Annotated in this window: 40 protein-coding genes (1 of these 40 only partly in view); 28 read left to right on the plus strand and 12 right to left on the minus strand. The window is 67.1% G+C overall.

Annotation, left to right across the window (positions count from 1 at the left end; translation table 11 throughout):
* Positions 1-6,523 carry the 5' portion of an Ig-like domain-containing protein gene (locus OG921_RS24165; protein ID WP_266115119.1) on the minus strand. Its footprint begins 2,354 nt before the window's first position, so only the first 6,523 of its 8,877 coding nucleotides appear in the window; its start codon is at positions 6,521-6,523; its stop codon lies beyond the left edge, outside the window.
* A gap of 319 nt (positions 6,524-6,842) precedes the next feature.
* Here OG921_RS24165 and OG921_RS24170 point away from each other — a divergent pair, with 319 nt between their 5' ends.
* Entirely contained in the window at positions 6,843-7,349 is a 507-nt protein-coding gene (locus OG921_RS24170) for a hypothetical protein (protein ID WP_266115120.1), read from the plus strand.
* Between the two features lie 1,061 nt (positions 7,350-8,410).
* Here the strand turns inward: OG921_RS24170 and OG921_RS24175 are convergent.
* Entirely contained in the window at positions 8,411-9,637 is a 1,227-nt protein-coding gene (locus tag OG921_RS24175) for a HEPN-associated N-terminal domain-containing protein (RefSeq protein WP_266115121.1), read from the minus strand.
* Between the two features lie 336 nt (positions 9,638-9,973).
* Between OG921_RS24175 and OG921_RS24180 the strand changes: the two genes are divergently transcribed.
* The 3 genes from OG921_RS24180 to OG921_RS24190 all read left to right on the plus strand — a co-directional run bounded on the left by OG921_RS24180 (position 9,974) and on the right by OG921_RS24190 (position 14,093).
* Entirely contained in the window at positions 9,974-10,624 is a 651-nt protein-coding gene (locus OG921_RS24180) for a uracil-DNA glycosylase family protein (RefSeq protein ID WP_266115122.1), read from the plus strand.
* A 2,084-nt stretch (positions 10,625-12,708) separates the two neighbouring features.
* Positions 12,709-13,053, plus strand: coding sequence for a hypothetical protein (locus tag OG921_RS24185; protein WP_266115123.1), 345 nt, complete (start codon positions 12,709-12,711; stop codon positions 13,051-13,053).
* Positions 13,054-13,337: 284 nt separating this feature from the next.
* Positions 13,338-14,093, plus strand: a complete 756-nt coding sequence (locus OG921_RS24190; RefSeq protein WP_266115124.1) for an endonuclease/exonuclease/phosphatase family protein — start codon at positions 13,338-13,340, stop codon at positions 14,091-14,093.
* A gap of 618 nt (positions 14,094-14,711) precedes the next feature.
* Here the strand turns inward: OG921_RS24190 and OG921_RS24195 are convergent.
* The 4 genes from OG921_RS24195 to OG921_RS24210 form a co-directional block, all read right to left on the minus strand.
* The gene (locus OG921_RS24195; protein WP_266115125.1) at positions 14,712-16,220 is read right to left on the minus strand and encodes an RNA-guided endonuclease TnpB family protein; all 1,509 of its coding nucleotides are present in this window, start codon (positions 16,218-16,220) and stop codon (positions 14,712-14,714) included.
* 266 nt (positions 16,221-16,486) lie between these two features.
* On the minus strand, positions 16,487-19,054 hold the full coding sequence (locus OG921_RS24200; RefSeq protein ID WP_266115126.1) for a hypothetical protein: 2,568 nt from the start codon (positions 19,052-19,054) through the stop codon (positions 16,487-16,489).
* Positions 19,051-19,626: a hypothetical protein gene (locus OG921_RS24205; RefSeq protein WP_266115127.1), complete on the minus strand. Its 576-nt coding sequence runs from the start codon at positions 19,624-19,626 to the stop codon at positions 19,051-19,053. Before OG921_RS24205 ends, OG921_RS24200 begins: the two co-directional genes overlap by 4 nt.
* A complete protein-coding gene (locus OG921_RS24210) occupies positions 19,614-20,183 on the minus strand; it encodes a hypothetical protein (protein WP_266115128.1) in 570 nt (189 codons plus the stop codon). Before OG921_RS24210 ends, OG921_RS24205 begins: the two co-directional genes overlap by 13 nt.
* Before the next feature lie 137 nt (positions 20,184-20,320).
* Between OG921_RS24210 and OG921_RS24215 the strand changes: the two genes are divergently transcribed.
* Positions 20,321-20,677: a hypothetical protein gene (locus OG921_RS24215; protein ID WP_266115129.1), complete on the plus strand. Its 357-nt coding sequence runs from the start codon at positions 20,321-20,323 to the stop codon at positions 20,675-20,677.
* A gap of 373 nt (positions 20,678-21,050) precedes the next feature.
* Here the strand turns inward: OG921_RS24215 and OG921_RS24220 are convergent, their stop codons facing one another.
* Both OG921_RS24220 and OG921_RS24225 read right to left on the minus strand, forming a co-directional pair.
* Positions 21,051-21,428 (minus strand): hypothetical protein, encoded by a 378-nt coding sequence (locus tag OG921_RS24220; protein WP_266115130.1) that lies wholly within the window; start codon positions 21,426-21,428, stop codon positions 21,051-21,053.
* Between the two features lie 148 nt (positions 21,429-21,576).
* Positions 21,577-22,374, minus strand: coding sequence for a hypothetical protein (locus tag OG921_RS24225; RefSeq protein ID WP_266115131.1), 798 nt, complete (start codon positions 22,372-22,374; stop codon positions 21,577-21,579).
* Positions 22,375-22,537: 163 nt separating this feature from the next.
* Between OG921_RS24225 and OG921_RS24230 the strand changes: the two genes are divergently transcribed.
* From OG921_RS24230 to OG921_RS24320, 19 genes are all read left to right on the plus strand, one after another.
* On the plus strand, positions 22,538-22,849 hold the full coding sequence (locus OG921_RS24230; protein WP_266115132.1) for a type VII secretion target: 312 nt from the start codon (positions 22,538-22,540) through the stop codon (positions 22,847-22,849).
* A gap of 8 nt (positions 22,850-22,857) precedes the next feature.
* The gene (locus OG921_RS24235; protein WP_266115133.1) at positions 22,858-24,621 is read left to right on the plus strand and encodes a PE domain-containing protein; all 1,764 of its coding nucleotides are present in this window, start codon (positions 22,858-22,860) and stop codon (positions 24,619-24,621) included.
* On the plus strand, positions 24,618-24,956 hold the full coding sequence (locus OG921_RS24240; RefSeq protein WP_266115134.1) for a hypothetical protein: 339 nt from the start codon (positions 24,618-24,620) through the stop codon (positions 24,954-24,956). The genes OG921_RS24235 and OG921_RS24240 overlap by 4 nt, the downstream gene beginning before the upstream one ends.
* A gap of 87 nt (positions 24,957-25,043) precedes the next feature.
* A complete protein-coding gene (locus OG921_RS24245; RefSeq protein WP_266115135.1) occupies positions 25,044-26,819 on the plus strand; it encodes a bacterial transcriptional activator domain-containing protein in 1,776 nt (591 codons plus the stop codon).
* A complete protein-coding gene (locus OG921_RS24250; RefSeq protein ID WP_266115136.1) occupies positions 26,803-27,180 on the plus strand; it encodes a hypothetical protein in 378 nt (125 codons plus the stop codon). Before OG921_RS24245 ends, OG921_RS24250 begins: the two co-directional genes overlap by 17 nt.
* Before the next feature lie 12 nt (positions 27,181-27,192).
* Positions 27,193-27,513, plus strand: coding sequence for a histone-like nucleoid-structuring protein Lsr2 (locus OG921_RS24255; protein WP_266115137.1), 321 nt, complete (start codon positions 27,193-27,195; stop codon positions 27,511-27,513).
* A 98-nt stretch (positions 27,514-27,611) separates the two neighbouring features.
* Entirely contained in the window at positions 27,612-27,938 is a 327-nt protein-coding gene (locus OG921_RS24260) for a hypothetical protein (RefSeq protein ID WP_266115138.1), read from the plus strand.
* Positions 27,935-29,761, plus strand: a complete 1,827-nt coding sequence (gene eccA / locus OG921_RS24265; protein ID WP_266115139.1) for a type VII secretion AAA-ATPase EccA — start codon at positions 27,935-27,937, stop codon at positions 29,759-29,761. Before OG921_RS24260 ends, eccA begins: the two co-directional genes overlap by 4 nt.
* Positions 29,758-31,296 (plus strand): type VII secretion protein EccB, encoded by a 1,539-nt coding sequence (gene eccB / locus OG921_RS24270; RefSeq protein ID WP_266115140.1) that lies wholly within the window; start codon positions 29,758-29,760, stop codon positions 31,294-31,296. Before eccA ends, eccB begins: the two co-directional genes overlap by 4 nt.
* Before the next feature lie 4 nt (positions 31,297-31,300).
* Entirely contained in the window at positions 31,301-35,401 is a 4,101-nt protein-coding gene (gene eccCa, locus OG921_RS24275; protein ID WP_266115141.1) for a type VII secretion protein EccCa, read from the plus strand.
* Positions 35,402-35,507: 106 nt separating this feature from the next.
* The gene (locus OG921_RS24280; protein WP_266115142.1) at positions 35,508-35,804 is read left to right on the plus strand and encodes a PE family protein; all 297 of its coding nucleotides are present in this window, start codon (positions 35,508-35,510) and stop codon (positions 35,802-35,804) included.
* 21 nt (positions 35,805-35,825) lie between these two features.
* On the plus strand, positions 35,826-37,211 hold the full coding sequence (locus OG921_RS24285) for a PPE family protein (protein WP_266115143.1): 1,386 nt from the start codon (positions 35,826-35,828) through the stop codon (positions 37,209-37,211).
* Positions 37,212-37,329: 118 nt separating this feature from the next.
* Entirely contained in the window at positions 37,330-37,644 is a 315-nt protein-coding gene (locus OG921_RS24290; protein WP_266115144.1) for a WXG100 family type VII secretion target, read from the plus strand.
* A 46-nt stretch (positions 37,645-37,690) separates the two neighbouring features.
* Complete coding sequence (locus OG921_RS24295; RefSeq protein WP_266115145.1) at positions 37,691-37,969, plus strand: WXG100 family type VII secretion target; 279 nt, start codon at positions 37,691-37,693, stop codon at positions 37,967-37,969.
* Positions 37,970-38,093: 124 nt separating this feature from the next.
* Positions 38,094-38,918, plus strand: a complete 825-nt coding sequence (locus tag OG921_RS24300; RefSeq protein ID WP_266115146.1) for an ESX secretion-associated protein EspG — start codon at positions 38,094-38,096, stop codon at positions 38,916-38,918.
* A 132-nt stretch (positions 38,919-39,050) separates the two neighbouring features.
* The gene (eccD, locus tag OG921_RS24305; protein WP_266115147.1) at positions 39,051-40,487 is read left to right on the plus strand and encodes a type VII secretion integral membrane protein EccD; all 1,437 of its coding nucleotides are present in this window, start codon (positions 39,051-39,053) and stop codon (positions 40,485-40,487) included.
* Positions 40,448-41,905: a type VII secretion-associated serine protease mycosin gene (mycP, locus tag OG921_RS24310; protein ID WP_266115148.1), complete on the plus strand. Its 1,458-nt coding sequence runs from the start codon at positions 40,448-40,450 to the stop codon at positions 41,903-41,905. The genes eccD and mycP overlap by 40 nt, the downstream gene beginning before the upstream one ends.
* A 5-nt stretch (positions 41,906-41,910) precedes the next feature.
* On the plus strand, positions 41,911-43,896 hold the full coding sequence (gene eccE / locus OG921_RS24315) for a type VII secretion protein EccE (RefSeq protein WP_266115149.1): 1,986 nt from the start codon (positions 41,911-41,913) through the stop codon (positions 43,894-43,896).
* Positions 43,897-43,966: 70 nt separating this feature from the next.
* Positions 43,967-44,653 (plus strand): hypothetical protein, encoded by a 687-nt coding sequence (locus tag OG921_RS24320; RefSeq protein ID WP_266115150.1) that lies wholly within the window; start codon positions 43,967-43,969, stop codon positions 44,651-44,653.
* Between the two features lie 396 nt (positions 44,654-45,049).
* On the opposite strand, the gene OG921_RS24325 is transcribed toward OG921_RS24320, so the two are convergent.
* The 4 genes from OG921_RS24325 to OG921_RS24340 all read right to left on the minus strand — a co-directional run bounded on the left by OG921_RS24325 (position 45,050) and on the right by OG921_RS24340 (position 53,447).
* Positions 45,050-45,808, minus strand: coding sequence for a hypothetical protein (locus tag OG921_RS24325; protein WP_266115151.1), 759 nt, complete (start codon positions 45,806-45,808; stop codon positions 45,050-45,052).
* A gap of 1,107 nt (positions 45,809-46,915) precedes the next feature.
* Entirely contained in the window at positions 46,916-48,601 is a 1,686-nt protein-coding gene (locus OG921_RS24330) for a hypothetical protein (protein ID WP_266115152.1), read from the minus strand.
* Entirely contained in the window at positions 48,598-49,866 is a 1,269-nt protein-coding gene (locus OG921_RS24335; protein ID WP_266115153.1) for a LamG-like jellyroll fold domain-containing protein, read from the minus strand. Before OG921_RS24335 ends, OG921_RS24330 begins: the two co-directional genes overlap by 4 nt.
* A complete protein-coding gene (locus tag OG921_RS24340) occupies positions 49,863-53,447 on the minus strand; it encodes a hypothetical protein (protein WP_266115154.1) in 3,585 nt (1,194 codons plus the stop codon). The genes OG921_RS24335 and OG921_RS24340 overlap by 4 nt, the downstream gene beginning before the upstream one ends.
* A gap of 243 nt (positions 53,448-53,690) precedes the next feature.
* Between OG921_RS24340 and OG921_RS24345 the strand changes: the two genes are divergently transcribed.
* The 4 genes from OG921_RS24345 to OG921_RS24360 all read left to right on the plus strand — a co-directional run bounded on the left by OG921_RS24345 (position 53,691) and on the right by OG921_RS24360 (position 57,615).
* On the plus strand, positions 53,691-54,131 hold the full coding sequence (locus tag OG921_RS24345) for a hypothetical protein (protein ID WP_266113622.1): 441 nt from the start codon (positions 53,691-53,693) through the stop codon (positions 54,129-54,131).
* A complete protein-coding gene (locus OG921_RS24350; RefSeq protein WP_266113623.1) occupies positions 54,128-55,096 on the plus strand; it encodes a hypothetical protein in 969 nt (322 codons plus the stop codon). Before OG921_RS24345 ends, OG921_RS24350 begins: the two co-directional genes overlap by 4 nt.
* 1,240 nt (positions 55,097-56,336) lie before the next feature.
* Entirely contained in the window at positions 56,337-57,053 is a 717-nt protein-coding gene (locus OG921_RS24355; protein ID WP_266113624.1) for a hypothetical protein, read from the plus strand.
* Positions 57,054-57,411: 358 nt separating this feature from the next.
* On the plus strand, positions 57,412-57,615 hold the full coding sequence (locus OG921_RS24360; RefSeq protein WP_266113625.1) for a hypothetical protein: 204 nt from the start codon (positions 57,412-57,414) through the stop codon (positions 57,613-57,615).
* Positions 57,616-57,671 lie beyond the last annotated feature (56 nt).

Raw genomic sequence — 57,671 nt, forward strand, 5'->3', positions numbered from 1 at the left:
CACCGAAGCCGCCGATGACGTCGACGGCCGAGGTCGTGTTGTAGACGAAGGCGTCACCACCAGCGCCACCGGTACCGCCAACGGTGGCGCCGGTACCGCCCTCGCCGCCGGTCCCGGCAAAGACATTTCCGGTGCCGTACGTGGTCGCGTTGCCGCCGGCGCCGCCGGTACCGCTGGAGAGGGGGCTGCTAGCGCCGATCTGTCCGTCATGGCCGACAGCGTTGCCGGTGCCGTACGTGGTCGCGTTGCCGCCTGCCCCGCCGGCCCCGGCGTAGCTGGGGCTGCTGCCTCCGTATCCGCCCGCGGCGCCGACGGCGTCGGCGGCCGAGGTGGTGTTGGAGATGAGTGCGTCGCCGCCGGCTCCGCCGGCACCGCCGAGGGAGGTGCCGTATCCGCCGTTGCCGCCGTCGCCGGGGGTGACATGTCCCGTACCGGCGTTGTATGCGGTCCCGCCTGTTCCGCCGGCCCCGCCGGTTGAGGACTTCCCGCTCGCTCCGTTGTCCCCGGTGTCGCCGATCCCGCCGTCTCCGGCGCTCCCGCCGTAGGCGTCCCCGGTTCCGGCGGTGTATGCGTAACCTCCGCCGCCACCGGTACCTCCGGCGGGCCTCCAGGACTGGAAGGGCCACTCACCGACGACGACATTGACTGTGCCGTCACCGCCGCGCCCGCCGGCTGCACCGACGACATCGACGCTCGAGGTGCTGTTGTTATCGATCACGCCGCCGCCACCACCGCCGGCCCCGCCGTACCCGGCGGTGCCGTTCCCGCCGTCGCCACCCTCACCGGCGGTGACATGCCCGCTGCCATAGGTAAATGCGTAACCGCCGCCGCCGCCATCACCGCCGTTGGTGCCGGTGCTGCCGTCTTGTCCGGCCGCACCCTGGGCGTTTCCGGTGCCGTACGTCTGGGCCCAGCCACCGGAACCGCCGTTCCCGCCACCATCGCCGGCGAGCCCGCCGCTCGCGCCGACCGCATCAACGGTCGACGTGCTGTTGACAATGTAGGCACCACCCCCGCCACCGCCGCCGCCGCCCACGGTGGTTCCGGCGCCGCCGTTTCCGCCGGTACCGGGGTTGGCGTGTCCGAGTCCGTAGTTGTAGGCCGAGCCGCCTTCACCGCCGTTACCGCCGGCGCTGCCCTGGCCGCCGGCCCCGGCGTCTCCGCCGGTGGCGGTTGCGGTGGAGGAACTGTTGTTGACGTACGGAGCGTCGGTGGTGTTGTACACGTACGGGAGCCACCCGTCCCCGGCGACGTAGCCGCTGCCGCCGCTGCCGCCGCGCCCGCCGTGTCCGGCGGGGGCGTCACCGCCGGTGCCGCCGTCGCCGCCGACGGCCTCCCCGGTGCCGTAGTTGTAGGCATTACCGCCGGATCCGGCGCCCCCGCCGTACTGACCGGCCGCGGCGGTGTCGCCGCCGTTCCCGCCGTCCCCACCCGTGGCGATGCCTGCGCCGTAGTTGGTCGCCTTGCCGCCGGCGCCGCCCCAGCCGCTGCCGAATTGCTCGTTGCCGGGACCGCCGCTGCCACCATCCCCGCCCACTGCAGCCGCTGTGGAGGTGGAGTTGTTGATCGTGGCAGTGCCACCCGCCCCGCCGCTGCCGCCCGCGCTGATGCCCATGGTGCCGTCGCGTCCATCGGCGCCGCGAGCGTTACCGGTGCCGGACGTGGTGGCGTCACCGCCCGCCCCGCCGGTACCGCCCACTTGACCGTCGCCGCCGAAGCCACCGAAGCCGCCGATGACGTCGACGGCCGAGGTCGTGTTGTAGACGAAGGCGTCACCACCAGCGCCACCACCGCCGCCAACGGTGATGCCGGTACCGCCACCGTCGCCGGTACCGTCGCCGCCGTCGCCGCCGGCACCGGCGGTGACCTTTCCGGTGCCATAGGTGGTCGCGTTGCCACCGGCCCCGCCAGTACCGCCGTACCCGTTGGTGGCGTTGGTGGCGGCCGTGCCCCCGCCGAGTCCGCCCACTCCGCCGGTCGCACTTGCCGTTGACGTGTTGGTGTAGATCACGGCTTCACCACCCACTCCGCCGGTCCCGCCCGAGCTGACGCCGGTCCCACCGGCGCCACCCGCCCCGCCATGGGCGCTGCCTGCTCCGGAGGTGATCGCACTGCTGCCGGGCGTGCTGCTGTAGACGACGGCGAGCCCGCCCCCTCCGCCGGTCCCGCCCGAGCTGACGCCGGTCCCACCGGCGCCACCCGCCCCGCCGTAGGCGCTGCCTGCTCCATCGGTGAATGCGCTGCCGCCCGCTCCACCGGCACCACCGTTGTCGTGGCCGGCGTCGGCATCCGCTCCGGCTCCGGCGTTTCCGCCGCGGACGTCGCCTGTCGATGCGCCACCGATGGCCCCCGTGGCTCCACTAGCACCCCCGGCGCCACCGGTCCCGGCGCTACCGCCGGCACCGCCGGTACCGCTCGTACCGACGGGACCTGTGTTGCCGCCGCCGCCGCCTGCACCGTCCTGTCCGCCGGAACCGACCTGACCCCACACACCCGCTGCGCCGGTGCCTCCGTCGCCGGCGGTGCCGGCATTGCCGCCGGTGCCTCCAACTCCGCCGTCGCCGTTGACACCGACCTGACCGGTTCCACCGGCAGCGACGCCGCCGGCGCTGCCGCCGACCCCACCGACACCACCGGTGCCTCCGATACCACCAGCACCGCCGTTGCCGCCGGTGCCGTAGTTGGTCCCTGCCACGCCGGTTGTCCCGGTTCCGCCCTTGCCGCCGGCACCACCGGTGCCGCCGCGCCCGCCCACGCCGCCGGTTCCGCCGTCACCGGAGATCGAACCACCGAGTCCGCCTTGACCGCCGGCTCCGCCTGCCCCGCCGGTGGCGCCGGCGCCACCGGCGCCGCCCGGGATGGTCGCGTTGGCCGCGGCCAGCCCGGTCCCGCCGGTCCCGCCCGTGCCGCCAGTGCCGCCGTCGCCGACCGCGCCGGCGTTGCCGCCGCGTCCACCGGTGGCGCCGGTGGTTGCCGGTGTGGTGGCGTTTCCGCCGGCGCCGCCGGCTCCACCGTCGCCGCGGATCGCTCCGCCCGTCCCGCCGTCACCGCCGGCCTGTCCCGATAGGCCGTTCCCGCCCGCGCCGCCGTCGCCGATCAGTGCGGCGTCGCCGCCGCGGCCGCCGTGGAAACCGTCACCGCCGTCGCCGATCAACGCGGCGTCCCCGCCATCGCACGCCGCGGTGTCGCTGCAGGTGGCGGTGGTGTAGCTGAAGCCGTTACCGAACAACAGGCCGGCATTGGCGTGGCTGGCGGTGCCGTTGGCGATCAACACCCCGGCATGGCCGACGGCGGAGTCGACGCCGTCGTAATCGTCGATCCGGTCGGTGAGGGCGTTGCCCCCGGCGGGTGGACCGTCGGTAATGACGAGCACAGTCGCCGGGCTTGCTTGCTCCGGGAACACGGTGCCGGTGCTGGTGTCGATGACGTTCACGATGCCGTGCGCATCACCATCGGTCAGGGCGATGCCGCTCACGTAGATTCGGCTACCGTCGCCGTTCACACCGATGTTGGACAGCGGGCCGGGAGCCTGGAACGCGTCGACAGCGATCGATTCCGAAATGGTGTTGGTCGCGGTATCGATCACGTGCACCACGCCGAGGGCGGAGTCCTCGTCGATGGCGTCGATGATGTTGTCGCTCACGGTGTATGCCGCATCACCGGGAAGGTCTACCGCTGACACGTAGACGTGCTCCCCGTCCGGACTGACCGCGATACCGGTCGGCAGTTCGGCGATGTCGAGCCTGTTTGTCACGACATAGGTGTGGCCGTCGATGACGTAGACCGCGCCATGGATTTGGGTGTTTCCGGTCGCGTCGTCGGTGGCCAGGTACGCGCTGGCGTAGACGTTGTTGCCGTCCGGGCCCACCGCGATACCGGTCAGCACCTCTTGCTGGTTGGCGTCATCAACCAAGATCGTGGCGACGACTTCATTCGTGGCCGCGTCGATGACGTAGACCGCGCCCTGTACCTGGGTGTTTCCGGTCGCGTCCTCGGTCGCCAGATACGTGCTGGCGTAGACGTGTTGGCTGTCCGGGCTCACCGCGATGCCGGTGATCACCTCTTGATCGGCATCCCCCACCGCGATCGTGTCGACCACCGTGTTATCGGCGGTATCGATCACCGTGATCGTGGTCTGGACCCGATCACCGTCGTCGACAGTGGTGGCGACATAGACGCGTTGCCCGTCCGGGCTGACCGCAATATTGGACAAGCCGACCGGGTGCGCCGACTGCGCCGAATCGGCTTGATACGCCTCGCCGATCGCAATGGTGGCGACCTCGGTGTTCGTCACCGTGTCGATCACGTGCACGGTCGGCTGAACCTGAGTGCCGTCGTAATAGCTTGTGGCATACACGTGTTGGCCATCCGGACTCACCGCTACCCCGATAACGCCGTTGTACGGGGCGTCGGGACCGACGGCGATCGTGGCGATCGTGTCGCCGGTGGCAGCGTCGATCACGTACACCGCCGGCGCATCTTCAAAACCGCTGCCCGCGTAGATGCGCGTCCCGTCCGGGCTCACCACGACCGCCGCCGGCGAGGTCGCCCCGAGGTCGACGCTGTGGACTGCCTCGTCGATCGCTGTGGTCGGCGTGACGGTGACCGTGACGGTGGCGGTGTTGCTGGTGGCGCCGACGTTGTCGGTGACGGTGTAGGTGAAGGTGTCGGTGCCGGTGAAGTCGGTGTTGGGCGTGTAGGTCCAACCGGTGGCGGTGGCCGTCAGAGTGCCGCCTGTGGGTTGGGACACCAGATGGGGTGTCAAGACGGCGCTGTCGGCATCGGTGTCGTTGGCCAGCACATTGATGCCGACCGGGGTGTCCTCGACAGTCGTGGCGGTGTCGTTGCTGGCGACCGGCGGTTGGTTGTCCGGCGCGGGCGGATCGCCGACCGGGGTGACGGTGACAGTGACAGTCGCGGGGGCGCTGCCCACTGTGCCGTCGTTGGCGGTGTAGGTGAACGAGTCGGTGCCCGAGAAGTCGGCGGCCGGCGTGTAGGTGAACGAACCGTCGGCGTTGAGTGCCAGCTGGCCGTGGGTAGGAGCGGCACCCAGTACCGCGCTCAACTGCCCCTGGGCGTTGTCGACGTCGGTGTCGTTGCCCAACACACCAGGCCCGCCAACGATCAGCGGCTGATCTTCGGTCACGACATAACCGTCCGCATGGGCAACCGGCGCATCGTCGACCGGGGCGACGGTGACAGTGACAGTCGCGGGGGCGCTGCCCACTGTGCCGTCGTTGGCGGTGTAGGTGAACGAGTCGGTGCCCGAGAAGTCGGCGGCCGGCGTGTAGGTGAACGAACCGTCGGCGTTGAGTGCCAGCTGGCCGTGGGTAGGAGCGGCACCCAGTACCGCGCTCAACTGCCCCTGGGCGTTGTCGACGTCGGTGTCGTTGCCCAACACACCAGGCCCGCCAACGATCAGCGGCTGATCTTCGGTCACGACATAACCGTCCGCATGGGCAACCGGCGCATCGTCGACCGGGGCGACGGTGACAGTGACAGTCGCGGGGGCGCTGCCCACTGTGCCGTCGTTGGCGGTGTAGGTGAACGAGTCGGTGCCCGAGAAGTCGGCGGCCGGCGTGTAGGTGAACGAACCGTCGGCGTTGAGTGCCAGCTGGCCGTGGGTAGGAGCGGCACCCAGTACCGCGCTCAACTGCCCCTGGGCGTTGTCGACGTCGGTGTCGTTGCCCAACACACCAGGCCCGCCAACGATCAGCGGCTGATCTTCGGTCACGACATAACCGTCCGCATGGGCAACCGGCGCATCGTCGACCGGGGCGACGGTGACAGTGACAGTCGCGGGGGCGCTGCCCACTGTGCCGTCGTTGGCGGTGTAGGTGAACGAGTCGGTGCCCGAGAAGTCGGCGGCCGGCGTGTAGGTGAACGAACCGTCGGCGTTGAGTGCCAGCTGGCCGTGGGTAGGAGCGGCACCCAGTACCGCGCTCAACTGCCCCTGGGCGTTGTCGACGTCGGTGTCGTTGCCCAACACACCAGGCCCGCCAACGATCAGCGGCTGATCTTCGGTCACGACATAACCGTCCGCATGGGCAACCGGCGCATCGTCGACCGGGGCGACGGTGACAGTGACAGTCGCGGTGTCGGTGTGCCCGCCGTCGGGGCCGGAGCCGAACAGGCCGTGTATGTGGGCGCGGCCGGTGTCGTCGCCGACTTTGTAGGTGAAGGTGTCCGTGCCGGTGTAGTCGGCCGTGGGGGTGTACGCGAATGAACCGTCGGGGCTGAGCGTCACGGTGCCGTGTTGAGGTCCGGTGACGAGGGTCGCCTTCAGCGGATCCCCGTCGGCGTCGGTGTCGTTGGTGAGCACGTTGCCTGTGGTGGCGTGGTCCTCGGAGGTGGTGACGGCGTCGGTGACCGCATCGGGTGTGTGGTTGGCGACCGTGGATTCAATACGGCGAAACACCGCCCACGCGACGGCGGCGAGCGGGCTGATCGGCGCGGCGGCGGCGGGCGCGGCGGCGTTCGGCGACGCGGCGGCACCCAGGCCGACCAGGCTCAACAGGCCCATCAGGACAGTCGCGACGGGTGAGGGGGCCGGAGCAGTCGGGACCGCTGCTGCCGACGCGAAGACCACCGGTTGCGGGTCCGCGGAGAGCTCGCTCGTCCGGGCAACCGCTGCCGCCGCCGGCAGGGCAGACGATGAGCTGGTTGGTGCGAACTGAGATCGCGGCGAGCCCGTACTGCTGACTTGCTCCGTCTCGGTCGCCGACGGGACCGTCGTCGAGGGTAGAGACCCCGCAGCACTGTCGCGCGATAACCCCGCGGGCGGTGCGGCAGGTGACGCCGTTTCCAGTGTCGATGGCGGTGGCGATCCGGCCGGTGACGCGGTGTCGGTTGTGGTGCCCGGGTCCGGATTGCCGCTGGTGGTGCCGGTTTCCGGGACGGAGGAGTCGACCGGCTGCGATGTCTCTACCGGTTCGTCGGCTTGCGGTGCGGTGTCGCTGGGCGCGGCGTTGCCGTCGATGCTGGGCTCGGCGTTGCTGCTGGGCTCGGCGTTGCTGCTGGTGGTGGTGTCATCGGTTCCCGAGTCGTCCGCGCCGGCAGCCGATTGCCCCGCAGCCGGCGACTCCGACGACGAACCATCCGCCTCGGATCCGTCCGCGGACCGGGACGACGATGTCTCACCCGGTGAATCATCATCACCCGACGCCGATTTCACCGACGATGCGCCCGACTTCGACGAAGCCGAATCCGACGAATCCGTCGAATCCGACGACGAGGTGCCCGACTTCGACGACGTGCTCGACTTCGACGATGTGGTGTCCGAGGCCGCGGAGGTGCCCGAGTCGGTCCCCGACTGCGTCCCACCGCCGGCGGCCGCGGCGACGCTCTGACCGGCCACGACGGCCACGCCCAGACCGGCTGTCACCACCCCCACCCGCAGCAGGTGCACACACGCGTCGGAGGTGGGTGTCGACGCCTTGCGGTGACGTCCGCGTCGACGAGCACGCCGATTTTCATAAGCCACCGGTGGCCTCCGGTTTCGTCCATGCCCCGACTACTGAAATTGTTTGCGGAACGCTAGCACGACTGACGGTCCGTGACGCCTCACAATCGAGGCATTCTGGTGCCGTCGGCGCAAATCGCCTGTGAGCCATACCTTGAGATGGCCGAAACGATGGGTGAATCCGGGCATTCGGGCGTAACGAATCCCGTAACCCCACGATTGCTATGGTCAAACGTGCCCAAGGCGGCGGCGAGTGCATCCAGCGCCTGAGACTCCTGCGCGCAACGTCCGTGGCGATGTACACACACCGAAATCGGCCTGTACCGTGCTGCGTGTCGGCCTGAACGGGTCTCGGAAGAAGAACATGCTTCGAGGTCGTAGATCACGGTTGGGTCGTCTCCTGGCAGTGCGTGGATCGAGAGAATCGAGCGAGCAACTCGCGCAGTCGGTTGGCCGTTAGGCGCGGCTGTGGAAGCTGGGTTCACCGCCATCACCCGCCGGTCCAGCCGAATAACGCAAAACGATAGGCGGACAAGCCTTCAGGGCGCTGTCCCACAAACGACGGACTCACACTGCGTTCCGACATCCGTCGGTCTGCTACACGGATAGGCGACGTCTGATTTGTGCCGAGAGGAGCCGCTGGAAGGATGTGCACCATGCCGGAGTCGTAACCGAGGGAGTTCCCCGACGACGCCGTCCGAGTGGCCCGCAGCCCTTGAGCAGATCCCAGCGCGTTCTACAACACACCACCTCTTCCACAGCTGCACGGCTCTACGGTCGCCTGCGACGACCGACAAGTCGAGCCGGACCGCCATCCAGCTGATAGATCGAGCAACCGCTCGCAACCAAATGATCAGGTGGAAGCAGTCCCGGTAAACACCATGCACAATGCTTGCAGGGGTGCGAGATTCACGCGGTGAAAGGCTTCGACTGCGGCTTGCGGCGCGGTCAGGGTTGGGTTGGCCTGCGGATGACCGTCGTGACGCGGTGTTTGCTCACCGAGGCTGGGTCGAGGGAGAGTCGTGTGGACTCGTGTTCGGATCCCTTGTCGGAGCAAAATTCGGGGCCGTAGAACACCACCACGTTGGCGCCCGATCCCTGGGAGCTGCCGAACATGAGGCCGTCGACCCGGGCGGGGAACGAATATCTCAGGTATTCGGTGAAGACCTGAGTGGGTACGTAGTCGATGTGTTCGCGTCCATCCAAGTCGATTGGCAAGGTGAGGTCGTTAATGAACTTGCGCAGGAACAGGATTGCGTAGTATCGCCCCGCACAGCGGGGGGCGAAGATGCTGGGCAGCCTGGGCAGTTTGGTCAGGTCGATGAGCCGGATTTCCCGCGCTGGGGTGAATTCTCCGGTCACGGCGTGACCGTACGAGCTGTGCGCTCCGATTTCTGCGACGGCGGTGTCTAGGTCGGTCGATCCGTAGAACATGCTGATTCCGGCGGGACTCATCCGGTTTGCCGCCGCGCGCTCTGGTGGTGGCGGACCGAGTGCGGTAGCGGACGCGTATTCAGCGATATCCGGTTCGGTGGCGGTCATTCGACCGCGGTACAGCACTGGGCACGGGCTGGGGTAGATCTCGGGTATCTCGGCTATCAGTCGGGCCAGTTCAGCGAAGAATCCTGATGCGGGCAGTGTCTCGTCGTCTGGGCTGCTGACCATTGAGCCGAAGAAGAATCGGGTGGAGTGCTTGACCAGGGTCTTGAAGGATTCCCAGCTGTAGTGCATGACGCGATCGGGAGATAGCCGCTGCCAGTCCTTGTCCACCCAGTCAGACGTGGTGAGGGCGGCCGTGATGTCCGCGGTCAACGCGTCGTTATCGCCTCGGCCAGCAGTGGCGTGGTCCATCACCGTCCGAACCACCTCGTCGGAGTCGTAGACGGTGGTGATCCACTCGCCCTCGGCGACCGGTACACCTGAGTCTTCGGCCGGTTCGTAGAGCAAGTACACACCGGCCATGAAGGCTTCGAGGAACGTGTCTAGCGGTGCCGCGACCGGGGTTTCCCCGTCGCCTCCGGTGGCTAGACAGTAGCTACAGGAGGTTTCGGAGAGGTTGGCGGTGATCACCGCGTTGAGTACGGAGTCGTAGGTGTGTGCCGGGCAAAGTGCCTGATCGGTCCACCTGTATCCGCGGCCTTCGGCGGCGATCGCCGCGTTCTTCGCAATCCCCAATTTGTGACACTCCCCCAATGTCTTCGGATAATCGATTTAGTCCACCGGGTCCGCTATCCATTCTCCTTCGAGCATGCGTCCAAGCCCAGTTGTTCCGGCAGTTCGCCACGCCAAGAGAAGCGTTGAGTGACCCCTGATAGCGCAGACTTAACCGCCAGCTACGTCGGAAGGTTGTTGCCGCTGCTCAGCGCACCGACGGGATCACTCCTCCGCGGCGGTGCTGTCAGAAGTGCGCGCACCGGGTCGACGGTGTCTCGACTCCTGTCGCGGACCAAGTCCCAAACCCACGCCGTATGAAGCGGCCGTCGCGGACTGGGATCGATCTACACTCGACCCGTGAGTCCGAGCGTGGAGGAGGACGGCACATCTGCCTCTCGGCGGCTTCGCAAACTCGCCCTCGACGAGGAGATCAGAAGTTGCCGGCTCTGCGATGGGATGAATATCCCACGCGTCACCGCATCCGCGCCCGGTTACGGCAGCCTGAGCTCACCGGTGGCGCTGATCGGACAGAGCCTTTGCGAGAAATGCATGGATAGTCAGATCCCGTTCACCGGTGGGAGCGGAGAGTTGATCGACGAGAGCGTCATGCGTGCAGACCGTGCAAGGAACGGAATCTTCATCAGCAACGTGGTGCACTGTCATCCGCCGAAGAATCGCGCGTCCCATGAGCACGAGATCGTCAACTGCTCCCAGTACCTTCACCGCGAACTTGAGATCGTGCGCCCCCGACTGGTGATCACCTTGGGCCAGGACGCCGAACGGGTGCTGACGTTCTTCTATCCGCGGGCGCGGGTTTGTAAGCCGCCGTTCGAGAATCCGCGCGGGCGCCTGCCGAAGGGTGTGCCGTACGTCTTCCACGCGCAGCACCCGTCGTGGATCAAACGCCAGCACGACGACGAACTCGAAGACAAGTACGTGTCGTCTGTGGCAGCTGCCATCCGGTGGAGCTTTGATCGGGCGAGTGAACAGCCGGAGCCCAATTCATGAAAGTTCCTCGACGACGCGGTTCCGTCCGGCATGGTGATCAACGCGGGTGCTGGAGAGTCGGGGGCTTCCTCCGCGCGTGACCAGATCCCGCGCACTGATCGGGCGGCTAGCAGGTACTCGAGACCAACCCACCAACCATTGGATCCCTCGACACCAGACTCGAACTGTTCAAACCGCTTTTCGCGCGGACACCACGACCCGGTTCGGCGAGAGTGACCCGTGCGCTGCCGGTCCCACCGGTCAGGTTGAGGTCTTCAACGGCAACGGTCTGCCATCCGGTCGCGAGCCGCTTGGTCAGAGTGTGCAACGTCGTCGCGCGGCGCTCGGCGATCTCAAAGGTGTTGGCCCACCTCGTGAGTTCCTGCCCGGACTCGAGGAGTTGTTGCCCTCGGCGAGCCTGCGGATGATCTGATCCGGCGAGTGCCGCCCGCGCATGTTCGATGCCATGTCGTTGCTGATTCTTCCTTTGCCCGAACACCGGGCAACAGAATCGCACAACGACTGGACCACTACAGCGGGCTCACCTCAAGGCAGTGGGCTCGGACTCGCGTAAGGAACATTGTTTCTGCACCTGTTGTGCCGGTGTGCGCGCGAGGGCGGACTGGTGTGCGCGGTGGCAGGACCTACAGCGCAGCATCGACCCGTGAATCCAAACCATTTGCTTCGGGAGCACGCAGTCTCCGCACCCTGTGCAAAGCATGCGGGTGCGCCGGAACTCGTCCGCCCGGGCACGACGTGCCGTCCACTTCCGGTTCAGCCGGCTGTTCGCGATATAGAGCACGACGAACCCGGTGAGGAGCAGCGTCACAGCGAACAGTCCCGCGACGATCGAGACCGTAGCCCAGGACACCCCCACCACGGCGGTGATTGCAACGGCGGTGACGACCGCTTCGACGTCAGAGTCCATCGTGCTTGTCCTAATCTCCGGATTCGGGGGAAAACAACCTGATCTGGTTTGCGAGGGTCTCGATCATCGCCCATCCCATTGCTTCTCGTGGGCCGGGAGCGCGATGCGGCCTTTCTCCCACTCGGCCATCGCCACCCTCTCGATGCCGGTCACGCTGCCGGAATCGTTGAGGGTCAGCTCACCCTCGCGCGAGCGCTGTGCCCACTAGCCGCTGATGACGTTGCCGAACGTGCGCGAACGGCGTGGAATCGACGATGCCGTGCCGGGTGAGCCGCAGGGTTGCCGCCTTCGGGGTCGGTCAGAGCAGGGGGCGGCGGCTGGATAGGCCGCGCGTAGGCCCAGCTCCGGCGCTTCCCATGCCGACGGTAGCAAGAGCCGCCACCCCTAACTGCAGTCGATGATCTTGGTACTGAACCACTACTCATTTCCTTGTTCTTGACGAACGGGGTCCACTCAACCTCGTTACTCGCGCAGGGCGCTCGGCCGCCACTGCCCACAGTTCCTCATGCGGGCGTAGCTCTCGGCCCGCGTGAGAGATCTGTCGGCGAAGAGCATCGCGGCGTTACCAACGACGCCCCGAGCGAGGCCTGTCGGTCACGTCCTGTCAAGTGGGCATTGACGAAACGGAGCAGGATGACTGACAGCACCCAGATGTGGTTCAAAGCAGCCTGGGGGCGTTTCGACATCCCTAGCCGTCAGGAGGGTTGATCGCCTTTCCGCTATGGACGAGGACGTCGAGCGGGAGATTGTCGTCAGTTCCGAGACCGAAGAGAAATTGACGCGGCGCATAGCCGCGAAGTAGTCATCGAGGACGAAGACCAGTTAGGCGACTTCGATGGTGGCGACCTTGTCGACGGCAGGTGAATTCGCCCTCGAACCGACTGCCGGAACGGGGTCAGGATTCAGTTGCCGTTGACAAACCTGGAGATCGTGCTTCGCGAGACGATTCTCGATCCAGGTGCCGAACGATGCCTTACCACGCGCGAGCAGTCCGAGTGGTCGGCTGCCCTTCAACCACCGTTGCGTCCTGTCCGGGCGTGAGAGTGACGTGACGCTTACCCGGTGCCTGAAGTGGTGATCGATGCGACATGAGTGCTCTCATAACGCTGGTCAGGCTGTGGTGAAAGCGCACTGAAAGCGCCTACCCTTGTCGGTGAAGATGAACGACGGAGGCAGGATGACCGACAGCGACCATGAGGATCGGTCCGAGCAGCCGAAATCAACGCTGGACCGGGAAGCCCGCCGGGCTTTAAGTGACGCGGCTAAGGATTACTACGACGACGATGTTCCCGTTGACGACGACATAACTATTGTTCACTACCTAAGCCGCACCGAGGTCGCGGCGTATCTCGGGTTGGCCGGAGTGAAGTCGCTATCGCGGGTCGTGCTGCCTCGACCTGATGTCATGGTAGGCAACCACAAGGGCTGGACGCCTACCACGATCGACAATTGGAAGAGCAACCGTCCCGGACCCGGATGGTGGGGGGCGCATGACCGACAAAGGCCTCCCACTGGGGATTAGGCACTATGACGAAGTACATCCTAGGCAGGGAGCTTTGGATCCGTCGGCGAATACCGTCGATGGGGTTGATCGCCGCCGACGACGCACTAGCCGCGCGGTAGCTCCAGGTCCTAATGCACAAGGTCGGATGGCGTCGCCTCGGTCGTCGCCCACCGGGGTTAGACCTTGACGCTGACGGTTCTGCGCTGCACCTAAAAGCGAGGGAGCCTGTCGTCACCGACTGCTAGCGTCTTAGACAATTCACAGGTGCCGACGACGGCTTGCACTGACTACATGGGAGCGTGATGAGATTCTTGACATGGAACATCCAAAGCGGTGGCGGAAAACGAATACCGGCGATAGTGCGAGAACTGGAACTATTGTCCCCCGATTTCGTTGCACTCACTGAGGTGACCTACAGCAATCTTGCAAGTCTGCGGCAATCGCTTGCCGCAAACGGCTACCACCACATCGAAACGACGTGCATTGAGGGCCGCGCGAACAGCGTTTTGGTCGCAAGCAAGCTGTCGTTCGATGTTATGAACGAAGACATTGGCAATGATCAAGAGCGGTGGCTATCTGTTCGAATCGACAGCCTGGATTTAAACGTATTGTCCGTCCATATTCCCGGCGCAACGGATGATAAGTTCGGCCCAGATGGATACGGCCTGTCCGGGGAAAGACGAAAACAGAACTTCTGGGATGAGGTCATCCGGTATGCCCAAGCGCACAAGGGTGAGAAGACGGTCCTTCTAGGAGATTTCAATACCGGCCTCAAAGAGGATGCCCAGGGCACGCCATTCAAGCTGTCAGACAATATTCGCATACTCCGATTGGAGAAATATGTCGACACTTGGCGGCACTTAAATCCCAAAGCAAGGGAGTATACGTGGTACTCAAAGCAAAAGAAAGAAGACTATAACGGTTTCCGGCTTGACTACGTCTTTGTTTCAACCTCTTTGCGCGAAAGCATAAATAACGCAGAACATATTCACCACGTCCGCGAGGAAAAGTTATCCGACCACGCGATGGTGTTTACTGATCTGTCCATAGAGCCTTAGATTTCTAACCCTGCATGGAGCTCAGGTTTCTTTGCACATAATGGCCGGATCTACAGCAATTCGATAGATCACCTATAGATCCAAGCAACACAGTCCCGAACTCCTTGACCATCCGGGCGTTCTAGTATGCCGCTGTCCCAGCAAGGCTGTAGTGACGCTTGGCATGAATGCGGAGGCTGTCGTTAGGTGATCCGGTCCGTCCTGTCACGGCCTCGTTGAGGGGCTCCCGGCTACGCAGGATCTCGGTCAAGGTGACCGACATCCGAGACGCCAAACTCGATGGCCGAGAGACGTCAGGCCACCACGATTGCGATCTGTAACCAGTCGCTCAGGAGACCGCGAGTCGTTCGTCGCCGAGCGCAGACAAGTGGAATTTCGTAGGCGGCGTGCCGCACGGCCCGTCCGCGTGCGCGTGGGGCGCACTGGTGACCCAGTCGGTCGGTGACCGCGGCTTTCACCGGGCCCGTCCGTGTGCGTGTGCGACGTGGGGCGCACCGCATCGCGGCGATGGGGGCGGTGGTGCAGAAGGGCCCGTCCGTGTGCGCGTGGGGCGCACAGCCGGTGCGGAGGGCTCGGTTGTCCATCGTGGGGCCCGTCCGTGTGCGCGTGGGGCGCACACTAGCTGACCAGCGGGAATTTCCGTGCTGGTGCGAGTTTGGGACGGCTTCTCGATTGCTCGGGAAGGGTGGCCACCGTGGTGGTCTTCCCGCTTCTACGCGGACTGCCATCGACCGGGGTCGGTGGTCTGATGTCTGCTCGGCGGGCGGTTTTCGTCTCCTCCGTGCCGGGGGCGACGGCCGCGTACGCGGCGATGTTACGTGCGGCGTTCACGTCTCTGTCGAGCGTGAGTCCGCATGTGGCGCATTGGAATACACGCTCCGAGAGGAACAGTTTGGCTTTCACTGTCCCGCATGCCGAGCATGTCTTACTGGACGGGAACCAGCGGTCGCACATCGCGAGCGCAGACCCGTTCCAGGAAGTCTTGTACTGGAGCTGGCGGACCAGCTCCGCGGGTGAAACGTCGAGGATCGCCCTGTTCAGGCCGCTTTTCGCGCGGACACTACGACCCGGTTCGGCGAGGGTGCCCCGTGCGCTGCTGGTTATACCGGTCACGTTGAGGTCTTCGACGGCCACGGTCTGCCATCCGGTCGCGAGCCGTTTGGTCAGGGTGTGCAACGTCGTCGCGCGGCGCTCGGCGATCTCGTGGTGGCGGCGGGCGACGGTTCGGGCGGCTCGGCGGCGGCGCTGGGAGCCCTTCTCCGTACGAGACAGTGCGCGTTGAGCTTTGAGCAGCCGCCGCCTCGCCGTCTTTAGGTGGCGCGGATTGTCGATGATCGCCCCTGTGGACAACGCGGCGAGGTGGTGGACGCCGATGTCGACACCGACTGGCCCAGCCTTCTTCTGCCGCTTCGTCGGAGCTACCGCTACCGCGGGTTCCTTGATGAGGACACTGGCGTACCAGCGGTGCCCACCGCGGCTGATCGTGACGGACTGGATCACCACGCCCCGACCGATCGCGCGGCAGAGCGGTTTCGCCGTGCTGTGCAGCCGGATCGATCCCAGACGTGGAATCGTCAAGCGGCGGTATCCATCCGGGCGGATGGTGGGCTTCTTGACGTCGTGGTGGATCCGGAACGAATCCCGCGCGTGATGTTTCTTCTTGAACCGCGGACGCCCGACGCGTCCTCCGGCGCGTTTCCCGGTGCGCGATGCCCACCAGTTCTTCCACGCCGTATCAGCGTCCCCGAAAGCGGACTGGAACGCATACGTGCTCACCTGGTGGAACCAGGGACTGACTCCGTCGACACCGGCGCGATCATCACCCTTGAGCCTGTTCCACGCTTTCTGGATCGCGGGTTTCGTCGGGATCGGATGGGACTCCCTGACGGCCGCATATGCCGCGGCTGGTTCGGCACCGCCATCGATCAATGCTTCCGCGGCCGCCGTTTTCGCATCCAGCGCCGCGAATTTTACCGCGATCGCATGGTTGTAGGCCCACCGAGCCGCCCCCGCATGCTGACTCAACGCGATCAGCTGAGAACCGGTCGGGTCGAGCGCGAACCTATACGCGCGCATCCGCACATCGGCAGGCGCCTCGGGCGCTGCCACTACCGGATGCTCGGTCACCAATCCAGAATCGCACGAGCCACTGACACAATTGCGCGGTCGCACGGAGTGTCGCGACCCGCGGCGCATTCTGCTGATGCTGCACTGGGTGCTCGACCCGGAGCGCGCCGGCTTCGTGGGCGGCGCACTTGGCACTGAATCAATGCGCACGTGCGCGGCCGCGCAGTCCCGCTGGAGCCGATACCCGCCTCGAGTCCTTTGCGCGGCATGCAGTTCTCGGAGCAAGGGCAGTCAGCTAGGGAGGCGCTATGACGGCGCGCCGACTCCTATTCCGGTGATGCCGCGCTGGGGTGCTCGACCGCCAGCAGGGCCAGGAGCTGCCGGTAGGCGTAGTACACGTCGGCGAGCGCCATGGTATCCGGATCGCGCAGCAGCGCAACGGCTTCGTTGGCGGCGCACTCAGCGCTGATCAACGCGAACGTGCGGGCCTCGTCCTCGGGTAGCGCCCCGAAGGCGACGTTCGCGGCCGGAGTCTGCCTGCATGCACGCGCGTTCTCGTCGAGCAGGACGTCGGTCCCGGCGAGCTCGGACCACCATTCGTCCTGGACCGGGCGCTCGTTGTGGATCGCTTCCAGGATCAGGCGCCGCAGGTCCCCGCAGGTGCGGCCCTCGGCGGATCGCACGTCGAAGCTCGGTGCGCGGGTCGCCGCGTCCCACGCCAGGCCGAGGCACTCCCCCGCGATCGCCGCGGGGTCGACGGCGGCGATCTCGTCGACCATGTCCGGGCACGACACCTGCAGTCGGTGCATCGTCGCCGCCGTGTGCGTGGTGAGGTCGATATTGGGATCGGGATCCGGGCTGACACCGAACACGGCTTCGTCGGGCAGCCGGTCACGTAGTCCGCTGGGGACCGACGCGGCGATCGCCATCAGCTGGGTGCCGTACCGCTCTCCCATCACCGCCGCGTATTCGGCGATGATCCGGGTCGGGTCGGCCAGCCCTTCCCACAGTCGCGAATCGGCAGCGGTGTGCCCGTGCCACGGTGATCCGACCTCGACCGGCAGATGCATCGCGCGTGGGAGCCAGCCACGGCCGCGGGTCGAGGTCACTACGAAACTCGGCGCGCCGATCACCCCACCCCGCAGCACGCCGACAGCCCACTCGGTGACCAACGCGCCGGGTACCGCGAGGATCCCCGCGAGCAGCGTTTTCGCGTGCAGCAGATCAATATTCACCGGCGCGGCGATCAACCCGGACGCTGGCGCGGCAGCGACGAACGCCGCGGCGGCGCTGTCCCTGATCGCGACCGGCGCGGACGCGGCCGCAGCCGCCGCAGCCGGTGGCACGATCGGGCTTTCATGCACCGGGGTCGCCCCGGGCCCCATCACCGGGCCCGCACCCCCGGTGGTCGGGGCGAGCGGTGCCGCTTGGATCGGCGGGACAGCAGCCGCCGGCATCGGCGGTCGATTCACCACCGTGCCCGCTGGATCCGCGACTACCGGACGCACCTCCGCAGCATGCGACTGCACACTGCCGCTGCTGACACCGCCACTTCCACCGTGCACACCGGCGCCACCACTACCAGAGCGCGGCGCGACCGGCGCTGATTCGGTTGTCGGCACCGAGGGTGCCGCGTGCGATGGGCTCACCGACGGCGACGACGGTGAGGGCATTGACCCAGCCCCGGTGCTGCCCACACGAACACCCGGATTCGCTAGTCCCCCACTGCGTTCCGGGTCAGGCGCGGTCACGCCGTGGGATCCGCGCCCCGCCCCCGCGCCTTCACCCTTCGCACCGCCACCGGTTCCGCCGGCGGCGGTATGCGCGTCCGATCCCACGCCGGAACCGGGCTTCGATCCAACACCGGTGACATCACGACCACCGCCGCCACCAGTCACGGCGGAATCGGCACCGCCACCCTTACCCAGATGCGGTGTCTCACCACGCGCACCACCGGTCGCGAGACCGTCCGCACGAGGCCCCGTAGCACCCACACCTCCACCACCACCGGACGAAACAGGCGGCGATGTTGACTCGCTCGGACTGGCAGCACTCTGCGGCGGAGCCGGATTGGACGTAGGACTCGGCGACTCCGCCTTCGTAGGTGCCTGCCCATCACTCGTCATCGAATCCGGGTGGTATAGAACCTCGTCTCCCGTGACATGATTCGGCCTGCTCTCACTCATACTCGCGGTTTCTGCGGTCAATTCAGCCCTCGATGCGTCGGCCGCATTTTCGGTCGGGCCAGGCACACCAAGTCCGGGTCCGCTATTCCATCCGCCGTGCGTCGTGGCTTCACGGCCGTGCCCTACGGGCGGCGGTGGGGCTCCGCCGCCTCCTGCGCCTCCGAGAACGGATGGGCTTGTGGGTATTTCAGCGGCGAGTCCGCTCACCTGTCCGGCGACGGATGCGGAGACGCCGGCTACCTCCGCCGCGCCGGCCGTGACGGCTGTCTGGATCATGGCGCGCGCCTCGCTGGCCACGGCTGCTGCCGTGAGCGGTGCACTCACCGCGCGGGCGGATGCTTCGGTCTCGATCGCCGCGATCGCCGCTTGCGTTTCCTCCACCGTGGCGGCCATCTGCGACTGTCCGGCGCGGATGGTCCACGCCATGATGTCGAAGGTGGTGCCGATCCTCAGGTAGTTGTCGCCGACCTCCTCGACCGCGATGCCATAGCGGCGCATCGCGGCCGACATCGCCTCCACCCCGTCGCCGCTGTTGATTTGCAGCAGCCCAACGCCGTTGGCGATGACGGCGTCGCCGAGCGCGCGCATCTCACGACCGTCAGTGGTCATTTCGTGGGCGATCTGCGAGAGCAGGTCCGGATCGGTCGACGGCCAATTCGCCCCGAGGATCTCGTCCGCGTACGGACCTGAGGGCCGGGGGATGCTCACCGCTGACCACACACCTGACGAGCCGCTATCTCCGCAGCGCCGACCCGGTCATCGACCGTATCCAGGCTGCGCGAATCATGCGCCCGCACGGCCGCGCTCGACATCAGCCGAGTATTCGTCCAGTCGGTCACCGCGGCCGCGACCGCGGGATCGGTGTCCGGTTCCACCCGCACCTTGAGCACCGCTTGATCGGCGGCTGCAACGTACGGAGCGATCCAGGTGTCGACGTCAGGGTCCTCAAAAGACCAACTGGCCGGCCGGTACTGCTTGCCAGCAGCAACGACGCTGTCGAGGGCGGTCGCGAATGAATCGCATGTCTGTTTGGTGGCTTGCGCGGGTGTGAGCGCGGACGCCGACGCTGCGCCAGGGTCGGGTGGGCTGCTGGGCCGTGTGGCGAGGCTGACGATGAGCGCGACGGCCAGGGCGACGACGAGCACGGAGAGCACGACGATCGCCGCGGCAGCGCCACGCCTGCCCCGTGCGGGCTCCGACTGGGTAGACGGCGGCGTGTCGGTCTGGCCGGGCTCGACGGCGACGCCGGCCGCATCTGGGCCCACGGTCAGAGTCCGCACGCCGAGCGTGAGATCAGCTCGGCGGCATCGAGCCGGGGACCGAGCTCGCTGCTCAAGACCTGCTGCGCCTTGCGGAGGATGACCTGGTCCCCGATCAGGACGGTGGTGACCCAGTCGGTCACCGCGGCCTTCACCGTGGGCGCGGTGGCCGGGTCGATCTGAATGCTCAACGCGGCCTTGGTCATTGCGTCGGTGTAGGTGCGGAGCCGGTCATCGATCCCCAGGTCGGCCGGAGACCATCCGGACGGCAGGAGGACCTGGAGGGGTGCGATGGCGTCGAGGGCCGCTGCGAACGAGGCGCAGGTCCGGTCGGTGGCTTCCACTGGGGTGAGGACGTCGGCGGGGTTGGGCCGGGCGGTGCCGGCGACCACGGTGGGCTCGGTGACGGTCCGGGCGGTCTGTACGCAGAGGCCGGTGACGATCATTGTGGCGAGTGTGAGGGCTGCGGAACCGAGGACCGCGCCGCGCCGGGGGCGCCGCTTGCGTGCGGGCTGTGGGGGCGCGGGGGTCGGCGGGGAGGGCGCGCGGTCCGGCGCTGTGGTGGCGTGAGGCGTCACCGATTCCCCTCCTTCCTCGGCATGCCTGTACCTAGTATGCGCGGGCGACCGCGACTTTTATAGCCCGATGTCCCACTGGTGATACTAAGCTGTGAGTGTCTGATCTCGATGAATTTCGATCTGGACGGAGCGTGCTCATGCGGGAGGACCCATACGATGTGGCGGCTCGCGTGGCCGTTTTCGAAGGCAGAGCCGGCCGGGCCAATGACATCGCCGGACGCGCTGCCGGGCGCGTGACCACGGGAATCAGCGCGGGTAGTCCGATCGATGCGGCCGCGGCCGCCGTTGCGACCAATTCCTCGTCGGCCATCTCGACCCAGGGGGATGCGCTGTCCAGCGCCGCATCCGCGACGGCCCAGGCCGGCTATGTCGCGATCCGTGAATGGGCCGAGGCCGACAAGGCTAACGGCGAGTCGCTGGGCAGCGGCGGGACTGAAAGTGCAGTCGAGGGCGGCGGCGTCGATGGCGGGCCCGCCGAGGGGCACTGGATCTAGCCAGTGCCCTGCTATCTCCATTCGAGCATCTCGATTGTCGAGCGGCGTGAGCTGGCGTTGCGGGCAGCTGCCGCGAACACGTGTCCGGACTGTGGTCGGAGCAATGCGCTCCACGGGGCGTGCGTGACGATGGGTCGCGAATTTGCCGGTGGGAGAAGCCCCGGCGCTGCACTCGACTCGATCATTTGATCGAGTCGGTTGAGTCAACGGGTCGATTTATCGCGTGACCTGCGTTTACGTCGCGTCCCCCGCTTGCCTGCGGCGGGCGGTGCGGCAGGCCTTGTGGGACGTATCTGCCTTCTGCTCGCGTCGGGCCCTTTGCCGAACTTGGCGGCTTCACGAGTGTGTGAACACGCCGGCGGTTCGTGATTAGTCACGATTTCGGTGATGCTTGTGCCTGCCTGATGGCGGGCCGGTATGGGGAGACAACGCGTTCTTCGAGGTCCCAGTGTCTGGCCGGATATTGTTGGCGCACTTGGTCATAGCTGCCGGTGAGGTTGGTGATGTCGCGACGGTGTCCGTCCGCGTCCGGTGTCTTGGCGGTCGCGCGGTACTCGGTGCGGTAGCGGTCGAGATCGCGGGTGTCGTTCATCCGCCAGGCCCGCAGAAGGCGTCGGATAACTGCCGCGATCGTTTCGCCGTCGGCGGCAGCCTTCTCGGTGGACGGCTGCCATTCATCGTCGGGAATGCGCACGGTTCGGCGCGGCGTTTCGTTGCTGGTTGATGTGCTCGGTGGTTGCACCACTGTCATGCGTTAATATTATATCGCGTCATGCCGTTCGATCCCCCACGCGTGGCAGGCGGCGACGGGCCAGGCTCATGTCGGAGTGGGCTGCACAGCCGGGATCCGTCCGACTCGGTGGTGTTGGCTACTCATGTTCATGGTGCTTGAACTGCCGTTATGGCATGTCCCCGTCTGTTTCCGCGCGGCGGCCGATGACCGCGGCGACGAGAGCGGCTGCTGTGCAAATCAGGGCGAAGATTTGTCGTTCGGTCCAGGTGTCGAGGAGATCGATCACCGTGTGCACAATGATGAACGCGGCCAGGACCTGCCAGGACCGCCATTTCCAGAAGATGACGATGGCGACGGTGGCCCAGATCAGCAGTCCCAGGACTGCGGGGCCATAGTAGAGGTGGTAGGCGAGGCGGGCTGGTACGGCGATGGCGAGCAGCGCGATCAGGGCCCGCTGGTGATCGCCGAAGGCGGCAGCAGCGATGAACACAGGTGCCGCGAGGACGATGATTTCCTCGCCGATCCCCGCATTGAGCGCGTTCGCGATGTCGACCCAGCCGGGTAGACCCGTGTTGATTGAGGTCCCGGATGTGGTGGCGTCGGCGATGAGAAGCGCCACGACGAGGGACACAAACGCCACCATGCCGTACAGCCCGGCCGCGGTGACGCAGCGGTGGGCCGGGCACGGCAGCCATCGTGTGCGTGGGGTATCCAGGACCGAGAGGGCGATCGCCCCGCTCGCGAACACGAGGCCGATCGCCGTCGCTACCCAGCTGAGGATGTATTCCTCGGTGCCGGCAGCGGAGGGATCCGCGGTCGGCGTGGCTTGCGTGTCCGGCGTGAAGAGCTGGAGCGCGGTCATGATGCCGGGTCCGTAGGCGATGAGGTAGGCGCTGAGCCACAGGGTGGCGGCGAACAGCATCTCCGGCCAGCGGGTGCGGAGGGCTCGGCCTGCTTCGGTCACCCCGCGATCATGCCTCGGACCACCGACCGGATTCGTGCTCGATCGAGGTCGCGGATAGCGGTGGCTCGACGCCGGAAGTGGGTGCGGCGGATTCGCCCGTGGCGGGTTCGTGCGGCATACACTTTCACCCAAGGCAGTCCCACCATTGGGAAGGATTTGCGAGATGGTGCTGAATATCGATCCGGCGGAGCTCGATCGTCTGGCGCTCACGCATGACGATGCCGCTGATCAGATGAGGGCCTACGGGCAGCCTAATCACGAGTTGATGGCCAGCGTGCTCGAGACGCACGGTGATGTCGCCGCGAGCCTCGTGACGACGCTGGATACGTACTACGCGCGGCGGTCTGATGATGCGGGCGCGGCCGCGGATGATCATGCGAAGACTGCGTCTGATCTGCGTGTTTCGCGCTCGGATTATATTGCGACCGATCAGGCCGTCGGGAGCGGTTTCACGCGGTCGGTCCGGGATCTGTAAGCCGCTCTGTGACGCTTCGGGTCGAACCGGCTGGTGTACATGCCGCGGCGGCGTTGCTGGATTCGTCCGCGGCGGCGTTGAGTGCTGCGGTTCCCCAGGTCGTCGTTGCGCCTGCGGGTGGTGACGACGTGTCGGTAGCGGCTGCGGCGCTGATCAATTCGCGTGCCGCGCATGTCGCGAGTGCGGTGCGTGCGGCTGCGGCGGTGATGGTGGGTGCGGCGGCGGTGCTGCGGTCTAGTGCGGCGGACTATGTCGGTGCCGATGTGGGAAATTCGGGGGCGATAGCGGGGTCCGGTAGAGGGTATGAGGCTGGGGCGGTCGCGGTCGCTCCGGTCCCGGATCTGATGAGCGATCGACGCGGCGTGGGCGTGCCGTTGCAGGTGGGTGCGGATCCGATGGGGCTCGCTGCGGCGTTGCTTGCGGGTGATTTAGGGACGTCGGCTGCGACGCATTCTCAGGCGTGGGCTGGGCTGGCGGGTGTACTTGCGGCTGTGGCCGGCGACGTCGGTGCTGTCGCTGCGGCCGGGTTGCCGGGGTCGTGGAATTCGCCGGCCGCCGATCGGGCGATCGGGCGTCTGGGTGTGCTCGGTGGTTGGTTGACCGATGCCGGTCGGCACGCCCGCGTGGTGTCGGAGTCGTCGGCGGCGCATGCGCGTGATCATGGGGTGGCGGTCGCTGCGCATCCTTCTGTGGGGTCGGTGGGCGCGGTGCGGTCGGCGCTGGCCACGAATCAGGCTTTGGTCGCTGCGGGTGATACGGCTGCTGTTCCGGCGCTTGCGGTTTCGCGGCAGCAGTGGGCGCGGCTGGTGTCGGATTCGTCCGCGGTGGTCGCGGAGTACGGGGGTGCTTCTGCGCAGTCGACTGCGCCGCAGCCGCAGGTGCCGCCGCCGCCGGCGGTCGCGGCCGGGAATGACGGTGCGGGTGGTGAGAAGCGGCCCGCCGGCGAGGAGCCGGCTGCAGCCGGTGAGGACCGGGCCGGCGATGAGGACGCCCCCGCCGGCGACGACGGGGTCGAGTTGACTGCCGACGATCCCGGTGTGCAGGCGGATGCGATGGCCCTCGCGGCGCGCGAGCTCGCGGCTCAGGGTGGTGCGCAGCAGGATTCGCAGCAGGCGGCGCAAATGATGGCGATGGGATCGCAGATGCTGCAGCAGGCGCTGGCGCCGTTGAGCAGTCTGGCGTCCTCGGCGATCGCTCCGGTGTCGATGCTCGGGGCCGATGCGGGTATCGATCCGGGTCTCGTTGACGGCGAGTTCGACGATGTCACCGACCCGGGGTTCGGTGACTACGCCGGTGGTGGTGGTGGGGGCGGTGACTACGCCGGTGGTGGTGGCGCTGGGGGCGGTGGTTTCGGCGGTGCCGGTTCCTACAGTGGTGTGGGCGTGGATTCAGGAGCGGTCACCGGCGCTGGGGCCTCGGGCACGGCTGCTGCCGGCGCCACGTCGGGGGCGGTGATGCCGAAGACGGCACCCACTCGTATTGCGGGAACCACGATTCCCGGTGTCGTGAGTGAGCCGGCGGCGGCGCGGCCGGCGATGCCTGGTGGTGCGATGCCGATGAGTCCCGCAATGATGGGTGGTCTGGGCGCGCCCGGTGGCGGCGGTGCCCGGCCGCGGAACAAGACGTTCTCACCGGATGAGCCGGTGTATGTGGATCAGACCCCGCACAGTCCGGCCGTGATCGGTGCGCGTCAGCGGACACCGCCGAAGGCGACACCTCCCGCCGAAAAGAGCACACCCACGGCCAGGAATGCGAAGGGGACCAATCGATGAGCGATGTTGTTGCTGCGGCGGAGGCTGCGGGTCGGCGGGTGCAGCAGGTCCTCGCGGATTCGGCCGAATTGTCGGCGCGGTTCGAGCGGGCGATCCGGGATCTGGACACGATGCGGGTTCGGCGACCCTCGGAGGACGAGACGATCGTGCCGGAGGTCGACGGGCTGGGCCGGTTGACCGGGTTGTGGCTCGCCGATGGGTTGTGCACGCGGCTCTCTGGTGAGGAGCTGGGGGCGGCGATCACCGCGGCGATCAATGCGTCGAATGTCGACGCTGGTGAGCGGCGTGAGGCGATCAGCCGGTCGATCGCCGGTGACGATGACCCCGGCGACTAAACTAGGCCTATTTATCGTTCCACCGGTGGGACGATAAATAGGTGCATCTGCGCCATATAAGCAGCGTGGCCGACGTAGGCTCGGCGCGTGGATTCTCCGGCACCGTCGGTCATTCTGAATTGGCTGCTCCGCGACGATGGATTGCGCAGGGTGGCTGCGGCCTGCGCGGATGTCGAGGCGCGTGGCGGGCGGGTGCTGGCGTGCCGGCTCCATCTGCTGACGGGCCGGATCCGGCTCGACCTGTCCGCCGGTAGTGACGCGGACCCAGCGTGGGTGCGCGACGACGACGGCAACTGGCGGATGGAGTGCGACGATCTCCCCCCGCCCGCCGGGTCGCAAGGTGCTCTAGTGGTCGTGGGGATCACTGTCGACGACGAGTTCCTCATCGTCGATCTCGCTGCGGTGGCACGGATGTCGATCCATTCGGTCCGGTCGGTGGACGTGGCGCGGTCGTGGGCGTTGCAGCTGATCCTCGACGAGGGGCTGCGCGCGGTGTCGCGGGACCCCGGCGTCGTGGTCGGCGGGCCGGCGGTGATCGCGTTGCTCGCCGAGGACGCGGCGGCGGCGGGGGGCACCCGGGTCGGGTTCACCGTCGGGGGTGGACTCGAGATCCCCGGTGGCGCGTTGATCGTGCGGGATCCGATACCTCCCGGCGAGGATGATTCGGGTTCGGCGTTTTACCTCGGTACGGATTTGACCGGTGATGTGTTCCTCGAGGCCGTGCAGATCAGGGTCCGCCGCGCGCTGGTTGTCGGTCCGGCCGATTGGGATAGCGCTGTCGTTGTGGCGGGGTCGGATTCGGTGATCGATCCAGGCGCAGCGCCCGAACCCACTACCGAGCACCACTCCCCCACCAGCGTCGACGAGGACGGTGTGAAGGATTCTGCGGGTCCGGGTCGGCGGCGGGCGCGGCGCCCCGCAGACGCGACCGCCCCCGCATCGCCTGTGGTGGATGAGGTTCCGGAGGTCCTCGGCGCCGATCCCAAGCCGCCGGGTGAGGACTACCCGCTTCCCACCGATCCCGCCGACGTCGAGGTCCGGGCCGAGGTCGACGAGGCCACGCTCGCCGGGGAGCTACTTTCCGGGTTCGGGCATATCTGGGTGCGTGTGCTGGGTGAGATCCGGGTGCAGATCCCCGGCGGGGAAACCCTCACTGCCGTAGGGAAGTTCGGTCGCCCGTCGCGGGAGACCGAACTTGTCACCTGGATGTCGTTGAGCCCGAGCGGGTTGTCGGGTCGGGAGGTGGCCACGCTGTGGCCCGGTGATGATCCCGACGTTTCCGCGCACAGCCGCAAACGCAATGAATTTGTGTCGCGGCTGCGTCGTCAGCTGGGCCCGATCTCGCCGGCGGTGCCGAACGAGCCGGCGCTGGCCGAGCGGGAACGCAGCGGCGGCGCGACTTTCCGCACGCATGCGGCGATGTTGACCGACTGGGCGGTGTTCAAGTCCCTGGTGCCGGGTCCGCCGTCGGCGGCCTCGACCGCGCAGCTGCATGCGGCGCTGTCGCTGGTCACCGGCCGCCCGTTCGCCGACGCCCCGGCTGGCCGGTACGCGTTCAGCGGCCCGTACGTCGATGTGATGCTCGATGCGTGCACCGACGCGGCGCTCGAGCTGGCCACACGCTATATCGGTGACGGCCGGTACGAGCAGGCGTTCGCGGCCGCCAACCGCGGTGTCCTGGTCGACGTCGCGCGCCAGGATCTGTGGCGGCTGGTGCTCTCGACTGCGCCGCATGTGTCCAGTGACCCGGTCGAGCTCTATGACCTGATCGAGCAGGTGCGTCGTCTGGTTCCCACGCGTGATCTCGAGCCCGAGACGCGGAATCTGATGGAGAGGCTGAAAACCGTTGAGTTACAACACTGACCACGATGACACCGAGTTGGCCCACGACGGGGACGGGCCGGAGCCGCAGTTGTACGCGGTGTTCAACGTCGATCGCAGTGTCGGGGTGTGGTGCGATCGCAGCGGGGAGACGGTGCATGTGCAGCTGACTGCGGATGCGCTGCATTTCGGGGAGCGGTGGTTGGCCTCGGAGATCGTGATGGTCGCGGGCCTGGCGCACGAGCAGGCGCGGGTCGCGCTGGGTGAGGAGATCCTGGAGGCCGGGCGGGCGCGCGGTGAGATGGGGCTGGCGCATGCGCGGGAGGTGGTCCGGGAGATGGGGCTGCCCAGCGATTCCGAGTATCGGCGGATGGTCGAGACGACTCTGTACGGGCCGGTGTGAGTGGTGGCGCGGGTGGTGCGCGCGCCGCTCACCGAGCGCGGTGGTGACGCGACGGAGTGTGTGCGGTTCTCGGTCGACGGTGTCGGGTACGAGATCGACCTGACGGCTGAGGACGCGGCGCGGCTGCGGGCGGTGCTGGCGCCGTGGATCGCAATGGCGCGGCGGCGCGGTGGGGCGGGTGTGGGGCGGTTGATCATTCATCCACGTCCTGCGTTGGAGCCGCGGGAGGCTGCCCGTGTGCGGGACTGGGCGGCGGCGAACGGTATCGCGATTGCGCGGAAGGGCCGGATTGCGTATTCGGTGATCCGCGCCTTCCATGACGACGCGACGTGATTCTGTGTCGTTCGCGATGTCCACACCGGAACCGGACACCACTGTTAGTCTCACCCGTGGGACTAGTAATGTCCGGGGAATTCGGAGGTGGTCTGGTCATGCCAGCTCGGCGTATACGCGCTCCGCAGTCGAAGATTGCGTCGATTTTCGACGCCGACCCCCGGATGGGGTGTTTCCGTCAGCGCGCCCTTCATCAAGTGTGGGAACGCTGCATCGACCGGCTCTACGCCCCGTCGACCGGCAGGCGCAGTCAGCGCACCGTCGCCTCGGCCAGAGTCGCTGCGCGCCGGTTGTGCGCGCAGTGCCCGATCCTCGGCGACTGCGAGGCCGTGGCCGCCGCGAACGCCTACACCGGCATCGCTGGCGGAAAAGTTTTCGTGCGTGGGAAAACCCGCCAAGGTACCGAGTCGAGGAGTGTGGCGTGACGGCCGCTGTCGAAGCGTTCGAGGTGGGGTTGCATGCGCTGACGGCGGCGCGCGAAAAGGCCGGTGACGGGGCGCGAACCGAGCTCGAGCGGGCCCGCCAGGCGTTCACGCTCGCGGTGAAACGGGATCCGACGATGACCGACGGGTGGATGGGGCTGATCGCGGCCGGTGACACGTCGGCGCGAACCCTGTTTCAGGCGTCGCGGCACGCCGAGAACCTGTTCGTGCATTCGCGTGCTGCCGGGCTTCCCGACGGCGCGCTCGAAGGCTGGTTCGACCTCGGCGTGTTCGGGTTGCGGCATCCGGTGCGGTTTCCCAGCGAGGTATCCGTTGCGCTGGCGTGCTCGCTGGCCTACCCGGGCGGCGGGGACTCGCCGCAATGGGCCGAAGCCGCCGAGCAGCTGCAGGGCCATCTCGTCGCAGGCAAGGAACGCAGTCACGGCTACCAGCTGGCGCTGACGGCGCTGACGGGGATGTGGCTCAACACCGAGCAGTGGACGCGGGTCACCGACACCGAGCCGCGGCTGACGGTGACGTGGGAGCAGCCGCTGCTCGCCGCCGCGATGTCGACGATGATCGCGCAGGCCTTCGCGAACCTCGGCGCGCTCGACGAGGCGTCGCGCAGACTGCATGCGCTGCTCGACGATCCGCAGGAGGCTGCGCAGAACTTCCGCGGTCACGTGCGGTTGACACTGGCGTTGGTGTTGCGTGAGCAGGGCGAGGAGGAGCGGGCGCAGCGGATCATTTCCGAGATCGCGGCCACCGACGCGACCGGGCAGGTCGCGGCCTACCGATCCTCGACCCAGCGGCTGCAGCGCACGACCGCGGCCGCGCTGACCACCCGCACCGATCCGTGGGATCCCGGCAGCGGCCACGACCCGCAAGTCGCGGCCGACCGTGAGGAATCTGCGCAGCTGCGCGAGGAATGGCTGCAGGAGGCGTCGGCGACGCTGGCGCAGCAGATCGGGATGGCGGCGGTAAAGCGGCAGGTGGAGAAGCTGCGGGCGACGGTGCAGATGTCGCGCAAGCGGGAGAAGGCGGGGTTGGCGACCGACAGCAGCTCGCGTCATCTGGTGTTCATCGGGCCGCCCGGGACTGGGAAGACGACGATCGCGCGGGTGGTCGCGAAGATCTTCGCCGGCCTCGGGGTGGTGGATTCTCCGAAGGTGGTGGAGGCTTCGCGCCGCGATTTCGTCGGCGAGCACCTCGGGCACACCGCGCCGAAGACGAACGCCGTGATCGATTCGGCGCTGGGCGGGGTCTTGTTCATCGACGAGGTGTACACCCTGATCCAGGAAGGGCTTTCCGGTGGCGACGCGTTCGGGCGTGAAGCGGTGGACACGCTGCTGGCGCGGATGGAGAACGACCGTGACCGGCTGGTGGTGATCGTCGCCGGATACGAGGACGAGGTCGATCGGTTCCTTGCATCCAATGATGGCCTGTCGTCACGGTTTTCGCGGCACATCCGGTTCACCTCCTACACTCCCGACGAGCTGGTCGACATCGCCGATGTCATCGCGGCCCGTCGGGATTCGCGGCTGGCGTCGGGAGCGCGGGAGGAGCTGCACGCGACGTGTGTGCGGCTCGGCGACGGGCATCGCGACGGCAAAACGCTGATCGACATCGCCGGCAACGGGCGGTTCATGCGCAACGTGGTCGAGGCCGCGGAAGAGGAACGCGACTTCCGGCTCGCCCAGGATCATCCGGATCTCGCCGAGGACGGTGACCCAGGCGAGTTGCGGGAGACGTTGATGACGATCACGAAAACCGATATGAGCGAAACTGTGGCCAACCTGCTCGCGGATTTGAGGATTTTCCGATGAGGATGCGGCTGACGTCGCGCCCGCAGGTTTCTGGGTGGCGGTTCATGCTGCGCCGCGTCGAACACGCTCTGGTGCGGCGCGAGACGGTGATGGTCGACGATCCGCAGCGCGGGCAGAGCATGGCGCTGACGCTCGGGATCATCGCGGCGGTCCTGGTGGCCGCGATCTGCGCTGTGATGGCGCTGGTGTCGCCGCAGGGGGTAATCGACGGGTCGACGAAGGTCGTCGCCGACAGGGCCAGCGGCGCCCTCTACGTGCGGGTGGGTGAGCGGCTGGATCCGGTGCTGAACTTGACGTCGGCGCGGTTGATCTCGGGCTCTCCGGCGAACCCGAAACGGGTGAAAGCCAACGAGATCGCGAAGTATCCGCGCGGGCCGCTGGTCGGGATCGTGGGGGCGCCGCAAGTGGTGGAGCCCAACGGGTCCGCGGATTCGGAATGGACGCTGTGCAACACCTCCCGGATCGGGACGGCGGTCCCCCTGGATCCGGATACCGGGCTGCCGACGACCGCGACACCGGTGTCCACCACGGTGATCGGTGGGCCGCTGGACATGGCGGGGGCGGCGGGGCTGCCCACCGACGGCGCGCGGGTCGTGTCCTACGACGGGGACAACTGGCTGCTGTACACCCGGGCAGACGGTGCCGGTGTGCGCGCGAAGGTCGACACCACCGACCCTGTCGTGACCGACGCGCTCGGGATCGACGGCGCGCGGGGCCTGCCGATCGGGCGGGGCCTGTTCGACGCGCTCGTCGAGGAGCGGGCGCTGACGGTGCCCAGCGTGCCCAATCCCGGTGCACAGCCACGGTATTCGCTTCCCTCCGATGCGAAGGTGGGGTCCGTGCTTCGCACGACCGGTCTCGATGGTGAGGCCAGTTTCTATGTGGCGCTCGACGGTGGGGTGCAGAAGATCGGGCAGGTCGCGGCGACCATGTTGCGGTCGAGCAATTCGGTGGGCAACACCGCCCCGGTGGAAGTTGCGCCGGACGTGGTGAAGAAGGCACCCGCCTCGGCGCAGCTCGACGTGGCCGGCTACCCCACCAACCCGGTCCGGATCGTGCCCGACACGTCCCCGGTGACCTGCCTGCACTGGCAGCGCGCCGAGGGTGAGACTGCGGCGACGACAACGGTTCTGACCGGGCGCAGCGTGCCGTTGACGGTGGAGCAGCAGAACGCGATGGTGGCCCCGGTGACCGCCCCCGGATCCGGGGGCGCCACCGCCGACCGCATTTTCATGCCACCCGGGCCGGGACGTTTCGTTCAGGTCACCGCGGATTCCGGTGGGTCGAAGGAAACCTTGTGGTGGCTGGCCGATACCGGGGTGCGGTACGGGATCGACACCACTCCGGCCGGGACCGCGCAAACCCAGCCGGTGGCGGCGCTCGGACTCGACGAGCCCGCCCCCGCCCCCTGGTCGATGGTGCGGCTCTATGCCGTCGGGCCGCCGCTGTCGCAGCGCGACGCCCTGGTCTCGCATGACGGTATCGCCCCCGACGAGCAGGCCGCTGCCCTACCCACCGCCCCATCCGGAGGTTGATCCCTTGGCTACGAAGCGTTTTCAGCGTCCCCCGCAGCCCGCGCCGGCGCCGGCGCAGCGGATGCAACAGGTTGTGGTGGAGCCGCCGGTCGAGTTGCCGCGGGCGGTGCCCACACCGACGTGGCGGATCTTGATGCCGGTGATCGTGATGGTCGGTATGGGCGGCATGGTGCTGTACATGGTCCGCTCGGGCGGCGGGTTCAATCCGATGATGATGCTCTTCCCACTGATGATGATCGGCGGGATGGCGCCGATGTTCGCGGGCAGCATGGGCGGTGGCGGTAAACGAACCTCGGAGCTCAACGAGGACCGTAAAGACTTCCTGCAGGGCCTTTCCCGGTCCCGGGCTGTCATCCACGACAACGGCCGCTCCCAGTTCGAGGCGGCGGTGTATCACAACCCGGCGCCGGACATGCTGGTCACGTTGATCGGGACACCGCGCATGTGGGAGCGGATATCGGGCGGGCGGGCCGGTGGGGCGTGGGGGCAGGCGCGGATCGCGCGGGGCCGCACGGCGCTGGACGCGGCTCCGGCGGCGCCGGAGTCGGCGCCGGTGTCGGGCGGCAACGTCGATCCGTTGACGGCGGTGGTGGTAGCGCGGTTCGTCAAGACGCATTCCACGGTGGCGGGTATGCCGATCCGGGCGTCGTTCACCGATCAGCCGGCGCTCGGGTTCCGGGCTGTCGGTGAGGGGCTCGAGGATCGGGTGCGTGGTGTGGTGCGGGCACTGCTGTGCCACATCGCGGTGCTGCACGGTCCGGATCATGTGCTGATCGCGGCGGTCGTCGACGACGACCATGCGGCCGTGTGGGAGTGGTGCAAGTGGCTGCCCCACACTCAGCATCCCGATGCGGTCGACGGTGCCGGGAGCGCGCGGCTGGTGTACCGGTCGGTGGCGCAACTACGGGAAGGCCTGGCCGCGGAGTTGGCGGACCGGGCGGTGTTCTCCACCACCGGTGAGCAGCGCGCAGACCAGCGTCAGATCGTCATCGTGTGTGACAGTGCCGCCGAGGACGACGATCATGCGCTGGCCGGGGTTGCTGGTGTGACGTGGCTGCAGCTCGACCCGGGCGAGGACGCGCTGTCGGCGCGGCGAGGGATCATGTATCTACTCGATCCGGATGGGGCGCTGGCGCAGCAGGATCCGCGGCCGGCGTCGGTCCCGGAGCGCGTCGGTGAGGCCGACTACCTCTCGCTGGATGCGGCGCTGGTGATCGCGCGGCGGATGTCGGCGTTCCGGCTCACCGACACCGGTACGGCGCTGGCATCGCTGGTCGACGAGGAGCGCCACGACTGGGCCTCGCTGATGGGGATCGAAGATCCGGGGCATCTGGATGTCGCGGCGCTGTGGGCTCCGCGCCCGGCGCGTGAACGGCTGCGGATCGTGCTGGGACACGAGGTCGCAACCGGGCACCCGTTCTCCCTCGACATCAAGGACGGCTCGCAGACTCAGGGGGCGGTCGGGCCGCACGGCATGTGCATCGGGTCGACGGGGTCCGGGAAATCGGAGTGGCTGCGCACGACGATCCTGTCCCTGGCGGTACAACATCACCCCAACGTGGTGAATCTTCTGCTGGTCGACTTCAAGGGTGGTTCGGCGTTCCTGGGGCTCGAAGGGCTCCCGCACGTGACCGCGATCGTGACCGACATGGTGGAGGAGTCCGATCTGGTCACGCGGATGAAGGACGTCCTGGAGGGCGAACTGGAGCGCCGGCAGCGGGTTCTGCGTGATGCCGGCGGATTCAAGGACGTCGTGGACTACGAGAAGGCCCGGGCGCGGGGCGCGGACCTGGAACCGATGCCGGCACTGTTGGTGGTCATCGACGAGTTCATCGAGATGCTCAAGCAGCATCCCGATTTCGCGGAGACGTTCGTGCGGTTGGGCCGGTTGGGGCGGTCGCTGGCGGTCCACTTCCTGATGGCCTCGCAAACGTTCGAGCAGGGTCCGATGCGGGGGCTTCAGACGCACATGTCGTACCGGATCGCGCTGCGCCAGAACACACCTGATGATTCCAAGCAGGTGATCGGCGATCCGCAGGCCTACTATATTCCGCTCAACGAGCCCGGGCACGGGTTCCTGCGCGCAGGATCCTCGGAGCTGGAGGAATTTCAATCCGCATATGTGTCCGGCGATTACGTGCCGGCCCCGCAGCTGGGCTCGCATTCGACGGTGGCGGAGCGGGCACGGATCGCGGGGTACGAGCCGGCGAGGTTGTTCACCGCCGACGCGGTGCAGATCGACGTGGCAGCCGAGTTCGCGGATCCCGCTGAGCTCATCGCGGTGGAGGAGACGGTTGCCGGTGAGGAGCCGGAGGTCCGTACGTTGCTGCAGACGGTGGTCGCCCAGCTCGCGGACAAGGCGCCCCGGGCGCGGGCGATGTGGCTGCCGGAGTTGCGGATCCCGCCGACTCTGGATTCGTTCGTGCCGCGGTCTCCGGTCGGTGAGGCGGTGGCGTCGTTGCGTTTCCCGGTGGCGCTGCTCGACCGGCCGCGGGACCAGCGCCAGGATCCGTGGGCGTTCACCGCGACCGGAGCCCATGGCCACATCGCGATCGTCGGTGCCTCCCAGAGCGGGAAGAGCACGCTTCTGCAGACGCTGCTGCTGTCGGCGGCGATGACCCACACTCCCGAACAGGTCCAGTTCTATGTGCTCGATTTCGGTGGTGGCCGGCTCAAGGCAGTCGAGTCGCTGCCGCATGTCGGGTCGGTGGCGTTGCGTGGTCAGCTCACCCGGATCCGGCGCACTATCGCGACGGTCAAGCAGCTGCTCGAACGGCGGGAGCGGGTGTTCGCCGCGCTCGGGGTCGCCGACATGGCCGAGGTTCGTGCCCGCGTCGGCGCTGATCCCGGTTTCGCCGCCCAGTTCGGAGCCGAAGACGGGTACGGCGACGTCTTCTTCGTCATCGACGGCTGGGATTGGGGTGTCGCGGAAAACAACCCGCTCTACGAGATCAAGACCGAGTTCGAGAGCATCGCGACGGCCGGGTTGGCTCTCGGGGTGCATCTGATCATCGCCGCCTCGTCGTGGTCGTCGATCCGGCCCGGGCTGCAGGGTCAGTTGCAGTCGCGTCTCGAACTTCGTCTCGGTGACCCCAAGGAATCGGTGATCGACCGCGCCGTGGCCGCGATGGTGCCCGTCGCGCGCGCGGGACGCGGGATCGGGCCCGAGGCACTGCATCTGATGACCGTGCTTCCCCGGCTCGACGGTGATCGGGATCCGGTGAGCGTGTCGGCGGCCACCGCCGCGGCGGTGCGGGTCGTCGCCGGTCACTACGAGGACCGCCACGCGCCGCCGGTCCGGTTGCTGCCCGACGTGATCGCGCCGGACGATGTTTTCGCTCTCTGGCAGGCGCCGGGTGATGGCGCGAGTGCGATCGAACGACTGCGGTCGATCCCGTTCGGGGTCCGTGAATCCGACCTCGGTGCGGCGACAATCGATTTCACGGAATCGCCACACCTGCTGATCACCGGCAACCGCGCGTCGGGGCGCTCCACCACGGTGCGCTCGATCATCAGAGGCATCAAGGAGTCGTTCCCCGATCCGCGGCTCGCCCGGTTCATGGTCGTCGATTTCCGGCGCCAGCACCTCGACACCATCGGCGGCGAGGAATGGATGATCCAGCCCGCCTACACCGCGCCGAGTGACCGTATCCGCCTGGAAATGGATGACCTCGCCCGGTCAATCAAGATGCCGCAGATGCGGGGAATACCCGACGGGCTCTCGCAGACCGACATGCAGGAGCGGGCATGGTGGACGGGACCGGAATTGTTCATCATCGTCGATGACTACGACCTGCTCGCCGGGCGAGGCAACAACACCGACAATCCACTGCTTCCGTGGCTTTCATTGCTGCCCTACGGATTCGACTACGGCGTTCATCTCATCGTCGCACGCAACATCAAGGACATCGCGATCGCCATGCACAGCGATCCGATCCTGCGCGCGTTCGAGGCGAACATGACCAGCGTGGTGATGCTCGACGGCCCGGCCAGCGAAGGCAAGCTGTTCGATCTGCAGAAGCCGCGCATGCACCCGGCAGGCGAGGCGGACTACCTGCAGCCGCTGCGCGGTAACACCGACCTCATCCGGATCGCAAAAAAATGAGGCGCCGTGACCAGCGTAAACACCGAGCGATTTTCTCCCACTAGTCCCACGATTGGGATACGATCCGTCCAGGCTGGATACGTATCCCTCAGACCGGAGGTCGAACATGTTTCTGGAAGTAGAGCCCACCGCTCTCACCAGCGCATCCCTGGGCGTCGCGGGCCTGGTGCAGCAGGTGACGGACGCGATCACCGCGACCGCTGTCACCGTGTCGGCGCTACCGCCGGCCGGTGTCGATGACGCCTCGATCGTGGCGTCGAGCGTTTTCGGTGCGCACGGCGCGGATTTCGTCGGCGTCGGCGCGCAGTCCCAGGCGATGCTGGGCCGCGCCGGGGTCGAGCTCGATGTCATCGCCGCCGAGTACGCCGCGGCGGATGCGGCGAACACCGCGCTGCTCGCGTAAAGAGACGATCCTGTGGAGTGGTTGGCATTGCCCCCGGAGGTGAATACGGCGCGTCTGATCGCCGGGGCCGGGCCCATTCCGCTGCACAGTGCCGCGACGGCGTACACAGCGCTGTCGGGGCAGTTGACGGGTGCCGCTGCGGGGATGACCACTCTCATGACGCAAATGGCGACAATGTGGGTCGGTCCGACGTCGGCGATCGCGCTGGCCGCGATGAGCACGTACGTGTCGTGGATGCAGACCACCGCCGTTCAGCTCGCGGCCGCAGCAGCGCGGTCGGAAGCCCAGGCCGCGGCGTACACGGCCGCGGTGGCTGCGATGCCGCCGCTGCCGGTGATCGAGGCGAATCAGGCGGCAGGGGTGACGTTGGCGGCGACCAATGTCGTGGGCCAGAACACTGCGGCCCTCGCCGCGAACGAGGCGGCCTACGTGGCGATGTGGGTGCAGGCTGCGGCGGTGATGTCGGTCTATGCGGCTTCGACCGCGGCGAACGCCGTGTTCGACCCGTTCCTGCCGGCGCCACCGATCGTGGGTGTCGGTATCGGGTCCCCCGGCGCCTCGAAGGTGGCGATGGATGCGGCGCTGACCCCGCTCAAGGACGCCGAGCTCGAGGCGGCCGGGGCGCGGGCCGGGATCGAGGCCGACATCCTCGAGTTCACGCGCCCGGACAGTGTCGCGATGGAGCAGGGTATCCGCGAGGACGGGCGCGCCAAGAGTGACGAGAGCACGGCGTCGACGTCGGCGCAGGCGCGTGCCCAGGCACTGCTCGCGCAGGCGCAGATGGCCGCGGCGCAAGCAGGGCCGCAGCTGCAGCAGGCCGCCGGTGGTGCGCAGCAGGTCGCTGGTGTGGCCGGGCAAGTCGGCAGCGGTGTGCAGTCGGTGGTGTCACCGGCCGCGAGCGGCGCGTCGCAGATGGGCCAGTTCTTGATGCGGCGCCTCGACGGCGCCCCCGGGGTGGGGGCGCTGGCCAATGCCGGACTCGCTGGGGCCGCACCGTTCTCGGTGGCCGGTGCCGCGCTCGCTAAGGGGTCGGGATTGGCGTCGGCGTCGATCGGCTACGCGTCGTCGATGTCGGGGATGTCGGGCGCGGTCGCGGGATTCCGGATGCCGTCGGGGTGGGAGTCGACACTGTCGGCGGCCGGGATCACGGCGCCACCAGCGTCGTTGGCCGACGCCGCCCGATCGGCCGGTGCCGCGGCGGAGGCCTCGGCCGCGGGCCGACCGATGAGCGGCCCGATGTACGGCGGGGCCTCGGGCCCGGTCACTGACGGTCCGGCACGGCGGCGTGCCGTTGTCGAGGGTGCGCGGATCATGGCGATCCCGGTCGTCGAGCAGGGCCCGGCCGCCGCGGACGGCGAGCGTAGTCCCGAGAGAGACGGCGTGAACGCGGCCGCACGTAGCGGATGAGATGCAAAAGCTTGTGCCCCTTGGCCGTTCGGGGCACACCATCGCGGGTTCGTGGTGGACACCGGAGGACGGTCGGGAAAATCAGGAAGTTCCATCCCTTCGGCACAGGAGAACCCCGATGACCAACTCGCATTTGCAGGCGGACGGTGCAGTCCATGCCGGTGCCTCCGGCGAATTCTCAACGCAGTACGACTTCGCGAAGACTCAGCTGGCGAAGGTGACCGCGATCAACGACGCGTTGTATGCGTCGTTGCAGGGCGATGCGCGCAAAGCGTTCGAGGGCGCGCACGCCCGGTGGCAGGTCGCCGGCGGGAACGCCAACCGTCTGCTCGACGACATCGCCCAGAACGTCGGGATCTCCGGCGTGACCTACACGAACACCGACGCCGACCTGGGGCAGCGTTTCAACAGCACCGGCGCGAACATCGTCTGAACACCCCGTCCCGACTCGTTATCACTCTCCGGAAGGATCTACCGAAATGCTGTACAACTATGGAGGAATCGCCTCGGCGTCAGCCGATTTGGGTGTGTCACACAAAGCTCTCAACACCAACTTCGAGGACATGCAGGGCACGGTCGTGAAGCTGAAGTCGTCGTGGGACAGCACGGGCGCCCTGTCGTGGCAGGATGCGCAGACGCGGCTGGGTTCGACGATCACCGAGGTCAACGCGGCACTGCTCGACATGTCGGTCAAGCTGGGTGAGGCCGGGATCGAGATGGCGAAGATCGACGCGCTCATCGCGACCCGTTTCGTCTGAGGCAGCGGGTGGTCGCTGCGGGACCGGTTGCGCCGCTGATGCATTCGGCCGCGACCGGCGTGTCCGGTCTCGGTGCGAGCGTGACGCGGTGCCCCCGGTCTCGCGACCGGAAGTGGGCGGTTCGATGATCGCGGTCAGTATCGAGCTCGGGGTCGATGCGTTGCTGCTCGCCGGCAGGCAGACCGACGTCGCGTTGTGGCCCGAGGTGCTGGCGTTGTTTCCGACCGTGTTCTATCCCGAGGAGCAGGCGCAGGTCGATGCCGCGCTCACCCGGTCTCTCGTCGACGCCGGGATTCTCGGCGCGGCGGGCCGGTTCGGGGCCGAGGTGCTGGCGTGGGTGTCGGCGCTGGGGCATCCCGATGTCGAAGCGGCGGCGCGGGTGCGCAGCGGCGCGACGATGCTCCGTGTCTGCGTGGTTCGTGCCGGTGATCTGCATGTGATGGCGACCCGGCTCGGTGACCGTGTGGTGGTGCAGCCGCTGTTCAGCAGTGGGCTGGGTGTGCACGAGATCGTCACTGCCGCTTTGTGGGCGGCGCTGGGTGAGCACGCACCGATCCGGTTCGAGCCGTTCACCGCGCTCACGGACGCGCTCACGCAGCTGGCCGGGCATTATCGGCCCGAGGAGATGGCGGGTCCGTTGCGCGGGCTGGGTGCGGACGTGGCGACGGCCCGGTTGATCACCGATCTCGCTGTTGCGCCGCGCACCAGTGAGATCACGATGGTGTCGCATTCGACCACCGTGCGGCGGCCGTTGGGTGCGGGTATCGGGGTGTTCGATACCGAAGGTGGGCGGGTTGTTTCGCGTGTGCGACGCGGTTCCGACGGGCGCATGTGGTCGACGTTCGCGCCGGGCTCGTTGGCCGAGTTCCGTCACGGGGTGTCGGATCTGTGTGCGCTGCTTCCCGATCGCGACTGGTTCGGGACGCGCACGAAGATCAATGTTCACTAGTTCCCGTGGTGGGACTATTTTTTGGCTACGCTTCGTGCAGGCCGCCCCACCCCCGCGGGCTGGGCGCGCGCCGAGCAACGTCGTCGACCCCGGACCGGAGGAACCATCGTGGCCGCATCGACCGTCGACAGTGTGAGCGCACCTTCACGGGTGCGGGTGGCGATCCTGGTGGGGCACAAACAGATCGATGTCGATCTCGCCGACCAGGTCGCTCTCGAGATCGTGATGGAGGATCTGCTCACCACCCTGGCCGAGGCCGACGCGGAGATCGTCATCGACCGCAGCCGCCCGCTGTCGCTGGCGCGGATCGGGCAGTCCCCGGTCCCCCGGCACCGGACTCTCGCGCATTCAGGTGTCCTGGACGGGTCGTTGCTGGAGCTGCGGCCTGCAGGTGACGGAGAGCATTTCCGGCCGCTGGTGGAGGAGATCTCCGCCGCGGTCGCCCAGATCAACGAACGCGATTTCCCCGAGTTCGAGCCGTCCACCGCGCGGGCGGCGTCGCTGGTCGCGGTGGTGGCCGGAGCGGTGACGTGCGCGGGCCTGCTGATCAGGTCGTGGCAGAGCTCGACTGCGGTACCGGGTTTGGTGTGCGCGGGTGTCGCGTTGCTCCTCGGTGTCGTGGCCGCAGGCACCGCGGGTGCGGCACGCGCATGGTGGCATTCGACGCGGGCGGGGTACGCGGGCAGTATCGCGGCGCTGGTCCTGCTCGGCACCGGCGGTGGGCTGCTGGTGCCGGCACCCGAGGACGCCGCAGGACATTTCACGGCCGCCAACGTCGTCGCGGCGGCCGCGGTCGCGGGTTTGACCAGTGCGCTGCTGCTGCGGGCCCTGGGCGGGCTGGGGGTGATGCTGCACGCGACCGTCATCACAGCCGCGGTCGCGGCCGGGATCGACGGGCTGTTCGTGGGGTTCGTCGGGTCCAGCGTGAAAGCCGTTGCGGCCGCGACGGTGATCGTCGCGGTGATCGTGCTCGTCAACGCACCGAAGGTGACGGTGATCGCGACGCGGATCCGGCCGCCGAACCTACCCGCGCCCGGTGAGGATCTCGACCCGGAAGCGTTGGAAGGCGCGTTCGGCGTCGACGATGTCGACCCGACCAGTGTGCTGGAGCGGCGGGCGCGGGCGGCGAACAAGGCGTTGACCGGGTTGCTGGTCGGCACCACGACGGTGCTGGTGGTCGCGACGGTGGTGACGGTCGCACCGCACACCTACCATTTGCCGGTCGAGCTCGTGGTCGCGGCGCTCGTGGTCGGGACGCTGTTTCTGCGGGCCCGCTCCTACACCGACCGGGTGCAGGCGCTGGTGATGTACGGCGCCGCGTTCGCGACGGTCGCGGGTGCAGGGGCGCGGATCGTGAACGGTTACAGCGAGATCGGGCCTCAGCTTGTCGCGGTGGCGGTGATGGCGGCGGTCACGGTGGCCGCGGCGGCCGCGGCTCGGCTGCCGGGGGCGAAGTTGTCACCTGTGACGCGGCGCAGCATCGAGCTCACCGAGCAGCTGCTCGTCGTCGTGTTGATCCCGCTCGCGGCATGGGTGATGGGCGTCTACTCGGTGATCCGGAACATCTGATGCGCCCGGGTCGCGCTGCGGCGGTGGTCGTGGTGTGCGCTGTAGCCGGTGTGGTCGCCGCCGGTGGGGCGGGTGCGCAGACACCCGGGGCGCCCGGTATCGACCGGTCACGGATCCCGGCCGATGTCCTGCCCGGTCCCGAAGGTGCTGCGCGGCAGACGAAGATGTGCGCGAGCGCGGGCGTCCTGGCCGGCAGCGACCTGACCCAGCCCCCGCCGCCGGAGGTGGCGCTGCGTCTGGACGAGGCGCATCGACTCTCGACCGGAGCGGGTGTGCTGGTCGCGGTGATCGACACCGGGGTCCGGCCGCAGCCGCGGTTACCGAACCTGACCGGTGGCGGTGACTACGTCGTCGGCGGCGGGGACGGGCTGTCGGACTGCGACGCGCACGGCACCCTGATCGCCGGCATCATCGGCGCCGCCGCCTCACCCGGCGACGGGTTCGTCGGGGTCGCGCCGCACGCGCGAATCGTGTCCATCCGCCAGTCCTCGGACGCGTTCTCCGCCGACCTGCCAGCGGGCACCAACCCGAACGACCCGAATGCCTCGCGGACCGCGGGGGATCTGCGGTCGCTCGCGAAGGCCGTGGTGCACGCCGCGAACCTGGGCGCGCGGGTGATCAACATTTCGGTGGTGTCGTGCCTGGCGCCCGGGAGCGGGGTCGATCAGGCCGGTCTCGGCGCGGCCTTGTGGTACGCCGCCGCGGTGCGCGACGCGGTCATCGTGTCCGCGGCCGGGAATACCTCGAGTGGTGGTTCCGGGCAGGCCGATGCGCACTGCGAGCAGAATCCGCCCGACAATCCCGGTGATCAGCACGATCCGCGGGGATGGGGGCAGGCCACGACGCTGGTGTCGCCGGCGATGTTCACCCCGTACGTGCTGTCGGCCGGGTTCACCTCCCCCACCGGGACGGCGTCGGAATACTCGCTGCGCGGCCCGTGGGTCGGTATCGCCGCGCCGGGGACAGCGATCGTGTCGCTGTCGCCCAGCGGTGGCGACGGCGCGATCAACGGCGTACAGGGACAGCAGGGCGGCGACGTCCCGGTCGCGGGGTCCAGTTATGCCGCGGCTTACGTGTCGGGCACCGCGGCGCTGCTGCGGGCGAAGTTCCCGCAGCTGAGCGCGGCCCAGATCATGGACCGGCTCACCCGGTCGGCGCACAGTCCCGCGCGCGGGGTCGACAACACGGTCGGATCCGGGTTGCTCGACCCGGTCGCGGCGTTGACCGCCGACATCCCGGTCGACGGTTCGGCGGGCGGGCGCTACGGGCACAGCGACCTCGTGATGCCGGCGGCCGCGGCGGAACCGGATCGGTTGCCGCGGGTTGCGGCCGGTGTCACCGCGCTCGGCGCAACCATCGTCGCTCTGCTCGCCCTGGCGGCCTTCCCTGTCCTTCGTCGCAGAAAAGAAAGCCGGTGACCGACATGAGCACAGACGTGGGTGCCGCGTTGCCGCGGCACGCGGGCACGCTCACGGCGCTGGCGGTCGGGACGAGTCTGCTCGTGACCGCGGCGACCGCGACGCGCGCGTGGTGGGCGCCGCTGCTGGTGCTGGTCGCGATGCTCGGCGCCGGGGTGCTGACGATCGACGGTGCACCGCTGATCCGGCGCGCGCTGCATCCTGTCGCACTGCTGGCCCGCCGGCGGGCGCTGGCGGCGCCGGCGGCGGTGGTCGATGTCGAGGTGGCCGGCGCAGTGACCGGGGTGCGGTGGGGCGAGGACGGGCTGGTGTCGATGATCTCGGTCGGGTCCCGGGACCCGTTGTCGCCGACCGTGTTCGCCGGTGACGCGGGACCGGTGGACTGCGGGGCGATCGATTTGCCGACGGTGGCACGGTGGCTGCGATTCGGTGATGTCGTCGTCGGTGTCGACGCGACCTCGGCGGGGCTGGGCCGTATGCCCGGCGCCGGCAAGCTCGGCGACTACACGGAGGTGGTGGGCCACTCACCGCTGGTCGCCTCACGCGCGACCTGGCTGCTGGTAAGGCTGGATCCGGGCCAGAACCTCGACGCGATCAAGCGGCGTGGATCGGCCCCGAAAACGCTTGCCGCGGCGACCGTCCGGATCGCCGAACGGTTGCGGCAGGACGGTATCTGCGCGCAGCCGCTGCGCGCGGCGCAGCTGCGCAGCCAGGAGCGGATGCTCGCGCCGCCGGCCGCGGCGGAACAGTGGGACCACGTGCGGGCCGGGCAACTGATCATGACCAGCTACGCCGCGGATCCCACGGAACTGGCCGGTGCGCACCGGTGGTGGTCGGCCGAGGCGCACACCGCGACCGTGGTCCGGCTGCGGTCCGGACCGGGCGAGGATGTCGATGTGTCGGGGCTCGTGCGTTACACCACTCGCGACCAGTTCATGCAGGCACCGTTGCCCGGTCTCGTGGCGCTTCCGGGTGAGCAGGGCGCCGCACTGGCGGCGGGGTTGCCGACCGCGCGGTCCCGGGCGTTGACACCGGCTGGGCGCGACCTGACCGAGGCCGGGCTCGACGTGGTGCCGATCGGCCCGACCGGTCAGCTCATCGGGCGCACCGCGGACGGCAACGGTGCGCTCACGCTGCCCCTGTTCCGGCCCATCGGCGGCGCCAGGAAGGTGATCGACGTGTCCTCGGGTGAGCAGCTCGCAGACCAGCTCGTGCTGCGCGCGATCACCGCGGGCGCGCGGGTCGAGCTGCACACCGAGCACCCGGCGCGGTGGCGGCGTCTGCTGGCGCACGGCGACGGCCGGATGTGGCTGGCGGGGCAGCACAAGGGTGGCGCGGCAGCGCACATCGTGGTCCTCGACCGGGTCGAGCAATCAGAGATGGTCGACGACCGGACACCGACGCTGCTCGCGTTGCGGCGCCCCGGGGATCCGGTGCCGGATCTGCAGCCCGACGCCAGGATCGCCCAGCCCGATCCTCGGCGGCCGCAGTTCGTGCTCACCATCGGACCCCGGCGTTTCGAACTCGTCGTGGCCACCACCACCGCCGAGGCCGCGTTCCGCGCCGCCGGGTCCGCGGAGGGCACCGCCCGCCCGGTACGTCACCAGCCGCAGGTAAACACTGGGGCCGGGCGCGGGACCGTGGCCGCCGCGGGGCCCCCGCGTGACGCGCGGCCCGCGGCGGTGGGGCAACGCGACGCGGCAGGGCGGGCGCATCATCCGCCGGTGTGGCGCGACCCGGCACCGGGCGGCTGGTCCCCGCCACCGAAGATGCCCGACCCCGCGTCCACCTCGGCCAACGGGGCAGGGCACGCCGCACGACCGCAGCCGTCCTCGTCGTTCGAGATCGAGCAGGCTCGACAGCGATCGGCGGAACTGGTGCGGCAGGAACAGGACCAGGACACCTTGGACCGCGAGAAGGAACCCCGCGAAAGCGGTCCCGCCGGCGACCCGCCGCCCACGGTCACACGCGACACGCGACACGACGGGTGAGGACCACGCGGGTACGGGTGTTGCTGCATCGACATGTTCGTGTGTGACTATCTAGGACACGATGACGGCAATGGACGAACCCGCAGCCCAGCCTCCTGCCAATCGACCGCAAGGTGTGAACGGGTTGCCCAACGAGATATCTCTGGCATTCGCGGAGAAGCTGCGAGTGGTGCTGAACTCGTTCCTGATCGGGGAAGGCGACGCCGCTCGCCCGCTGTCGGCGTACACCCTCCACGACCTGATCAGCAGGCAGTTTCCGGATGTCGCCGTGTCCAAGACGCACATGTACCGGCTGCTGTCCGGTGACGCGATCCCGCGGCTGGATCTGATCCTCGCCGTAGCCGAGATCTGCGGCATCGAGCCCGCCTACTTCCTCGTGGACGATCTCGACATCGACGACGCCGAACGCGTGGGATCGCGCGAAGTTCCCGGCTTCGACATCCTGCTTCGCGATCTCGTCGACAGCCACGACGTGGCCACGGCCCCCGGTGAGGAACCACGCCGTCTGACCGGCTACCGCCTCTATCAGATCCTCACCGAGCGCTACCCCGACGTCGCGGTGTCGAAATCGCATCTGTACCGGTTGCTGAGCGGGGAAACTCCCCCGGCGCGGCGGCCGTCGGCCACCATTCCGCGACTGGATCTGATTTTCGCGTTCGCGAACATTTTCGATGTCTCGCCGGCCTACTTCGTCGATGACAGGGTCGGCGTCAAGCGCAGCGTTTCCCGGCTCCGCCGTCCACCCGTACCGAGTTGACCGACCCGCACGGGACTGGCCCGCACGGGACTGGCCCCAGCGGTCTGCCCGCATGGCCTGTAATAGTGTCCAGCGCCCACAAATTGGGGTGACCGCAGGCCTGACGAGTCGGGCCAACCGCGGGAGAACCCCGGCTCTGGACCCCTACAACGGTCAGTGAAGAAGCAGCGTTGACTCCGGGTGAGTTTCTCGACGATTCGGGCCTGTCCACTCTGTTGCCGACGCGGGCGGCCTGAATCCTGAGCATCCTCCAGAATCCGTGCCACGAGGCCACTTCCACTGTTCCGCGCCACCGCCATCGAGTATCTCAACGCCCGCCCGAAGCTGCTGTTCGGTTCTCGAGGACCGGGTACTCGACTCCCAGCCGGGTCGGCGTGACGTCACGATCGGGAAGGGTCACTGCGGCAGTGACGTGGACGAGGCAAGCAACTGGACCAGTGCTGTGGTCGCCTTTGCGATAGAGGGTATTTGGCTGACATCAACTATGGCGAGTGCACGGACCGTTGCTGCTGCAAACTCGAGATGAGCGGCAGGATTCGTCCAATCGCCGTACTCGGGGTCCAAGGGAACGTAGTCGGCGTTCTTCAGGGTGATCTCGGGTACTTTGGGTCCGCCGATGTCGTCGCCTTGACCCGCCTCCCCCACGTCGAAACCACCACCCACTCCGTGTCGAAATGTCTTCGCCAACGCCCCTGCGATCGAGTCTCGGCCCAACATGTCCAGACCTTCTCCAGCGTCGCCGGCATCATCGGGATCGGGATGATAGCCACCCAACGGCGCATCGCGGCTTCCATCCCAGCCGAGTCCTGGGTGTTGGCCCCCGCCGGTGTCGTCACCGAAACCGCCATCATCATCACCACCGGCGGCAGCCTCGTCTCCACCATCCCCGCCGTCTCCACCATCCCCGCCGTCTCCACCATCCCCGCCGTCTCCACCATCCCCGCCGTCTCCGTCGTCCCCGTTTCCGCCATTGTCCCCGTTGCCGCCATTGCCGCCATTGTCCCCGTTGCCGCCGTTGCCGCCGTTGTCCCCGTTGCCGCCGTTGTCCCCGTTGCCGCCGTTGTCCCCGTTGCCGCCGTTGTCCCCGCTTCCCGAGTCGGGCACGAAGTGCCCGTACGGGTCGGAGTACCCGCTCGTTGTCTTGTCCGACACCATGTTTCCGTTCGCGTCGTACTCCGTCGAGTGGCGCGTGACGGTACCGTCGCCTCCCGACGTCTCGGTTGTGATGGTGACCGAGCCGTCGGCGTGAACGGTTGATTCGCTAACGCTGCCGGCCCCCGAGGCAGGGTCGTAGGCACTTGCCCCGTGAGTGGTCTCGCTCGCGCCGCTCGGACCTGTAGTGGAATGTTCCCAAGTTCCTCCCGTGGGGCCGGTGTTCGATCGTGATTCATGCGAAGCCGACCGCGACACATTGCCTTTCGCATCGAATGAGGACACAGTTGTGTCCTTCGACGTGGACGTGACCCCACCGGGCGTGGTTGTTTTGGTGCTGCGCTCATGAGTTATCAGGCGTTCGCCGGAGTCTTGGACGATCACCGTTGTGTCGGATCTCGTTTCCGTCGATCCGTCCTTGGTGGTGACGGTCTGGCGAGAACCAGCGGCGTGCGGACCGGCGTAAATCGGTGTCCAACTACCCGAGCCTTCCTGCTTGCCGGTGTAGCTCATTGTTCGGTACGACCCGGACCCCCCACTCGCGAACTCGACACGCCCAGTGGTGATCCATCTGGCACCGACCCCGGGCGCAGCCCCGGATTCGTTTGCAACATGGCGGAGCTCGGCGTCGGCGGTCCACCACAGATCGCCGCCGCGAGAGCGGCGTGCTCGACGCAACTGAACCGGTGTCCCTGTGTCATCCCCGTTGCCCACCGCGACGGTCGACAGCGATCCGGTATGCGTGAACCGCTCGATCAGCGACTCCCAAGAGCCGTCGTTTGCGACCACCAAAGCGCCTTTGCGGCGCAGCGGTCCGGTGCAGCTTGTGCAAACTGCTGTTGCGTCACGGTTTTCGACCAATACTGCGCGAAAACCACTCTCGCCGAGGCTATTCCGCTCAAACCGCGCGAACAGACGACGATCACCGCGCCACGCGACAACTGTGCAGTGGTTGTCGCCCACGACTACTGCCCCCTGCACACCCCTGCGGCCGGTGAACCGAACTGCAACCGTTTCCGGTGGCGAGGGCGTGTTCTCCCGCTTAGGTTCTGATTCAACCGAGTGCTTGCGATCAGCGACAGACACCGTATCCTCCCGGCCGTACGACGGTTACACGATCCCACCATGTATTGCTTGCAACATCCCAACTCCGCAGTAGTAGCCCCAGTCACGGCCGAGGTCGTCCACCCGCCTACCACCCGATTCCCAGGTGCCCGAGGCCGGAGCGGGCGCGACCTGCACACCCCAACGGCCCGGATAGTCCCACCAACGGGGATTCTCCATGGTCGCCGGTGCGGGGAACCCGGTATGTTCTCTGATCGCGCCGTTCACGAACAGCCGCTCGATGATGCGGATGTCGGGGAACGATGTAGACCGACCGGTTGGCGAGCCGGTGTTCGGCAGCCCCGCCGTCGGCGCAGCACCGCCTCCTTCGGGCGAGGCCCCTCCTGCCGTTCCCGACGCGGGAGCGGGGCCGGCCGGTTCCTCGGTTCCGTCTCCCCCGGATTGCGGGCCAGTGGTCGACGCCTCTTCCGGCTCCGTGCGGGGTGCGACGTTCTTGCCGGCGTCGCGGTCGGATGCCTCGTCGCAAGCACTGACGATCCACATGATCAACAGGATGAGGATCAGCAGGACAATGATCGAGGCGACGAAAATCGCTGCACCCCAGCCGACGACTGTCGCGAGAAGAGCGGCGAGCAGCGCTGCCAGTGCCCATAGCAGGCCCATGAGGATCAGATAGGCGTCGACGCCGATCCACGAGTTCGATTCGTTGTCGTGCGCAGTGGTGTCCGGAGCGTGTGGGCCGTACTTGCTTGGGTCGTACGTCTCGCCGGTGACCGGTTCGAACAGGTTGCGGTGCGATCCTCGTGTCACGTAGATGACGGGCCGGTCTGCGATCCGTTCACAGAGGGCATACGGGCGCGAGTCGGTGTGGTAGCTGGCGTCGTCGCTGGTCCGTCCCTGGGAGATCACCACGGCGTGCGGTGTCTCGTCTATCAGCGGATTGCCTTCGATCAGTTCGCTGCCCTCTGCCGGCCTCGCATCGGCCCGGAAGAACAATGTGACTGCTTCCCACTGTCCTTCTTGACGTCGCCCGCTACCGCCGGGATCCCGCGCCGCATAGAACAGGTGGTAGGTGAACGCGACATAGCCATCGAGATCGCGCGCCCCGCCGTAATCTCGGGAAGCAGCCCGGGCGTCGCGGCGCGCCCAGGCGCCGGCCCACGCGACTTCGCAGTACATCGTCACGTTCGGTGGTTGGGCGATCCACTGCCAGGGGATCAGCTGCGGGATAACCCGTTGCCCAGGCGGCGGGGGGAGCGGTTCGGCCGCGTCTCGCGGCTGCCACTCGAGCGCGGGATTGATCGCAGCCGCGAGTTCCGAGGTCAATTGTCCCAGGTAATCGATATCGCCCGCGGCGAACGGTGACCGCTCGGATGGCCATCCTCCGACGCTCATGAACATCGATGTGCCCTTGGCAATCACTTGCGCGAGCACATTCGAGTCCAGGCCGATCGGACGGTCACCGTCCACCGGCGAACCCGCGATCGGTACCACGGAGTCGATGGCCGAGGCGGGAGACAGGCAGAATGAGGCGCCGCGCCGCGCCGGATCATCCGGACGCGCGAGCAGGAGCGCGTCGCGGTTCGGCGACTCGGGCCACACGCCGTTTGCGACAGTGGTAAGCCAGGATTCTGCGAGTAGTGGATAGAACCGTTCCTCCTCATGGAACCGCAGGATGGGATAAAACCGGAGCGCGAGCGCCTCGATGGCTTCCGCGGTGAGTTCGATCATTGCGGTGTGGCCCTTCCTCGTCTGAACGCCGGCAGCCCGCGGAGGGACATCTTGGCGCCGTTGTCGTGGCGCGGGCCCGCCTCCCAGCCGGGTGGCTGCTCGTCGGGGGGCCTGTCGACTGTCGGGTCATTGTCGCGCCCAGGGTGGTCGGCAGGCCGCTGCGGCTCTCGCGCCGGATCGCGTTGATCCACCGCCCACTCGAAACAGAATCCGCGTAGCCACACGTCCAGTCCGGTGTTGGCGAGCGCAGTCTCTATCGCTTCGGTCGAGTCGAGTCCCCCGTTCAGTGCTGCGTCGAGGAACGGCCCAATCACTGTCTGCCGCAGGGCGTTTACCATCCGATCGGTCAGCTCCGTCCGCTCGTTTGCCGGGATAGTGGAGGTGGACAACACCGCTCCCGCCGCGATCGCGTCCTGCATCGCCTGGAGGTCCTGGGAGGTGACCGCGAGGGCGAACCGTCGGGCGAGGTCGTGAGCGTGATTGCGCTCGGTCGCTCCGCCGGAGGCCATCAGCCCGAACGCTCGCGACCCGACGTCGTAGAGTTCTTCGGCCGCGTGGACGTGGGCGTCGGTATCGTGACCCTCTCGTAGGTGCGCGAACGCGTCGTCCGCCCTCGCCGTTTCAGTGCAGCAGCACAGATCCGCCGCATCGCGGATCGCCTCGGGGCGGTCTTTCCACAGTTGGAACTCGCTGATCTCGCCTGCGAACGTATACCGCGCGTCGGGATCGGGCCAATGCCCGATGGCCAACCCGTAGTGGGCGTGGACGCCGCTGACCGGGCCCGGCACATCGAAGGCCTCGGCGACAGTGACACCGTCGAGGTCGAGGCGGCAGGAACTGATCCCGTCGTGCACGAATACCGCTGTGTGCCAATAGCCCGGGGTGACAACGTAGGGATCGGATTGGATGGCCCGCCAGGTTCCGGTTCGGTCGAGAATCGAACCGGACAGTTGCCCTGCAGGGTTCTCGCCGATGCGCTCGATCATCAGCGCGAACGACAGATAGCCCTCGACGAGGTTGAATCGCTTCGGGAACATCAGCGGCTCGGGTGTCCAGCGGAAGGTGACCGACACCCGCACGGCCCGCAGCGACGAGAGCGACTCGCTTACCGGCACTCTGACGCAGTCCTCACCTCCGTCGAAGCTCGCGATTCCACCGCCCACCGATACGAGCCCTTCGGTCTCGCCGTGGTTGCCGTTCCCCGAGAGATCAAACGCCGTTGTCCCGCGATAGGTGTGGTGGCAGATCAAGCGGTCGACGATCACGGCGTGCCCCATTTGAAGATCGCCGGAAGTGTTGTGAAAACGCCTTCACCGACAGGCAGTTTGTAGCCGCCGCCGACGTTACCGAAGTACGCATCGCCCGTGCAGATCGCCTCGAGACTGTCACGCGCCCTGAGCCACCATCTGCCCGGGCCGGCCTCCCAGTCTCCGAACGGGTTGTCCGTCGTTTCGTCGGGATAGAGCGCGACCAGGCCGGCGTAGTTCTCCATCTGAATCGCTTGCCGCAGCTGCCAGACACCGGGATTCGGGTCGTCCTCGCCGTCCCACTCCTCCTCGCGGGTCGGCATCGACCACCACCGCGCCTTGACTGTCCCACTCGGGGTGTTCAGCTCGCTCAGCGTCAACGCAAGCGTGAGGCGCGTTGACGGGTCGATCGACCAACCCTGCGCCGAGGCGCGAGACTTTGGCCCAGGAGCCGGAGACAAACCGCCGAGGATACTTCCCTCACAAGGATTTTGGTCTCCGGGATCGGTCCACCGCTCCCCCGGTCCTTTTGCCGACCAGAACGTCACCTGCGTGGACGACTGACCGGTCGCCGGTTCGATCGTGACGAACGGCGCGGCGATCTCCGTCCACTTTCCGTACCGCACTGGGTGATTTTTACCGTCGGTTCGGCATACGAGCCCGTAGCCGTCTTGCTTTGCGATGCGGAGCCAGTGCAGGCGGAGCGGACCTCCCATCCGGAGCAACGCGCCTCCGGGCGACCAATTCGCCCCGACCGGACCGACGCTTGGCAGCCGCAGGGTGGCCGGCACCCGCGCGGTGCTCAACGCCACGGCGTGCGCGAGGTCCCACCACGAGACGGTTGCGGGGATCTGTTCGAACCCCACAGTCAGCAAGCCGATCCCTCGATCTTGTCCCAGATCCCAAAGGACGGGGTATGGGAAGTGAACCGCAGGATGTTTCATGGAGTCGTCCCACACGTAGCTTGGCTCCGCCCACACGACACCCGCTCCCCACGCCGAGGCCGATTCGAGGGATACACCGCCGAGCTGAATCGCGCCTGCCGCGTCGCGAATGTGCACTGTCGACAATGAGATGCGCGGGGGCACTAGGCCGGTTCGCGTCCGACACCAGGACCGGGCCCCGGACGGTGCCCGCGGATCCGGGTCGACCGGCACTCGCCTTTCACGTTCGATCGCCTCGAACCGAAAGGACTTGTTGGCGCGGGCCGCGTCGAACTCGACGATGGTGGCGACTTGGCCTTCGGGCGGGTTGGACCCGAACACGGCGGGGCTGAGCTCGAGCCGCCGAAACCCAATAAGCCGCGCCGTCGCCGCGCGCAAGCCCTGCTCGGGCTCCCAGGCGCCGTGTGTGAGCACACGAGCCTGCGGGTTCGCCCGTGCACTCAGCGGCGCGGAGGGTGGCCACGATGCCGCTATCCGACCCGACACACCCGGCTCGGGAGCGTGTGTGACGATTCGATCGGTGGTCAGGCCTGTTGCGGCCGCGGACGGTGTGCGGGCGTCGCCTTCGCCAACCGAGGCTGGAATTATCACGTCGGGGCGCGCGGTTACGACCTTACCGTCGGCGAGTCGGTCGATGCGCCCACCCACTCGCGCCGGGCCCGCGAGGTCGACGGTGATCGCATCCGGCGAGAACTCGGCGTGCAATCGATCGGTGGTGTCGTCGAGGAAGATCTGGCCCGCAGCCTTCGATCCGATGCCCAACGCGCAGCGCAGCCATAGGATCCGGGCCCACAGATCGACGATCTGTGGGCCCGCCGGCGGGTTGGTCAACACCGCAGCCAGTCGGGCTGGTAGGCCATGTCCACTCAGCCGCAGCGACAGGGGGTCCTGGACATCGGCGCGGGAAACCCACCCGATCCGCAGGTCCCGCTCGGCGGTGCCGTTCTCGTCGAATTGCGCATCGATCGCGATGCGACCTGCCGCAGAGTCGCGATCAAACCATTTCGCGGATCCGGATTCGATACGCGCAGAGACTAGTTCGGACATCGCGACGAGTGACCCTGCGGAGGCGGACAGATCCGCGGTCAGGAACGCGTCTCCCGCCGGCCATGCCACCGGTGCCGGCGGGGCGCCCAGTATTGCGCCGATGCGGCCGAATCGCTGCTCCGGGCCTGCGTCCAAAGCCAAGGCGAAGTATTCCGAGCCGAGCGACATCCAGGACAGGTCGAATCGTTGCGGGGCCTGCTCGATCCGGACATCAACGCCGTTGCCGACGGGCGTTTGGAGCGAGTCCGCGACCAGCCGCGCCCGCGCGGCTATCGACTCGGCAGTCCACCGCAGGGCAGGCGTGGCGCCGGGCTGGTAGATCAGCCGGATTCGTCGCGGAGCCGACAGATCCGCGTGAAACGTGGTGTCGCTCTTGGGGTCAACGATCCGCAGGTCCCCGAGCAGGTCGAGGGTTTGGTTTGCTTCGAACTCCACTGCTACCAGATCGGTGAGCCGCGCATACGGTGGCGCGTCGGGTCGTGCGGCGGCGTCGCCCGTATCGATGTGTTCGGTCGCGTCGCGGTCGAGTTCGGCAACCCGAACGTCGTCGCCGCGGGCACCTTGCTCCAGATCGGGAGGGAAGGTCCGGTCTGTGTCGGTGCGGTAGACGCGGACTTTCTCGATGGTGGGCGGCGGTGGGGGGAATCCGGACACACGCACTCTTCGGTTGGGGTTCGTGACTTCGACGGGGTCGGATTGCGGGCCGGGGGGTGACTCGTTGTCGGCACCGTCGACATGTGTCAGCCGGTAGCGGTATACGCCGGGACGCATCGACCCGCCGTCGAGGGCCGCGACAGTCGGCGACACGTTCGTGGGTGGATCGGGCTGGATGGGTGTGTGCAGTATTGCCCTGAGCTGCGGTACGGGCTGCATCGGATTCCCCGCCAGGCGTACCCACGTTGCGCTCGCGGGGCGCGGTGCCACGGGATCGTCCAGCCAACGCAGGTCGACGCCGCGAACGTCGCGCGAACGCTCCGAGTACTGGTTCAGCAAGGGAACGTAGCTGGTTTCGACCCCTGGGAGCCTGGTGACGTCGGCGTCGACCAACCCCCCAGCCATGTCGACAGGGATATCGACGTTCGGGTCGACGGTGAGCGAGATGGACGAGACCGCGACGCCGCCCGCCGCGACCGTCAACGAGTTCGCGAGATCCACCTGCTGGGGGTTGATCCGTGCGTCCCTGATTCCAACGGTGAGATCGATCCGAGGCAGCGATGTGCCCGGTCCAACCCGCAGTTCGAAGGCAGCGAACTGGGCGCCCTCTTCATCGAACTCGCCGCTGTCCACGGTCAAATCAGCAGAACTCACCAACACCACAATGCGGACCGTGATATCCCGTACGACACGACCGGTGGAGGGGCGGATGGTGAATGTCAACGTCAGGTTCCCCGAGGACAGGTAGTCATACAGCGTCTTGATCAGGTTGCCGTCCCCTGTCAGGAAGGCGTCCACATCCGCGGCCACGGCGCCGGCGTCGATAGCGAAATGCCAATCCTCCGTGGGAAAGCCAACCGGATTGGCGTTGGCGACAAGCGGAATTAGGAACGGTGAACGCCATGGCCCCCCGCCCCGCCGCAGCTGCCCGTAGGCCCGGTAGAAGCCCGGCATCCGTCGATACTATGCACCAAGTTGGACTCACGTAGCAGTTTCCGCGTACATCGGTCCTCGGACATTGGGGCGATTACGTTCGTGTCCGATCTTTCACGCCCATCCGGAGATCAACCGCTCGCCCATGCCTGGGCCCGAATATTCGAGTAGCGAGCTACTCGCGCGAGATGACGCCGCACTGTCCACAATGGGGCACAAAGACCATCAGTGACGCTGCAGCAACATTCCAGGCAGGAGCGAGCAATGGCGAGCGAAATAACGGTCTACAGTCGCGATGGAGGCTGGAAGGCAGACGTTGAAGCGTGGAAGAACAACTTCTTCTTCTCCAACACCGTGGGTACGCAGGTCACGGTATACCGAAAAGGCGGCTCCAGCATCTGGGGCGGGACCAGCTGGGATCGGGCGGCTGCGCGCGAGATTTACATTCGATGCATCTACAACGGTGGGCGGGCGTACCAAGAAGGCCGTTGGTCCAATCAAAGCCATGCCGAGTTGAAACAATGGTCTGTCGGCACGGTGGGAGTGACGATCAGCGATAACGGCACGGTCCAAGGAGATTTCGGCTCGGCTACCTTCTCAGTTGATTCTGTCGAGGGTGTGGTGTCCGGATACTTTGGAAACGGTGAAGGTTTTCAAGCCCGGGTGATGGCCAGCAGCTGGATATCCGATACGAGTATCTGGTGATCGCTTCGGATTTCATTCGTGTGCGTTTCGGATCGTCGGGCCCCGCTCGTCGGCGAGTCGAGCACAACCTGGTCCAACTCGCCGGCGGTCCAGTCCAGGCCCTGGCGACGCATGAGGATGTGATCGAACGCCTGCAGCCTGTCACCTCGGCTCTCACACCCTCCGAGACACACACAGACGTGCTTCCTGGCTGGACCACTGAGCGGGTCACCGGCGTTGCGCGTTGGGGAGCCAATATTGCGGAGCTGGGCATTCCGAGGCAAAGCGGTGTGGCATCACAAATTCTCGACGAGGCAGCCGCCTTCAACTTGGCAGTCGCGGCTTTCGACACCCTGGTCGATGAGCGTCCCGCACACCTTCCTGAGGCCGCACAAGCCCTCGACCCCCAGCGGCTTCGGAAGCGGATGAATGGCGACATCCGCTGCTTATCTTCCCAAACCTCGGGTACGAGTGCCCGATCGGTGGTCGCACTCTTCGACCATGTCCTAGGTAGCCTGGCATTTCGGCTGGCGGATGCTCCCAGCGATCGTGCAGCGCTGGCCGTGCTTTTGGAACGTATGTATCTATCAGAGATGGGAATCGGCTCTCCACTGATCGCGAAGAGGCTCCCCACCATATTCATCGGCCGACTCGCGAATACGTCCGATGATCGTCACGTGTCTCGCGTATTCGAAGCGTTGGCGCGGTTCTTTGCGGCTTGGGACGACTACGTCGATCTCAGTCGGGACTGGATGAGTTTTCACGCCAACGAGTTCTTGTGGAGTTCGAACACCTCGCCGATGTTCCCCCGACTCTCTGCTGCCGCTCTCGGAATGATGCGCCTGTCTTTCGCGCGACGGTCCCGCTCTTCGATCGAGCGAGGTCTCGTGTTGCACGCCCAGCACGCGCTTCGTGCCGCACGCCAATGCGGTCGTGAGCGCGAGGTGCGTGCACTCATTCGGGGTCTCACGCAGGGATCGCAGTGAGCGATCCGCGGCAACTTGTCAGGCTGGGGTTCTTGGGGGGGTTTGATCGGCTGATCGAGACCTCCGAACGCGCCCGGAATCGGCACGTTGCGATACCCCCCGGTGGGAAGCCCGATGTGGCAAGCGCCATAGCCCGCGGCATCCGGTATCTGGAGGCGAGTCAGCATCGGGATGGTTCGCTGCGCGGGTTCATGCTGCTACCGGGTGCCTCGACAGACTGGATCACTGCCCACGTCGCGGTGGTACTGGAGGACACTCCTGGCGCGACAAACCTGTGCGAACGTGCAGCGAACTACTTGCGATGGTCGCTCTCGGATCGAAGAGGGTGGGGATACAACTCACGAGTCGGAATAGATAACGACAGCACAGCGCAAGCGCTGATGGTGCTGAGAAGGTTTGACCTCGCAGTCCCTGAACATGTTCTGGCCGAGTTGATTTCGTCCCGATATCCGATGTCTGGTTATCCGACCTACCGTTCGGGCGGAAGTTCGGATCCGATGTTTGCGCCGACTGGCTGGCATGTGCCTCATCCCGATGTGTCTGCGGTCGTAGTTTGCCTATTGAGTCGTCTCGGGATCATGGAACGCGAGGTCGAAGAAGTTATCGATTGGCTGTCGGAGCAGACAGTTGAAGGGGTCCTGCCCTCGTACTGGTGGGACGGGTGGCATTACGGATTGTGGGTTCAGAGCATGATCCGACTGGGGCCTGCGGGCATCACTGATGCCCGGGCACTGCAATTGGTTATGGCGCACAATACGAACCCACAGTCAGGAATGGTGTTGAACGCGTTGCTGCGACTCCGTTCAGACCCCCTCACAGCCAAGTGCGCCAGGGACTGCGCCGAGAGACTGTGCAGCACACAGAGTGACGATGGCTCTTGGCGATGTGGGCCGATCCTGCGTGTGACCAATCCGCGCGTGTACAGTTCGGGCCCGGAATCCAGAGGGCGGCTCCACCGTGATCGACGTCGCGTGTTTTCGACAGCCCACACTGTTGCTGCGCTATCTCGATGGAATCATCACTCGCTGGCTCAGTGAGCTTTCCCGGAGCGGGTGAGCTGAAGCGGTCGGCTGATTCGACGCAACACACTTCCCAGGAGACCTGGGAAGCAGGTAACCCATCTCACCTGATAAGCCCCACGGCAAGAGTCTGTCGGATTCGGCACTCGCGGGGTGCCGCGAACCCCACACCGCCTGCGCTACCCTTGGTCCCACCAATGGGACATGCGAGGCGGAACACCATGATGCGCACGAGTGGCACGATCAGGCTCACAATCGCGTGTGCGACCGCGGTGACGGCGACGATCGTGGGGGGCATCTGTACTCCGGCTTCGGCGTCGCCGCCCGTGGTGATCAATCCCGGCAGTGGCATCGTGCACGATTCGAATGGATGCACCATCGGCTTCACCGGTGTCGCGGACGACGGCACCAAGCTCGCTTTCACCGCGGGTCATTGTCTCGGTGCTGACCCCACAGTCCCGGTCACCGACAACGCCCGGCGCCCGATCGGCCGGTTCGCCGACGCGGTGCCCGAGCGAAGCGATGTTGTGAGCAGTGGCGATGCCCGCGGTTACGGCGTCATCGAGCTCTACCCCAGCGTCCAGATCTCATCGGTCGACCGTGACTGGGGCCAGGTTCTTCAAGGATTCGCCGACGCTCACGTCGACGACCGGATCTGCCACATCGGTAGACATACGGGTCTCGCGTGCGGCACCGTCACCGCCATCGCTCCGAACATGGTCACCGCGCGGCTCCCGGTGGGCCCTGGCGATTCCGGTGGCCCCGCCTACATTTCCACCGGACCACACATGTACCGACTCGTCGGGATCGTGATGGCCTCGGACGAAAGGGGGCGCACAACACTGATCGATCCCATCGACCGGTTCCTCACCGACGTACACGCCGCCTATGGCACCGACTGGTCAACGCTGGCCACTCTCCCCCACGACACCGAGTAGTGCCGTGGAGCTCTGATTTGGAGCGACGCTGGAACCGTCGCGCGACGGGGTCTCGGGCGTTGGTTGGTGATCACCCCTGCCTGCGCGAAGCTCGGTGGTGCGGCTTGGCTGGCCGACACAAAGTCCCCCGAGTTGGAGGCGACAATTCCAACCGCGAGGGCCAGGACTGCGATGAGCCACCCTGCCGCTGCGAGGGGGTAGTAGCCGTGGCCGGCGACGAAGCGGTAGGTCCAGCGCAGAGGCTTTGAGGGTAAGGCCATCGCATCCGGTCTCCAGTAGCAACGGGATCGATCCCAGGAACTGGTCGGCGTCTATTTCCAAGAGGTGCACCACCGATGCGACGACGCGGCGTGACCATTTGGTTCCCGTCGAGAACTACGTCCAGGACTGGGACCTCGCGGAGGCGTTGGTCCGTGACGCAGTTGCCGCTGCCTTCTTCGCGGATTCGTCCGGCGACAACCGCGAGAAAATCGAAGTCCTGGAACGGGGACTGCAGTTCGTCCAGACTTCCGACGAGTTCGATCGGGACGATTCGCTGACCCGCTCGGTGGAACCGAACTAGAACCTCCACCCGGACGATGCCGCACTACTCGAACTGGAAGAACCTTCCCTCGACGG

The organism is Aldersonia sp. NBC_00410 (assembly GCF_026342035.1).
GTDB lineage: Bacteria > Actinomycetota > Actinomycetes > Mycobacteriales > Mycobacteriaceae > Aldersonia.

Excerpts from the sequence above, each read along its gene's own strand:
- OG921_RS24185 (WP_266115123.1), top strand. The coding sequence starts at position 12,709 with ATGACCGACAGCGACCATGAGGATCGGTCCGAGCAGCCGAAATCAACG.
- OG921_RS24190 (WP_266115124.1), top strand. The coding sequence starts at position 13,338 with ATGAGATTCTTGACATGGAACATCCAAAGCGGTGGCGGAAAACGAATA.
- OG921_RS24215 (WP_266115129.1), top strand. The coding sequence starts at position 20,321 with ATGCGGGAGGACCCATACGATGTGGCGGCTCGCGTGGCCGTTTTCGAA.
- OG921_RS24220 (WP_266115130.1), bottom strand. The coding sequence starts at position 21,428 with ATGACAGTGGTGCAACCACCGAGCACATCAACCAGCAACGAAACGCCG.
- OG921_RS24230 (WP_266115132.1), top strand. The coding sequence starts at position 22,538 with ATGGTGCTGAATATCGATCCGGCGGAGCTCGATCGTCTGGCGCTCACG.
- OG921_RS24240 (WP_266115134.1), top strand. The coding sequence starts at position 24,618 with ATGAGCGATGTTGTTGCTGCGGCGGAGGCTGCGGGTCGGCGGGTGCAG.
- OG921_RS24260 (WP_266115138.1), top strand. The coding sequence starts at position 27,612 with ATGCCAGCTCGGCGTATACGCGCTCCGCAGTCGAAGATTGCGTCGATT.
- eccB (WP_266115140.1), top strand. The coding sequence starts at position 29,758 with ATGAGGATGCGGCTGACGTCGCGCCCGCAGGTTTCTGGGTGGCGGTTC.
- OG921_RS24280 (WP_266115142.1), top strand. The coding sequence starts at position 35,508 with ATGTTTCTGGAAGTAGAGCCCACCGCTCTCACCAGCGCATCCCTGGGC.
- OG921_RS24290 (WP_266115144.1), top strand. The coding sequence starts at position 37,330 with ATGACCAACTCGCATTTGCAGGCGGACGGTGCAGTCCATGCCGGTGCC.
- OG921_RS24295 (WP_266115145.1), top strand. The coding sequence starts at position 37,691 with ATGCTGTACAACTATGGAGGAATCGCCTCGGCGTCAGCCGATTTGGGT.
- OG921_RS24300 (WP_266115146.1), top strand. The coding sequence starts at position 38,094 with ATGATCGCGGTCAGTATCGAGCTCGGGGTCGATGCGTTGCTGCTCGCC.
- mycP (WP_266115148.1), top strand. The coding sequence starts at position 40,448 with ATGGGTGATGGGCGTCTACTCGGTGATCCGGAACATCTGATGCGCCCG.
- eccE (WP_266115149.1), top strand. The coding sequence starts at position 41,911 with ATGAGCACAGACGTGGGTGCCGCGTTGCCGCGGCACGCGGGCACGCTC.
- OG921_RS24320 (WP_266115150.1), top strand. The coding sequence starts at position 43,967 with ATGGACGAACCCGCAGCCCAGCCTCCTGCCAATCGACCGCAAGGTGTG.
- OG921_RS24325 (WP_266115151.1), bottom strand. The coding sequence starts at position 45,808 with ATGGTGTCGGACAAGACAACGAGCGGGTACTCCGACCCGTACGGGCAC.
- OG921_RS24330 (WP_266115152.1), bottom strand. The coding sequence starts at position 48,601 with ATGATCGAACTCACCGCGGAAGCCATCGAGGCGCTCGCGCTCCGGTTT.
- OG921_RS24340 (WP_266115154.1), bottom strand. The coding sequence starts at position 53,447 with ATGCCGGGCTTCTACCGGGCCTACGGGCAGCTGCGGCGGGGCGGGGGG.
- OG921_RS24345 (WP_266113622.1), top strand. The coding sequence starts at position 53,691 with ATGGCGAGCGAAATAACGGTCTACAGTCGCGATGGAGGCTGGAAGGCA.
- OG921_RS24355 (WP_266113624.1), top strand. The coding sequence starts at position 56,337 with ATGATGCGCACGAGTGGCACGATCAGGCTCACAATCGCGTGTGCGACC.